The organism is Helicobacter brantae, assembly GCF_003364205.1.
Taxonomy (GTDB): Bacteria; Campylobacterota; Campylobacteria; order Campylobacterales; family Helicobacteraceae; genus Helicobacter_G; species Helicobacter_G brantae.
This window is the reverse complement of sequence record NZ_NXLV01000004.1, coordinates 57,672-115,342: the sequence shown is the minus strand read 5'-3', so window position 1 is coordinate 115,342 and position 57,671 is coordinate 57,672. Positions and strand designations below refer to the sequence as shown.

63 protein-coding genes and 1 tRNA gene (2 of these 64 cut by a window edge) are annotated in these 57,671 nt (G+C 37.5%); 15 read left to right on the top strand and 49 right to left on the bottom strand.

Going from position 1 to position 57,671, the window contains the following annotated elements:
• A protein-coding gene (gene ruvA, locus CQA58_RS03530; protein ID WP_115569342.1) for a Holliday junction branch migration protein RuvA crosses the window boundary here: on the bottom strand, window positions 1-52 show its 5' end (the start). Its footprint begins 512 nt before the window's first position; only the first 52 of its 564 coding nucleotides appear in the window; its start codon is at window positions 50-52; its stop codon lies off the left edge, out of view.
• Complete coding sequence (locus tag CQA58_RS03525; RefSeq protein ID WP_115569341.1) at window positions 53-1,864, bottom strand: FapA family protein; 1,812 nt, start codon at window positions 1,862-1,864, stop codon at window positions 53-55.
• Window positions 1,865-1,947: 83 nt separating this feature from the next.
• On the opposite strand from CQA58_RS03525, the gene murJ reads away from it, so the two are divergent.
• The 3 genes from murJ (at window position 1,948) to CQA58_RS03510 (ending at window position 6,661) form a co-directional block, all read left to right on the top strand.
• Window positions 1,948-3,384 (top strand): murein biosynthesis integral membrane protein MurJ, encoded by a 1,437-nt coding sequence (gene murJ, locus CQA58_RS03520; RefSeq protein WP_115569340.1) that lies wholly within the window; start codon window positions 1,948-1,950, stop codon window positions 3,382-3,384.
• Window positions 3,381-4,793 carry a cysteine--tRNA ligase gene (gene cysS, locus CQA58_RS03515; protein ID WP_115569339.1) on the top strand — a complete coding sequence of 471 codons (1,413 nt, stop codon included), beginning with the start codon at window positions 3,381-3,383 and terminating at the stop codon, window positions 4,791-4,793. The genes murJ and cysS overlap by 4 nt, the downstream gene beginning before the upstream one ends.
• 263 nt (window positions 4,794-5,056) lie before the next feature.
• Window positions 5,057-6,661 (top strand): phytoene desaturase family protein, encoded by a 1,605-nt coding sequence (locus tag CQA58_RS03510; RefSeq protein WP_115569338.1) that lies wholly within the window; start codon window positions 5,057-5,059, stop codon window positions 6,659-6,661.
• On the opposite strand, the gene bioD is transcribed toward CQA58_RS03510, so the two are convergent.
• The 11 genes from bioD to CQA58_RS03455 all read right to left on the bottom strand — a co-directional run bounded on the left by bioD (window position 6,633) and on the right by CQA58_RS03455 (window position 16,371).
• On the bottom strand, window positions 6,633-7,280 hold the full coding sequence (gene bioD / locus CQA58_RS03505; protein ID WP_115569337.1) for a dethiobiotin synthase: 648 nt from the start codon (window positions 7,278-7,280) through the stop codon (window positions 6,633-6,635). The two genes, CQA58_RS03510 and bioD, sit on opposite strands and share 29 nt — an antisense overlap.
• Window positions 7,281-7,505, bottom strand: coding sequence for a hypothetical protein (locus CQA58_RS03500; RefSeq protein ID WP_115569336.1), 225 nt, complete (start codon window positions 7,503-7,505; stop codon window positions 7,281-7,283).
• Window positions 7,489-7,869, bottom strand: a complete 381-nt coding sequence (gene fliS / locus CQA58_RS03495) for a flagellar export chaperone FliS (RefSeq protein ID WP_115569335.1) — start codon at window positions 7,867-7,869, stop codon at window positions 7,489-7,491. Before fliS ends, CQA58_RS03500 begins: the two co-directional genes overlap by 17 nt.
• A 13-nt stretch (window positions 7,870-7,882) precedes the next feature.
• A complete protein-coding gene (gene fliD, locus CQA58_RS03490) occupies window positions 7,883-9,919 on the bottom strand; it encodes a flagellar filament capping protein FliD (protein ID WP_115569334.1) in 2,037 nt (678 codons plus the stop codon).
• A gap of 25 nt (window positions 9,920-9,944) precedes the next feature.
• Entirely contained in the window at window positions 9,945-10,280 is a 336-nt protein-coding gene (locus CQA58_RS03485; RefSeq protein WP_170126733.1) for a FlaG family protein, read from the bottom strand.
• Window positions 10,281-10,369: 89 nt separating this feature from the next.
• Window positions 10,370-11,593, bottom strand: a complete 1,224-nt coding sequence (locus CQA58_RS03480) for a murein hydrolase activator EnvC family protein (RefSeq protein ID WP_115569332.1) — start codon at window positions 11,591-11,593, stop codon at window positions 10,370-10,372.
• Window position 11,594: 1 nt separating this feature from the next.
• Entirely contained in the window at window positions 11,595-12,404 is an 810-nt protein-coding gene (locus CQA58_RS03475; RefSeq protein WP_115569331.1) for an FtsX-like permease family protein, read from the bottom strand.
• Entirely contained in the window at window positions 12,391-13,062 is a 672-nt protein-coding gene (locus CQA58_RS03470; protein ID WP_115569330.1) for a cell division ATP-binding protein FtsE, read from the bottom strand. The genes CQA58_RS03475 and CQA58_RS03470 overlap by 14 nt, the downstream gene beginning before the upstream one ends.
• A 9-nt stretch (window positions 13,063-13,071) precedes the next feature.
• Window positions 13,072-14,235: a tRNA (guanosine(46)-N7)-methyltransferase TrmB gene (trmB, locus tag CQA58_RS03465; protein WP_115569329.1), complete on the bottom strand. Its 1,164-nt coding sequence runs from the start codon at window positions 14,233-14,235 to the stop codon at window positions 13,072-13,074.
• Window positions 14,236-14,237: 2 nt separating this feature from the next.
• Window positions 14,238-15,455 (bottom strand): fibronectin type III domain-containing protein, encoded by a 1,218-nt coding sequence (locus CQA58_RS03460; protein WP_115569328.1) that lies wholly within the window; start codon window positions 15,453-15,455, stop codon window positions 14,238-14,240.
• A complete protein-coding gene (locus tag CQA58_RS03455; RefSeq protein ID WP_115569327.1) occupies window positions 15,403-16,371 on the bottom strand; it encodes an RluA family pseudouridine synthase in 969 nt (322 codons plus the stop codon). The genes CQA58_RS03460 and CQA58_RS03455 overlap by 53 nt, the downstream gene beginning before the upstream one ends.
• Before the next feature lie 27 nt (window positions 16,372-16,398).
• Here CQA58_RS03455 and CQA58_RS03450 point away from each other — a divergent pair, with 27 nt between their 5' ends.
• The 3 genes from CQA58_RS03450 (at window position 16,399) to CQA58_RS03440 (ending at window position 18,301) form a co-directional block, all read left to right on the top strand.
• Entirely contained in the window at window positions 16,399-17,541 is a 1,143-nt protein-coding gene (locus tag CQA58_RS03450; protein ID WP_211305706.1) for an FtsW/RodA/SpoVE family cell cycle protein, read from the top strand.
• A tRNA-Ile gene (locus tag CQA58_RS03445) sits at window positions 17,503-17,579 on the top strand. Before CQA58_RS03450 ends, CQA58_RS03445 begins: the two co-directional genes overlap by 39 nt.
• 245 nt (window positions 17,580-17,824) lie before the next feature.
• A complete protein-coding gene (locus tag CQA58_RS03440; RefSeq protein ID WP_115569326.1) occupies window positions 17,825-18,301 on the top strand; it encodes a hypothetical protein in 477 nt (158 codons plus the stop codon).
• 25 nt (window positions 18,302-18,326) lie between these two features.
• Here the strand turns inward: CQA58_RS03440 and CQA58_RS03435 are convergent, their stop codons facing one another.
• From CQA58_RS03435 to rplU, 23 genes are all read right to left on the bottom strand, one after another.
• On the bottom strand, window positions 18,327-18,884 hold the full coding sequence (locus CQA58_RS03435; protein ID WP_115569325.1) for an FKBP-type peptidyl-prolyl cis-trans isomerase: 558 nt from the start codon (window positions 18,882-18,884) through the stop codon (window positions 18,327-18,329).
• Window positions 18,871-19,857, bottom strand: a complete 987-nt coding sequence (locus tag CQA58_RS03430) for a tetratricopeptide repeat protein (protein WP_115569324.1) — start codon at window positions 19,855-19,857, stop codon at window positions 18,871-18,873. The genes CQA58_RS03435 and CQA58_RS03430 overlap by 14 nt, the downstream gene beginning before the upstream one ends.
• Window positions 19,838-20,368, bottom strand: a complete 531-nt coding sequence (locus CQA58_RS03425; protein ID WP_115569323.1) for an OmpA family protein — start codon at window positions 20,366-20,368, stop codon at window positions 19,838-19,840. Before CQA58_RS03425 ends, CQA58_RS03430 begins: the two co-directional genes overlap by 20 nt.
• Before the next feature lie 9 nt (window positions 20,369-20,377).
• Entirely contained in the window at window positions 20,378-21,607 is a 1,230-nt protein-coding gene (gene tolB, locus CQA58_RS03420) for a Tol-Pal system protein TolB (RefSeq protein WP_115569322.1), read from the bottom strand.
• Window positions 21,600-22,514, bottom strand: a complete 915-nt coding sequence (locus tag CQA58_RS03415) for a TonB C-terminal domain-containing protein (RefSeq protein WP_115569321.1) — start codon at window positions 22,512-22,514, stop codon at window positions 21,600-21,602. Before CQA58_RS03415 ends, tolB begins: the two co-directional genes overlap by 8 nt.
• Window positions 22,515-22,517: 3 nt before the next feature.
• Window positions 22,518-22,907, bottom strand: a complete 390-nt coding sequence (locus CQA58_RS03410) for a biopolymer transporter ExbD (RefSeq protein WP_115569320.1) — start codon at window positions 22,905-22,907, stop codon at window positions 22,518-22,520.
• Between the two features lie 2 nt (window positions 22,908-22,909).
• A complete protein-coding gene (locus tag CQA58_RS03405) occupies window positions 22,910-23,494 on the bottom strand; it encodes a MotA/TolQ/ExbB proton channel family protein (protein WP_115569319.1) in 585 nt (194 codons plus the stop codon).
• A gap of 3 nt (window positions 23,495-23,497) precedes the next feature.
• On the bottom strand, window positions 23,498-23,875 hold the full coding sequence (gene atpC, locus CQA58_RS03400) for an ATP synthase F1 subunit epsilon (protein WP_115569318.1): 378 nt from the start codon (window positions 23,873-23,875) through the stop codon (window positions 23,498-23,500).
• 9 nt (window positions 23,876-23,884) lie between these two features.
• On the bottom strand, window positions 23,885-25,291 hold the full coding sequence (gene atpD, locus CQA58_RS03395; RefSeq protein WP_281270001.1) for a F0F1 ATP synthase subunit beta: 1,407 nt from the start codon (window positions 25,289-25,291) through the stop codon (window positions 23,885-23,887).
• A gap of 14 nt (window positions 25,292-25,305) precedes the next feature.
• Window positions 25,306-26,202 carry an ATP synthase F1 subunit gamma gene (atpG, locus tag CQA58_RS03390; RefSeq protein ID WP_115569317.1) on the bottom strand — a complete coding sequence of 299 codons (897 nt, stop codon included), beginning with the start codon at window positions 26,200-26,202 and terminating at the stop codon, window positions 25,306-25,308.
• Window positions 26,203-26,214: 12 nt separating this feature from the next.
• Window positions 26,215-27,723 carry a F0F1 ATP synthase subunit alpha gene (gene atpA / locus CQA58_RS03385; protein WP_115569316.1) on the bottom strand — a complete coding sequence of 503 codons (1,509 nt, stop codon included), beginning with the start codon at window positions 27,721-27,723 and terminating at the stop codon, window positions 26,215-26,217.
• A gap of 1 nt (window position 27,724) precedes the next feature.
• A complete protein-coding gene (locus tag CQA58_RS03380; protein WP_115569315.1) occupies window positions 27,725-28,267 on the bottom strand; it encodes a F0F1 ATP synthase subunit delta in 543 nt (180 codons plus the stop codon).
• A complete protein-coding gene (locus CQA58_RS03375) occupies window positions 28,267-28,779 on the bottom strand; it encodes a F0F1 ATP synthase subunit B family protein (protein ID WP_115569314.1) in 513 nt (170 codons plus the stop codon). The genes CQA58_RS03380 and CQA58_RS03375 overlap by 1 nt, the downstream gene beginning before the upstream one ends.
• On the bottom strand, window positions 28,779-29,216 hold the full coding sequence (locus CQA58_RS03370) for a F0F1 ATP synthase subunit B family protein (protein ID WP_115569313.1): 438 nt from the start codon (window positions 29,214-29,216) through the stop codon (window positions 28,779-28,781). Before CQA58_RS03370 ends, CQA58_RS03375 begins: the two co-directional genes overlap by 1 nt.
• A gap of 67 nt (window positions 29,217-29,283) precedes the next feature.
• Entirely contained in the window at window positions 29,284-30,141 is an 858-nt protein-coding gene (locus CQA58_RS03365) for a ParB/RepB/Spo0J family partition protein (protein ID WP_115569312.1), read from the bottom strand.
• A complete protein-coding gene (locus tag CQA58_RS03360) occupies window positions 30,128-30,931 on the bottom strand; it encodes a ParA family protein (protein ID WP_115569311.1) in 804 nt (267 codons plus the stop codon). The genes CQA58_RS03365 and CQA58_RS03360 overlap by 14 nt, the downstream gene beginning before the upstream one ends.
• Window positions 30,932-30,944: 13 nt before the next feature.
• Window positions 30,945-31,589 carry a biotin--[acetyl-CoA-carboxylase] ligase gene (locus CQA58_RS03355; RefSeq protein WP_115569310.1) on the bottom strand — a complete coding sequence of 215 codons (645 nt, stop codon included), beginning with the start codon at window positions 31,587-31,589 and terminating at the stop codon, window positions 30,945-30,947.
• The gene (gene fmt / locus CQA58_RS03350) at window positions 31,583-32,482 is read right to left on the bottom strand and encodes a methionyl-tRNA formyltransferase (RefSeq protein ID WP_170126730.1); all 900 of its coding nucleotides are present in this window, start codon (window positions 32,480-32,482) and stop codon (window positions 31,583-31,585) included. The genes CQA58_RS03355 and fmt overlap by 7 nt, the downstream gene beginning before the upstream one ends.
• On the bottom strand, window positions 32,479-33,243 hold the full coding sequence (gene proB, locus CQA58_RS03345; RefSeq protein ID WP_115569308.1) for a glutamate 5-kinase: 765 nt from the start codon (window positions 33,241-33,243) through the stop codon (window positions 32,479-32,481). Before proB ends, fmt begins: the two co-directional genes overlap by 4 nt.
• Window positions 33,240-34,310, bottom strand: coding sequence for a GTPase ObgE (obgE, locus tag CQA58_RS03340; protein WP_115569307.1), 1,071 nt, complete (start codon window positions 34,308-34,310; stop codon window positions 33,240-33,242). The genes proB and obgE overlap by 4 nt, the downstream gene beginning before the upstream one ends.
• On the bottom strand, window positions 34,301-35,215 hold the full coding sequence (locus tag CQA58_RS03335; RefSeq protein WP_115569306.1) for a DUF535 family protein: 915 nt from the start codon (window positions 35,213-35,215) through the stop codon (window positions 34,301-34,303). Before CQA58_RS03335 ends, obgE begins: the two co-directional genes overlap by 10 nt.
• 21 nt (window positions 35,216-35,236) lie before the next feature.
• A complete protein-coding gene (gene rpmA / locus CQA58_RS03330) occupies window positions 35,237-35,491 on the bottom strand; it encodes a 50S ribosomal protein L27 (RefSeq protein WP_115569305.1) in 255 nt (84 codons plus the stop codon).
• Window positions 35,492-35,502: 11 nt separating this feature from the next.
• Window positions 35,503-35,814 carry a 50S ribosomal protein L21 gene (gene rplU, locus CQA58_RS03325; protein ID WP_115569304.1) on the bottom strand — a complete coding sequence of 104 codons (312 nt, stop codon included), beginning with the start codon at window positions 35,812-35,814 and terminating at the stop codon, window positions 35,503-35,505.
• A gap of 258 nt (window positions 35,815-36,072) precedes the next feature.
• Between rplU and flgL the strand changes: the two genes are divergently transcribed.
• The gene (gene flgL, locus CQA58_RS03320) at window positions 36,073-38,589 is read left to right on the top strand and encodes a flagellar hook-associated protein FlgL (protein ID WP_115569303.1); all 2,517 of its coding nucleotides are present in this window, start codon (window positions 36,073-36,075) and stop codon (window positions 38,587-38,589) included.
• Window positions 38,590-38,662: 73 nt separating this feature from the next.
• The gene (gene hsrA, locus CQA58_RS03315; protein WP_115569302.1) at window positions 38,663-39,337 is read left to right on the top strand and encodes a homeostatic response regulator transcription factor HsrA; all 675 of its coding nucleotides are present in this window, start codon (window positions 38,663-38,665) and stop codon (window positions 39,335-39,337) included.
• Window positions 39,338-39,370: 33 nt separating this feature from the next.
• On the opposite strand, the gene CQA58_RS03310 is transcribed toward hsrA, so the two are convergent.
• Entirely contained in the window at window positions 39,371-40,675 is a 1,305-nt protein-coding gene (locus CQA58_RS03310; RefSeq protein WP_245942756.1) for a M99 family carboxypeptidase catalytic domain-containing protein, read from the bottom strand.
• Between the two features lie 118 nt (window positions 40,676-40,793).
• Here CQA58_RS03310 and CQA58_RS03305 point away from each other — a divergent pair, with 118 nt between their 5' ends.
• From CQA58_RS03305 to CQA58_RS03280, 6 genes are all read left to right on the top strand, one after another.
• Window positions 40,794-41,243 (top strand): hypothetical protein, encoded by a 450-nt coding sequence (locus CQA58_RS03305; protein ID WP_115569300.1) that lies wholly within the window; start codon window positions 40,794-40,796, stop codon window positions 41,241-41,243.
• Between the two features lie 68 nt (window positions 41,244-41,311).
• Window positions 41,312-42,937, top strand: a complete 1,626-nt coding sequence (locus CQA58_RS03300) for a lytic transglycosylase domain-containing protein (protein ID WP_115569299.1) — start codon at window positions 41,312-41,314, stop codon at window positions 42,935-42,937.
• A gap of 10 nt (window positions 42,938-42,947) precedes the next feature.
• Window positions 42,948-43,766 (top strand): UTP--glucose-1-phosphate uridylyltransferase GalU, encoded by an 819-nt coding sequence (gene galU, locus CQA58_RS03295; RefSeq protein ID WP_115569298.1) that lies wholly within the window; start codon window positions 42,948-42,950, stop codon window positions 43,764-43,766.
• A complete protein-coding gene (locus CQA58_RS03290) occupies window positions 43,766-44,149 on the top strand; it encodes a hypothetical protein (RefSeq protein WP_115569297.1) in 384 nt (127 codons plus the stop codon). The genes galU and CQA58_RS03290 overlap by 1 nt, the downstream gene beginning before the upstream one ends.
• Window positions 44,146-46,338: a heavy metal translocating P-type ATPase gene (locus CQA58_RS03285; RefSeq protein ID WP_115569296.1), complete on the top strand. Its 2,193-nt coding sequence runs from the start codon at window positions 44,146-44,148 to the stop codon at window positions 46,336-46,338. The genes CQA58_RS03290 and CQA58_RS03285 overlap by 4 nt, the downstream gene beginning before the upstream one ends.
• A gap of 3 nt (window positions 46,339-46,341) precedes the next feature.
• Entirely contained in the window at window positions 46,342-46,545 is a 204-nt protein-coding gene (locus tag CQA58_RS03280) for a heavy-metal-associated domain-containing protein (RefSeq protein ID WP_115569295.1), read from the top strand.
• Here CQA58_RS03280 and CQA58_RS03275 read toward each other — a convergent pair.
• The 11 genes from CQA58_RS03275 to CQA58_RS08155 all read right to left on the bottom strand — a co-directional run bounded on the left by CQA58_RS03275 (window position 46,505) and on the right by CQA58_RS08155 (window position 56,976).
• Window positions 46,505-47,584: a glycosyltransferase family 4 protein gene (locus CQA58_RS03275; protein WP_115569294.1), complete on the bottom strand. Its 1,080-nt coding sequence runs from the start codon at window positions 47,582-47,584 to the stop codon at window positions 46,505-46,507. The two genes, CQA58_RS03280 and CQA58_RS03275, sit on opposite strands and share 41 nt — an antisense overlap.
• Window positions 47,581-48,330, bottom strand: coding sequence for a glycosyltransferase family 2 protein (locus CQA58_RS03270; RefSeq protein WP_115569293.1), 750 nt, complete (start codon window positions 48,328-48,330; stop codon window positions 47,581-47,583). Before CQA58_RS03270 ends, CQA58_RS03275 begins: the two co-directional genes overlap by 4 nt.
• Complete coding sequence (locus CQA58_RS03265) at window positions 48,296-49,264, bottom strand: O-antigen ligase family protein (RefSeq protein WP_170126729.1); 969 nt, start codon at window positions 49,262-49,264, stop codon at window positions 48,296-48,298. Before CQA58_RS03265 ends, CQA58_RS03270 begins: the two co-directional genes overlap by 35 nt.
• A 422-nt stretch (window positions 49,265-49,686) precedes the next feature.
• On the bottom strand, window positions 49,687-50,733 hold the full coding sequence (locus CQA58_RS03260) for a glycosyltransferase family 9 protein (protein WP_115569291.1): 1,047 nt from the start codon (window positions 50,731-50,733) through the stop codon (window positions 49,687-49,689).
• Complete coding sequence (locus CQA58_RS03255; protein ID WP_115569290.1) at window positions 50,723-51,037, bottom strand: hypothetical protein; 315 nt, start codon at window positions 51,035-51,037, stop codon at window positions 50,723-50,725. Before CQA58_RS03255 ends, CQA58_RS03260 begins: the two co-directional genes overlap by 11 nt.
• A complete protein-coding gene (locus CQA58_RS03250; RefSeq protein WP_115569289.1) occupies window positions 51,037-51,792 on the bottom strand; it encodes a glycosyltransferase family 25 protein in 756 nt (251 codons plus the stop codon). The genes CQA58_RS03255 and CQA58_RS03250 overlap by 1 nt, the downstream gene beginning before the upstream one ends.
• Window positions 51,770-53,413, bottom strand: coding sequence for an ABC transporter ATP-binding protein (locus tag CQA58_RS03245; RefSeq protein ID WP_115569288.1), 1,644 nt, complete (start codon window positions 53,411-53,413; stop codon window positions 51,770-51,772). The genes CQA58_RS03250 and CQA58_RS03245 overlap by 23 nt, the downstream gene beginning before the upstream one ends.
• The gene (gene argS, locus CQA58_RS03240; protein ID WP_115569287.1) at window positions 53,414-55,000 is read right to left on the bottom strand and encodes an arginine--tRNA ligase; all 1,587 of its coding nucleotides are present in this window, start codon (window positions 54,998-55,000) and stop codon (window positions 53,414-53,416) included.
• Entirely contained in the window at window positions 55,000-55,221 is a 222-nt protein-coding gene (locus tag CQA58_RS03235; RefSeq protein WP_115569286.1) for a twin-arginine translocase TatA/TatE family subunit, read from the bottom strand. Before CQA58_RS03235 ends, argS begins: the two co-directional genes overlap by 1 nt.
• 37 nt (window positions 55,222-55,258) lie before the next feature.
• Window positions 55,259-55,864 carry a guanylate kinase gene (gmk, locus tag CQA58_RS03230; RefSeq protein WP_115569285.1) on the bottom strand — a complete coding sequence of 202 codons (606 nt, stop codon included), beginning with the start codon at window positions 55,862-55,864 and terminating at the stop codon, window positions 55,259-55,261.
• Complete coding sequence (locus tag CQA58_RS08155; RefSeq protein ID WP_147288598.1) at window positions 55,861-56,976, bottom strand: hypothetical protein; 1,116 nt, start codon at window positions 56,974-56,976, stop codon at window positions 55,861-55,863. The genes gmk and CQA58_RS08155 overlap by 4 nt, the downstream gene beginning before the upstream one ends.
• 77 nt (window positions 56,977-57,053) lie before the next feature.
• Between CQA58_RS08155 and CQA58_RS03210 the strand changes: the two genes are divergently transcribed.
• Window positions 57,054-57,578 carry a phospholipase D-like domain-containing protein gene (locus CQA58_RS03210; protein ID WP_425454671.1) on the top strand — a complete coding sequence of 175 codons (525 nt, stop codon included), beginning with the start codon at window positions 57,054-57,056 and terminating at the stop codon, window positions 57,576-57,578.
• Here CQA58_RS03210 and fliR read toward each other — a convergent pair.
• Window positions 57,575-57,671: the final stretch of a flagellar biosynthetic protein FliR gene (gene fliR, locus CQA58_RS03205; RefSeq protein ID WP_115569281.1), read on the bottom strand. 677 nt of this gene lie beyond the right edge of the window; only the last 97 of its 774 coding nucleotides appear in the window; its start codon lies off the right edge, out of view; the stop codon is at window positions 57,575-57,577. The two genes, CQA58_RS03210 and fliR, sit on opposite strands and share 4 nt — an antisense overlap.

Sequence of the window (57,671 nt, the reverse complement as noted above, 5' to 3'; positions counted from 1 at the left end):
AAACTTTGCCTATCCCAATCTCTTCTACAATCCCTCTAATCCCTGCAATCATTTACTTCAGATTCCTCTCTTTAACAAGCCTCATAGAGTTTGGATCGATTTTAATATTGACTTTTTCTCCATCTTCGATGATTAACCTCTCTTTGCCAATGTTTAAAATATTGATAAACTCCACTTGATTTTGTTGCACCCAAGCAGAATTACAATTGATTCTGCCCCCTAGACTGATTTTTGCAATTGGCTCAATCTCTTTAAGCACTTCTTTGGCATCTCTATCATAGTTTTCTATCTTTGATTTAAGAGCCTTAAGACGATTGCATAAAGTCATATACTCTCCAATAGTGCTAAGAAGATAGGGCTGAGGTTGGATACCTTGCTGTTGTTGTTGAGCAAGAAGAAGGCGGAATTTATCTACTGCGGGTTTCATTTTTTTGGCTTGAGCAAAATCTTGGCGATAAGCACGATTGAGCTTATCAATCGCTTCTAAATACTTGCCGTGTCTTTTTTGAATCTTCTTAATCTCTTCTCGATATTCTGAAAATGCTGAGCTATCAATACATAGACTATTTGCCCCTCCACTCATCTCTGCAATATCTAGGCTTGTTGAGATTGATACTTTATTATTCCCCCTCATCACCTTCACGCTAATCTCTTTGCCATAAACCTCTGCTCCTGTAAGCTCTTCAAACTCTCCCAATCCACAATCCACCATACCCCCCTCACAGAGCTTAATCTTGGCTTGCTCACAATGAAGTTTTCCTTTGTGAAGCCCTATTTCTGCCTCTTTTGCAAAAATCTCAGCCCCTTGATGCACAGAGCCTGAAATCGAGCAAAACTCACTTCTAATCACTGCTCCTTGATCGACACTTCCTATGATTTTTACCCTTTGTGCTTCAATGATGATTCCTGTCCCTACTGCATCTTTTTCAGGCACACTTGCTTTGACATTGATTTCCATTCCACACTCCAGCCCCCCCAAAAGATTGCCAATATTTCTTTGAGTAATTTCTTCAAAATTCATCTCTTTTACCAAAATCAATCCACTGCTATTCTGTCCTACAAACCCCTCACGCTTCCCTTTATAAAGTGTGTATTCTTCCTCTTCTATTAGCTCAAAATCATCTCCTAAGACACTAAACTCACTCTCAATCGGCTCTCTTTTTTCGTTTTTGATAAACTCTCCTTTGAGATTTCTGCCATCACTTCCTGCATTTGCTTTATAAAACCTCCCCACTTCCATTCCCTCTTTGACAGCAAATGAAGAATTCTCATGGCACACCTTTCTGATTGCTTCCCAATCTTCTTTGAGTGTGAAATAAAAATATGAATCGCTCAATGGAGAAAAATATTGACTTTTTTCCAAAAGCACTTTTCTTGTATGCCCTATCCCTCTTTGAGCCAAAGATAGCTTATTTCTCAACTCTTCTGTGCTAAAACTGATTGAAAAGCTATGAAAAATCACACCCAAAAGTGCTTTTTGTGCGTTAATTCCTCTCTGCACCTCCCCCAAATTCCCCAAAAGCCATTCATAGTTTTCTTCCAAACACACCAAATAAAGCTCACTTTCTGATCTTTCAAGTTTTAAAGAAAATTTATCTTCACTCTTCTTTTCTTTTTTCTTAATAATCAAATCATAAGCTTGAGTTACAAAATATCGATTATCCTCATACTCTCCAGAAGAGAAAAATTCCTTAGCACGACTTTCGCTTAGCTCAGTCTTTATCCCATCTTCTTCAGTGCTTAAAAAAGTATAAACCTCTACGACATTAAAAGTTAGATTTTTAATATTTGTTTTAAAAATGATTGACGCTTTTTGTAATTCGTGTGCTATATCAAAGCAACGACTAACTTTTAACTCTTCCATTGATTTTTGTTCCTAAAATATAAAATGACTAGGTAAAATTAAACTAAATTTTAGCTCATAAATTGCTTACAAAGGAAGTAAAATTGTTAAAAAAGGCATTTTTCACCAATAGTGGGGGGATTTTATGCTCTAGGATTCTTGGATTTGCTCGTGATGTGTGTATGGCTTCTACACTTGGAGCAGGAATATATAGCGATATATTTTTCATCGCTTTCAAACTTCCTAATCTCTTTAGACGCATTTTTGGAGAAGGAGCTTTCACTCAAAGTTTCCTGCCCTCTTTTATCCACTCTAGGCACAAAGGTGCATTTGCCCTCACTCTCTTTCTCATCTTCTCTTCAATCCTTTTAACCCTTAGCATATTTGTAAGCTTTTTTTCTCCTACTATGACAAAGCTTTTGGCTTTTGGATTCTCTCAAGAGAGCCTTACTCTAGCCTCCCCTATTGTGGCGATAAATTTTTGGTATCTTTGGCTTGTGTTTTGTGTAACCTTCTTTGGCTCACTTTTGCAATACAAACACATCTTTTGGGTTAGTGCTTATAATACTGCTCTGCTTAATCTCTGTATGATTGCCTCACTTTTATATGCCAAAGATATGGAGAAAATGCAAATCGTGTATTTTCTCAGCTATGGGGTTTTAGCAGGAGGAATCGCTCAAATCCTCATACACTTCTACCCCCTCTACTCTCTAGGGTTTTTCAGACTTTTTTATCTCTCTAGCAAACATATTCAAGTCTTTTGGAGAAGCAAAGGAGAGAAAGCCAAGCAATTTCACAAAGAGCTTAAAGCCTTTTTCTCTCAATTCTTCCCTGCCCTCCTTGGTGGCTCTACAGCCCAACTCCTAGCATTTATTGAGACATTTATCGCTTCATTTTTGAGTGCAGGAAGTATCTCTTATCTCTACTATGCCAATCGAATCTTTCAGCTCCCCCTAGCTCTCTTTGCTATCGCAATCTCCACAGCCCTCTTCCCACTTGTAGCAAAAGCTATCAAACACAAAGAGCATACCAAAGCCCTAGAAGCGATGAAAAAATCTTTTTGGTTTCTCACTCTTGCTCTATGTGTTTGCACTCTTGGAGGGATTATGCTTAGAGAGGAGATTATTACTTTGCTTTATACAAGAGGTTCATTCTCCACTCAAGACACTCTCATCACAGCCAATGTCTTTGCCCTCTATCTAGTCGGTTTGCTTCCCTTTGGGCTAAGCAAGATTCTCTCACTTTGGCTCTACTCTCACGCTCAACAAGGAAAAGCTGCAAAATTTTCTATCATCTCACTCTCTTGTGGCACAATTCTCTCTTTGCTTCTTATCTCTCCTTTTGGAGTGCTAGGGATTGCATTTTCTAGCTCAATTTCAGGTTTTATCCTCCTAGCACTCAATATCAAGGCAGTGGGGAGGGAGAACTTTTTGAGTATAATAAATGCCAAAAAATGGGGTATTGCTCTTATAGTGATTCTCATCATTGAAGGGGCTTTGCTCTATGGAATCAAAACTTTAATCCAAGGATATATTTTATGAAAACTTTATCTATCTTTGATAGTGTTGCCAAAGAGAAGCTTCCTTTCTCTCCTATCTCTTCTAATCGTGTCAAAATGTATGTGTGTGGCCCTACGGTGTATGATGATTCTCATCTAGGACACGCTAGGAGTGCGATTGCTTTTGATTTGCTTAGACGCACACTCATTGCCCTTGGCTATGAGGTAGAATTTGCTAAAAATTTCACAGATATTGATGACAAAATCATCAAAAAATGCAAAGAAAGTGGCAAGAGTTTAGAGGAGATTACCTCTCATTATATAAGGGCATACCTAGATGATATGAAAGCCCTCAATGTTCTCTCCCCTACCCTAGAGCCAAAGGCTACTGACAATCTAGGAGCAATGGAAGAGATGATTTCAACCCTTTTGCAAAAAGGTTTTGCCTATCAAACCCCAAATGGCGATGTCTATTTAGATACAAGCAAAGATAGCTCTTATGGGAGTTTGAGCCATAGAGGAGAGGAGCTAGAAAACCTCTCAAGACTTCAAGAGAGCGATCAAAAACGCTCAGAGAGGGATTTTGTGCTATGGAAAGCTTACAAAGGAGAAGAGGATATTGGCTACCCCTCAAATCTAGGCAAAGGACGCCCTGGGTGGCATATCGAATGCTCAGCAATGATAGAAAAACACCTTGCTTATCCTCAAGGAGAGTATGCCATAGATATTCATGGAGGGGGAGCAGATTTGCTATTCCCTCATCACGAAAACGAAGCCTCTCAAACTCGCTGTGCCACTCAAAGAGAACTATCTAAATATTGGGTGCATAATGGGTTTGTTACAATCAATGGAGAGAAGATGAGCAAAAGTCTAGGCAATAGCTTTTTTCTCAAAGATGTTTTAGCTCACTATCACGGAGAAATCGTGAGAAACTATCTTCTAGGCTCTCATTATAGAGCAAACTTTGATTTCAATGAGATAGATTTGCTCTCAAGCAAAAAACGACTTGACAAAATCTATCGCCTCTACAAACGCCTAAGCCCCAAAGCCACCCCCTCTGCTCCTAGCAAAGAGTTTGAAAGTGGTTTGCTAGAGGCATTGTGTGATGATCTCAATATCTCTTTAGCTCTAAGTTTTATTGAGGGCTTTATCAAAGAGAGCAATGATTTACTAGATAAATCTCCCAAAGATTTAGCTCTTCACTCTTTAATCCTCTCAAACCTCCTCTATATCCAAGAGGTGCTAGGGATTGGCACACTCAATGCCACAGAGTATTTCCAACTAGGAGTAAGCAAGGAGCAAAGAGATCAAATCCTCTCACAAATTGCCAAACGCCAAGAAGCCAAAGCCAACAAAGACTATGCACTTGCTGATAAAATCCGAGAAGAGCTAAAGAGTCAAGGAATTGCCTTGCTTGATAGTAGTGAGGGAACGATTTGGGAAAAAATCTAACCCCTTGCTTTCTAGCAAGTCCTCTTTTAAGACACTCTTGTATCCTCAAAGTCAAATCCTCTCTCTTCTAGAAAAAAATTTGTTTTACCCTTTTTCAAGTTTTGCTCCAACCTCTCAATCTTTAAAATAAATTAACAAGAAGTATCTTTCAAAAAATCTCCTATATTTTGGTAGAAATTTAAAAAAATTGCTATAATTTTTGTTTTTTCCAAACAATGACTATTTCAAATAGTCCAATAAACTTGACTTAATAAGGATTTAATATGGCTCATTATGATGCGATAGTGATCGGTTCAGGGCTTGGAGGGCTTACTTGTGGGGCTACTCTTGCTAGAAATGGAAAAAAGGTTTTGGTGCTAGAGCAACACAACCTTATCGGAGGATGCTCGACTTGTTTTCCTAGAAAAGGAATGCTTGTAGATGCAGGATTGCACGAGCTAGACTTTGGAGATCCAAGAGTGGATCAAAAGCATAGAATCTTTGACTATATTGGACTATGGGAGAAGGTAAAGTTTGTCAAACTCCCTACTGCTTGGACTATCAAAGAGGGGGATAAAGACTATGTGATCCCTCATGGCAATACCATTGAAGCACTCAAAGAGATGTTTCCACACGAGAGTGAGGGGATTGATAAATATTTCAAAAAAATCAGACTTCAAGCAAGAAAAGCTTATAAATTCCCTTTTGATATGGGATTTTTTGAATTTTTCCTTGCACCTTTTACGACGATTCCTTTCCTTGCTTATAACTATTTTGTCAATAGAACCACAGGGCAAGTGCTTGATGAGTGTATCAAAGACTCCAAACTCAAAAGAATCTTAGATATCAATATCGTGTATTATCATCACGATCCCTATAAATTCATTTGGAGCTATCACGCTATCCCACAAAACAACTACTATATCCAAGGAATGTATGTCAATGGAGGTTCTCAAGCTCTAGCTGATGGAATTGCTTCAGTTATCACTGATAATGGTGGAGAGGTTAAGGCAAGAGCTGATGTTACAGATATTTTGCTTGAGGGCAATAAAGCCATAGGTGTGAGATATTTTGATAAAAAAAGCAAAGAAGAAGTAGAAGTCTATGCTGATAAAATCATCGCAAACTGCGATCCTGCTACGGTTTATCACAAACTCTTACCACAAGATAGGGATTATAGTAAAGATCTTAATCTCACCAAAGATTTAGAAATCACCACTTCTCTTATCTCTATTTATATGGTATTTGACAAAAAGCCTAATGACTTGTATCCTGATATGGATTACAGCACATTTATTGTCAGCCCTGAGAATTTCAATCGTGATTTTAAAGACTCAGATTGCTTCAATACAAGCTATGAGGATATTGACTTTGTATTTGTGAATTACTCAAGAGTGGATAGTGGGCTAAGTGATAGAGAAGATAGACACTTAGGGGTTATCACAACTTTTGGAAAGTATGAGGATTGGGAAAATCTTGACAAAGAAGAGTATAAAGCCAAAAAAGAGCAAGTACAAAAAATCCTAGAAGATAGGCTAGAGAAGGCTTTCCCAGGGATTATGGAGCATTGTATCCACTCTGAACTTGCTACACCTAAGACTATCGAGCGATATATTCGCACAAGGAAAGGGACTCCTTATGGATATGATCAAAATAAAGAATCTTTCTTTGGGCGTGAGCGATGGATGAGCCATAGTGTGAAAAACCTTTATTTTGCTTCAGCATTCTGTGCCCCCGGTGGTGGATTTACAGGAGCGATTATGTCAGGGTATCGCACAGGTAGAAAGATACTTGATCCTTATGCACTGCCTAGAAAATTTGCCCTCTCTATTCTCTTTGGCACAGGAGTTAGTCTAGGGATTATGGCACTTTGTGGAATGTTCTCATAATCTCTTGAGCTAATTGCTCTAGATTGCTTTCAAAGGGGGTGGAGCTTGAGAGCAAAAAAGGGAGGCTAGTTCTCTCAAACTCTTCTCTCTCTCTAAGATTGATAAAATAGTGAGATTTCAACCCCTTACTTTCCAAAATAAATTTCCCACTCAAAAGGCGATTGAGCATTCCTAGCCTATCATCACAGACAAAAATCACTTCACTCTCAAATCTCTCTTGAAGCTCTAGGGCAAAAGAGAGCATAAAATAATCTCTCTTTATCGGCACAAAAAGCCCTCCTGCTCCCTCTATAAGCAAGATTTCTACCTCATCACTCAAAGCTGTGATATGAGAGAAAATCTTTTGGATATCAATCTCTCCCAAACTATCAGCGACAAATGGAGAGGCAGGAAGTGGGAGAGAGTAGAGATTGATATCTTGGAGAGTGAAGTGAGGGAAGAGGTTTTGAGCGTCTTTGAGATGAAGCAAACAATCTTGGGGGAGAGTTTGCACCCCTGTTTCAATCGGCTTGATTGCCAAGGCTTTTTTGCCTTGTGCTTGGAGAAGTCGGACAAGATTTAAGGTTGTATGGGTTTTGCCTACATTTGTATCGCTTCCACTGACAAAAAAAACCCTCATTTAGTTTTGCAAAAATTTTTGAGCTGTGCGAATTTGTTGCATTGCGATTCGCACTTTTTCTTTTTCTTTGATTAAAAGCTCTTTTGTTTGAGCGATAAGCTCTCTGGCTTGAAGCATTTCATCAAGTGAGGCAAAGCCCTCTTGTGGGAGATTGGAGCAGAGAGTAAAAGCTTTTTGAGAATCCTCTTGCAAAAGAGCAATTTTGAGATTATCTAGCCAATTCATTGCTGTTTATCTCCCTCCACGCATCAAGCAATCCTTTGGCTACGCGAATCACTGTGTCAATCTTCTCTCCATCATTTCTGATATTGGCTTGAGCTAGAAGCTTGATTTGATGAGTGTAAAGTCCTGAGAGATAGTGTGCGACTTCTCCTCCCCTCTCATAATCAAGTGTATTAAGCAATTCACTGAAAATATCAGTGGTTCTATTGATATAGTAGATTTTTTTCTCAATATCATCAGCTTCAATATAACGCTTAGCTTGTGAAGCAAAACGCAAAATCCCCTCATAAAGCATTTCTACAAGCTTTACAGGTGATTCAATAGTAACTGAATTTTGTTGATAGAGATTATAGGCATTCCCTCTCATAACTTATCCTTTATTATTTTCCTTTGGTTGCCTGATTGATCATCATCTGAACGCTATTGAAAGAGTTGTTTGTCTGTGCGATTTGAGCATCATAAGCAGCAAAACGCTCTGCCATACTTTCATATCTAGCATTTAAGCGTTCCATTGTTCTCTTACGATCCTCTCTTAGTCGCTTATCATCACGCGTTAGGGATTGCTCATAGAGTTTCAAAGTAGAATTAGATCCCTTCACTAAAGAATCCAAATCTTCATTTAAAACCCTAAACACACCTCCCACACGCGTATCTTTTCCTAGGATTGTTTTATCAATCCCTATGAAAAAGTCTCTTACAGCATCAGCATCTGAGTTTAAGGCGTTACGAAGTTTTGACTCATCAAAACTCATTTTATTATTATCGTCAAGACTCAAACCATATTTAATCAAACTTTGTATTTCTAGCCCACTTCCTGAGCTCATTGAAAAAATTTTGTTGATAGAGGAGCGAATCATACGAATAAAACTTACACCATTGAAAATCCCTGCTGTTTGAGTATCAGGGTCATAGCGTGTAACTTCTGCAAGTTTTGGCATTAGCTCATTGTATTTTTCTACAAAGCCTTTGATGTCTTCAATGATATTTTCATTATCTGCTGTGATACTCACGGTGGCAGGATTCCCTTCAGGAGTTGTGCTAACTAGCTCTAAACTCACTCCTCCTACAATATCATTGATTGTATTTTTGCCCCTTGTGATTGTGACTCCATTATAGGTAATCTCAGCATCTTGTCCGCTTTGAATGTTTTTGAGTCTAAGGGTTTGCTCTTGGGTTTTGCTATATCCTGCAAATGTCCCCTCTTGTAATCCTAGTTTTTTAAGTGCTTCTCTTCCTGCCTCATCTTGGGCGTTGATTCTCACCTCGCCATCATCAGAGTTGATCACTATTTTTCCATCTTTGCTGACATAAGCGTGAAGATCAGAGACATTATCCAATCCTTGAGCGATTGCTTGAGCGTTTTGCTCTGCACTATTGCCTCGCTCTGTGATTTCAGAGAGATCAAGTGGCACACCATTGATAGTAATATTTCCACTCATTCTCCCTGTGGTGGTTACTTTGGAGCTTGTTACTAGGTTTTCTTCTGGGGTTTCTGTCTGCTTGAAGCCGATAGTTTTTGCTTTGCTACCATAGACTTGGACTTGATACCCTCTTCTATCATTGATAACTAGTGTATTTCCCCCTACACCAATACCAATATTGATATCGCTTCCTAGCAAATCTGCAAGATCAGGATTTTCTCCGATTGCTTCTTTGATAGCTTTTTTGAGGGCTTGGGCATTATCACTTGATTTGCTATTTGCCTCTGTGGGAGGAAGAATGATATTGACAGATTGATCCAATCCTTTGGCATCTTTTAATACAAGCTCCAAATCCCCTTCAGTCAATTCAAGTGAGCCTGAAGCGATAGTATCAGATTGCAAGGTAGAGCCAAAATAAATCTTGTTTTCCTCTCCTGTTTCTTTGGAGTTGATCATAAGTTGATAAGGATTTGCTCCACCAGTTTTCATCACCACACCAATAGCAGTGCCTCCGGATTTATCAGTGATGAGTTGAGCGACTTCGCCAAGAGTTGTCCCTGCTTTGATCTCAATCTTGTATCTCTGCCCTCGCACATAAAAAGACAGATTGGTATCTTGCTCACAAAACACACTACTGCGATCTTCAAATCTAGTGCCTACTTCATTGATATCGTTTTTGGCAATTTGCTTGATGTCAATGCTAATATCTTGGATAGGAACCCCTGGGTTTGCAGTCGCTCTAAGTGCATCTCCAAGCACATTGACTTTTCGTCCAATATAAGTGGAATAATCAGAGAGCGTTTGAGCACTTCCTCGCATACCATTAAGCATACCGATGATTCCACTTAGCTCGGCTTGTTTTTCTATATTGTCTTTCATTTTTTTATCAATAGGCTCAATCATTGCTTTCTCATCAGCCTTTTTGAGCTTCTCAATAACATCGTAATTTAAAACATTGCTCCCTACACCAAGGGAGCTAAGTTTCCCCATTGCCATACTACAAACCTACCTTAACCCTCTTTTATCCCTTTTTGTCAAAGATGATTCCTACCAAATCTTGCATCTTCTTCATCAGCTCAATTGCTTCTTTGGAGGGGATTTCTCTAATGACTTTATCTCCTCCTGCTTCTTTGACTGTAACTAGCAATCCCTCAATAGTTTCATTGTAGTTGAAACTCACATCAGTATTTAGCCCTTTCATCTCAGCATTGAGTTTTTTAGTCAGCTCCATTAGCTCTTCTTTGAGCTTTTTTTTCTCACTCTCATCTAGTTGAGATTGGACTTCTTTATTTTTGGTGATCGATGAAGCCTCTTTGCCATATTGTTTGGTTAAATCAATAATCTTATCCTGCACCATAGCAGGGTTTTGCTTCAGCTCAATCATTTGCTCCTCCTTGAACTCTTGAGTTTATCAATCCATAATCGGCAGAAAAAAAATTTTTTAAATCATCTTTTGATCAATTCTAATGGATTGATATGTCTATCTTTGAGTGTTACCTCAAAATTGAGTTTATCATCAACCTTGCCAATCACATAGCCCTTTGGCACTCTAAGCCCTGGTCTAACCGTGGGGGCAATCTTATCAAGATGTGCATAAATGGTATGCATTGAATTGGCGTGTTCTATGATAACCACTTTTTTGAGCATTGGTGTATTTTTGGCAAATACCACCTTGCCATCTAATACATTTTTGACATTGGCATTGGGAGTTTGAGGAGATAAGACTAGGGATTCATTGAAAACTTTGAGTTTATACACAGGATCAAAATACTCTCCAAAGCGTTGTTCTATACGATAATTATCAAGGGGAGCGATGGTTTTTTTCCCTTTGTAGGCTATGGTTGAAACCTTACGATAAGAGCTTCCAAGCTGTTTGACTTCTAGGGGAGCATTGAGCTTTTGAGTGGATTTTTTGCTCTCTTGTTTGGCTAGGGCTTGTTTTTTGGCTTTTTCTTCCATATCAAACTTTTTAATATTGAGTTTTTGCAAGATTTCATCAAGATTTTCTCTCTCTCGTGCAATTTGAGTAAGTTTTTGATTGTAAGTTTCCATATCTTTTTGGAATTTAGCAATCATTGTGTTGCGTTTTTTTATCCCCAAAGAATATTGTTCTCTTTTGGTGGTTTGCTCTTTTAACAAACTTTGAAGCTCTAAAATCTCGCTTGAGATTTTGATAATCTCCTCTCCAATCACTCTCTTCTCTTGAGTGAGGGAAGTGATTTGGTTTTGGACGTTTTTGCTTAGAGTGTGAAATAAATCTTCCAAAATCAAATCTTCAGGATTATTGAGCTGTTTTCTATTGGCAATCACACGAAAGGCAAGTTCTTGAGTGATGATGGTTGTGATTTGTTTTTGGATTTGAATATCTCTGTCTTGAAGGATTTTGGATTGTTCTTGCATTTTTTTTAGCTGAGTTTGTTGCTCTGAAAATCTTGCTTGATTGTCTTCTATCTCTTTTTCAAGGACTTGGATTTTGCCCACTAAGACATTGATTTGGTTGTTTTGCTCTGCGATGTCTTCTCCAAGCTTTTGGATTTTGGCATTGATACGATTTTGCTCTTTGATTGTTTTTTGGATTTTGGCTTGATTTTTTTGTATATCTTTATCAATTGAATTCAAGCCAAAAGCACAAACCAAACAGCAAGAAAAATAAACAAACCTCTTTAGCAAATCAATAATCCTTTTGGCGAATGATGACAATGAGGGCAGAGAGTGTTGAGATTACAACTGACATCACAAGAAGTACCATAAAATCTTGCAATGGAGTGAAAATCGCTTTTGTAATCTCAAGAGAGTTGAATAGCACCGAAAACTCTTCGCTCTCCAAAATATAATAAATCCCAAAAATCACAAGCAAAGAAGAGATAAAAGAATCAATAAAAGCAAGTTTGAATAAAATCTTGTTTTTCATCCAAGAAGGAGCTCCAAGATAGCTCATAATCTCCATACGCTTAGAGTGTTGCAAATGCCAAATCTCCACTTGCTTCACCATCAATATCACACTCAAAATCCCCAAAAGTGAGCCAAAAAACATAATGCTTTTTTTCAAAAGCAATAAAAGGCGATAGACTTTGGAGTGAGTTTTGGCAAAAACTTCAGCCTTTTGCACTCCCTCCACTGAAAGAAGGGATTGGTTGATTCTTTTTAGTTCTCCTTGATTGGGAAAAATGCTTAGAGTGAGAGAGTAGAATGTAGGAAGCTGACTTTTGAGAAATTGTAAATTTTGGGGGGAAAGTGTATGCTCTAAATCTCTCAAAACCACTTGAGGATCAATCTCTCTCATATCTTTTAGCTCTACCACTTTGCTTTTGAGTGTAGAAAAACTCATCGCTCCTTTGGTAGCGATGATGATAGAGTAATCTGCTGAAAGCTTTTTCTCGTGCTCTAGCACTGCTCTTTTGACAAGGATTGCACTCTCATAGCTAAAAAGAAGCATAAGAAGGGGGAAGATGAGTGAGAGGTGCTGTTTAATGAATTTCATAAACTTCTCCTCCCTCGATGCAAAGTTTTTTGCTCAAAATATCAAGAGTGTGAGGGATTTGATGAGTTACTACCACAATGGTAATCCCCAATCTCTCATTAGCCCCCTTGAGGAGATTCCAAATCAAAGAGCTTGAATGCTCATCAAGATTTCCTGTAGGCTCATCTGCTAAGATTAAAAATGGATTATGCACCAATGCCCTAGCCATCGCTACTCTTTGTTGCTCTCCACCACTCAGTTCAAGGGGATATTTGGAGGCTTTATGTGCCATTTTAGTATGAGCTAGGAGTTTCTCTGTCCTCTTAGAGCAAAGCTCTTTGGCATAACCATTGATTTGCATAGGAAGTTTGACATTATCTTCTACATTGCACTCTTCAATGAGTTTGTAGTCTTGGAAGACTATTCCTATGCTTTTTCTAAGCCTTGCAATATCGCTTTTGCTTGGAGTTTTCATATTGATTCCTCCCACTTCTAGCTCCCCTCCTTTGATTTGCAATGCACCATAAAGGGATTTTAGCAAAGTGCTTTTGCCACTTCCACTCTCCCCTACAACAAAGACAAAATCCCTTTTTTGGATAGCAAAATTTGCTTTTTTGATTACAGGCTCACTTTTTTTGTAATACAACTCTAGTTGTTTGGCTTTGATGATGATACTCAAAAATGCTCCTTATCCCAAAAGTTTGACTAATTCTTGATGAGCCTTGAATGACGCTTGAGTTGGAAGTGGATTGCCTCCAATGTAGTGCATTTCATCTTTGCTAATCAAAAGAAATTTACTCTGTGGTTGATTAAAATCCCCAAAACTCAACATAACAACGCATTGAGATTGATGAGTATAAAAACTATCAATATGCAAGAAAAAATCTTGCCCTATGATTTTTTTGCTAATTGTATCAAAACTTCCCCAAATATCCTCTCTAGGTTTGGGAAAATCAAAGGTGGGGTATTGAGGTTTAGGGGGGCTGTCTTGAAGCGAGGTTAAAAACAAATCATAAATGTTTTTTTCTTGTTTTCTCCACCTCTCCTCATATTTGCTTACTACCTCTCCACAGAGGTTTTTTCCCACTTGCATTTGCAGAGTTTTTTCTTGAAGTGCCACCTCTAGTGCATAAGAGAAATAGTCTTCATCATCACTTCTTAGCTCTAGCCTACTTCCACAAGATAACACCCTCATACTCTCTTTCACAAATCTCTCGCTCCACACTCTTCGATGAGGCTTTTTCCCCCAAGGAACGGGGAAGTGGAGATAGATTGCCCTAGCAAGATTAGAGGGAATAAGCTCTAAGAAAATTCTTGCATCAAAATTGACAATCCACAAATTTTGCAATCCCAAAAGCTCAATCTGTCTTAATACTTGCTCAATTGATGGGGTATGCAACTCAATTCCCACAAATAGCATATTGGGATTTTTCTGTGCTTTTTGCAAGATATGGCGTCCTGAACCAAAGCCGATTTCTAGCTCAAAAGGAGTGCAAAAATCCAAAAAATCAGAAATCTTTTTGAGATAGGGAGATTGAAGAGTTTGTCGCAAAGAATCATTATTGAGATTGTGAGTGATAAGATAGGGACTATTAAATTGAGCCAAAATCCTAATCGCTCCCTTGATAATCCCTGTGGGAAGTGAGCTAGAAATCTTCTCACACTTGAGGATATAATCCCCCTTTCTCTCTCTAAAGCGTTTTCTTAGAAAAAACTCATAGTCTTTGAAACGCACAAAAATAAGGCTTTCTTTGGGGTTTGAAGTTTTTTGGACTTCAAAGAGAAAATGATAATCCTCACAGACATAAGGCAAGGGTGGGAGGGAGAATTGATGAGTGAGACAATGGGGCATCTTTACTCCTTATCACTCAAAGTAAATTCTTGGCTTCTCTCACTTGCGATTTGATTGACATCGACAAACTCCACCCAATAAGTATATTTCACACCTTTTTGCATCTCTTTATCCACAAATTGAGTAGATTTGCCATTCAATCTAAATCTCAAAGGATTCCCAAAAGTCCCCTCTTTTCGGAAAACAAGCACCTCACTTACTCTCTGACTTGGCATCTCCCACCCAATCACTGCCTTGCCATCTACCACTTCTGCCCCCTTAATCTTAGGACGCTCAGGTGGGGTAAGAGAGCTTCCCATCACAGGAACTTGAGGCAAAACCCCCTCAATACCACTCTTATCCACAGCCACGACTTTGAAAAACCACTTCTCTCCATTCTCTTCAGTCCTTAGCTCAAAATAAGCATTTTTGCTCTCCCCTATTTTCTTATATCCTCCCTTCTCACTTCTTGAAGCATAGATGATATAGCCTTTGATATCAGGATTGCTAAGGGGATTCCATTTCAAAATGATTAACTTTGGCACATCAAGTGAAGCATTCACTCCACTTAGAGGATCAGGGGGGAATTTTGTCGTGGCACTCACTACTTGAGAGTAGCGACTTTTATCTCCTTGGAAACTCACTCCAGCTACGCGATACTCATAAGTTACCCCATCACTAAGGTTTGTGTCAAAAAACTCAATTCCTAAGCGATGATCCACCTCTCCAATCTCTTCCCATTTGTTGTTGATAAGTTTTTCAATAATGTATTTTTTGATACTGGGATTGGGGTGGGGATTCCAAATGAGTTTGATTAAGCGTGGTTCATCACTTGTAGCATAAATAAACTCAATAGGATCAATATATGAAGTTTTAATCGCAATCGCTTTAGAGCGTGCAGAAATCGTGTCATCTTCGCCCAAAGTGGCAAACTGATATTGATAAACGCTCTCACTCTTTAGCCCACTATCATAAAAATGCGTTATGCGTGGATTTCTAATAATCGCAATTCTCTCAAACTCACTCTCATTGCTATCTTTACGATAGATGACATATCCTTTGACTTTGTCATTTTCCACTCTATTCCACTCAAATGCCACAGAGCTTACATCAGGCAGGGCTTTGATGTTTTGAAGTGGGGGAAGTGAGAGATTGAGTGTGGGAGAGAAGAATAAATCAGCACATCCACTAAAAATAATCCCCAAAACACTCAAGTATATGCTCTTGAGAGATAACTTCATCTATATCCTCCAAAGAAAAATTTTGCTTCAAGAATCCTAGCATATCTTCAAAAAGTGGTGCTTGAATTAGAATCTTTTTTTGAGAAATTGGGTGAATAAAATACATTAAATACGCATGAAGCATCAAACGCAAAGAGCTATTGTCTTTTTTTCCATACATTTTATCGCCTAAGATATGGCGTGAAAGGGTTTCTAAATGCACTCGGATTTGATGAGTTCGCCCTGTATCAAGCTTGGCTACCACCAAAGAGGGAGAAGTGCCAAGCAATGGGATAAAAGTGGTTTTTGAGTATCGCCCATAAGGGAGCTTTGCCATTTTTAGTCGGTTATTGGGATTGCGTCCCATTAGGCATTCTACTTCTACTCTATCTTTGAGGGGTAAGTCAATGAGGGCTAGATAATATCTTCCCATAGTTTTTTCTTTGAGCTCTTTGCACAGGGCGATGTGAGCCTGATTGCTTTTGGCTATGGCTATGGCTCCACTTGTATCTTTGTCAAGGCGATGAACGATCCCAAATCGCTCTTCTCCACTAAGATTTGAGAGCTGATAGCCTTTGGCTTTGAGATAATCCACCAAGGTCGCCTCTTTCACGCTTGGGGCTGAATGCACGACTAGATGAGGGGGTTTGTTTAGCACTAGCACCTCTTCATCTTCATAAAGCACTTCTATTTCATAATCAAACTCACAAAGGCATTCACTCTTTGGCTTTTGCAAAGGAGTGAAACTCACTTTATCTCCGACTTTGAGTAATTCTCCATTTTTTTTGCATACTTTAGAATTGATTTGCACTAGCCCATTTTTGATCGCTTGATTGACTTGATTTTTGCTTTGAGCAAGTGCATTGCAAAGGAAATGATCGACTCTGAGCTTGGCAGAGTGGCTAAGATCTTGGCAAGTTATGGTAAAATTTTTCATTCTAAGACTTATTTTAGGGATTTGATTTTGATTTTTGATCGTCGGATTTTAGCACATTTTGATTTTTTGATTCCCCTACTTATCACTCCAATTATATTGCTCTCATTATTTTTGATTTATGAGCTAGGAAGTGCTTTGATCTATAAACAACTCATCTATATAGGGGCTTCTTTTGGTGTGGCTTATGTCGTGTTTTTTATCCCCTTTCGCAAACTCTCCAAAGGGATTTATCTGTTTTATTGGCTTTGTATTGTCTTGCTTGTCTTGGTGGAGTTTTTGGGGACAAAAAAGCTAGGAGCTCAAAGATGGATTGAAATCCCCTTCACTCCATTCTCTATCCAGCCAAGCGAGATTCTCAAAATCGCTTTGATGCTAATGCTTGCTCTTGTTATCCGACAAAATCCTCCCCCAAGAGATGGCTATGATTGGCAAGAGTTTGGCAGAATCAGTTTGCTTATCCTTTTGCCTTTTTTTATCATCTTAAGACAGCCCGATCTTGGCACAGCTCTTACAGTGCTGTTTATGGGGTTTGGTATGCTTTTTCTCATCGGAGTAAATAAAAAGATTTGGATTACTCTTACTCTAGTCTTTGCTATCGCCTCGCCTCTTATCTATCAATATGGGATTAGAGACTATCAAAAGAAGCGAATCCACGACTTTCTTTCAGAAAAACCAAGCCATCAAGTCAATCAATCTATCATCGCCATAGGTGCAGGAGGACTAAGAGGCAAACAAAAAGATGAAGCCACACAATCCCAACTCAAATTTCTCCCCATCGCTACAAGTGATTTCATCTTTGCTTATTATATGGAGAGGTTTGGATTTATTGGTGGGGTTGCTCTTATTGGGATTTATATGTTTTTGATTTTTCATATCCTCTCTTACTGCCTACTTAATGCCAAAGATTATTTTCTCAAGGTTGTTTCTAGCTGTATTGCTATATTGCTCTTTGTATATATGAGTGTCAATATTGCTATGACGATAGGCTTTGCTCCTGTGGTGGGGTTGCCCTTGCCACTCTTTAGCTATGGAGGGACGAGCTTTATGACTTTTATACTTATGCTTGCAATCTTAGAAAATCTACTTGCATTTAGGTTTGATCTTAAGTATAATACGCCCTCTAGAAAAAATGGACTTTTAGCTCAGCTGGTCAGAGCACTCGGCTCATAACCGATTGGTCGCAGGTTCGAATCCTGCAAGGTCCACCAAGTTAGCCTTCTTCTTTTTATCTCTTTTGAAAATACAATATTATTTTAAGAGCAAAAGCATTCTTTAGACTCTGATAAAAAGATAAAAATATACCTTCAAAAATCTATCATAACCAAAAAAATTAGCTAAAAATTTATTTTTCCCACTTCAAAGCCAAATCCCACCTCAAAATAGGTATTCATATTTAAGAAAAGTTTTTATAATAGAATAATGTATAAGCTTCATTATTACAAAAGGAATAAAGATGAAAAAGATTATTCATATTCAAACAATTCATAATTCTGAATATGGACTTTTAACTTGCTATGGTCATATCTGCAAGGAAACAAGACACTATATTAGCACGATGAAAAAGGTTTCTGATTTTAAACATAATCATTCTGATTTGATTTTTCTCTCAAGTTTTTTTGGAACATATCCACAAAGTGAGTTTGCTCCTGAGATTAGGGATTGGAAATATTTTCTATGTATCAAACACTCAACACTTCAAATGCTTTTGGATAGCTACAATAGAGGAGATTTTAAAAGTATTGCTTCTTTTCCAATGCAACATAGAGAACTAGCTTTTGCACTTCCAGTAATTCTCAAAGCTTATGAACTCACTCGCTCAGGGAAGAAAAACATTTTCTGTATTGATTTTAATAAATTGCCTCAAAAGAATTATTATTTTGAGATTGAGAGAGAGGTTTTCAATATCCTCTCAGAAGAGTTTAGAAACTAAAGAGGGATTACCCCTCTTTGAGAGATTAGTGTCCGCAACCACAGCCTCCACCACCTCCCCCACAACATCCACCTTCTCCGTGATGATGACCTTCGCCATGATGTCCTCCACAGCAACCTCCACCATTTGCAACCATAAAGTCTTCTTCAGTTGCATCTCTGACATCTAGGACTTTAACATCAAAGATTAGGGTTTGCCCAGCAAGAGGATGATTGTAATCAATCATTACGCTCTCATCATTGAAGCTTTTGACTATAACTTGCACACTTCTTCCATCTTCTCCGTGTCCAAAAAGTGTCATTCCCTCTTTGAGTTCGATTCCCTCAAACTGCTCTCTTGGCACTTCTTGAAGATAATCTACTCGATACTCTCCATAAGCCTCTTCTGGAGCCACAACTACCTCTTTGCTCTCACCCACGCTCATTCCCTCTAATGCCTTCTCAAGTCCTACAATGATTTGAGAATTACCTGCCAAAAACTCTAGTGGCTCTCCATCAAGATTTTGATCGATTACCTCTTGAGTGTCTTTGTTTTTGACACTGTATTGGATTGACACCATTTTGCCATTTTCAATTTTTTGCATTTTTTACTCCTTTGATTTTGGATTGGATTGTTTTTGCTTCTTTAGCCTCTTTAGAGTTTGGATAAAGTGCTAAAAGAGATTCGATAAATTTCATTGCACTCTCCTCATCTTTTAAAGCTTGGAAGGATTTTATCGTATGTAACATCAATGTTGGCATATAGCTTGCCTTATCATTTGCCACAGCACTCTCTTTGTAGTAATAAATTGCTTCTTGGTATTGCTTTTGATTAAAGGCAATTTGTCCTAGAAAATAATTTACTTCAGCTTTTTTATATCCTTGCTCTAGCAACCAAACAAAACGCACTCTAGAGTCTTCAAATTGTTTATCTGCATACATTTTTTTTGCTTCTTTTAAAACTTCTGCTTTTTTGTTGGGATCCTTGAAGGCATTGCGTTCTTGAATCTTTTTTCTATCCTCATAGAGTTTTTCAATCTCAAGGCTAAGTTTTTGGATATTTTCTTGATCTTTAAGAATTACTTCTGCTTGTTTTTGAAGCTCTGCCCTCACACTTGCAAACTCTTTGAGAATCAAATCATTGAGATTACTACTCACTCCAGAGAGCTCCTTGATTTTCTCCCCCAACCCATCAAGGATTTTGACAAAGCCTTGTAGATTTTCTCCATAGCGTTTTTGTGTACTTTTCATTTGCTCTACTTGCTCACTCAACACTTCAAGCCTAGAGCGTGTTTCTTGTGCGAAAAGATTTTGAGATTCTAAATCACTGAGGAATTTTTGCATTTTTTGATTTTGTGCATCATAGAGACTTTGAAGTCCATACTGAACTTGCTCTAGGGATTCTAATCTTGATTGCACATCTAAAAGAAGTGAGGAGAGATTAAGACTTGTGTCTTTGAGATTTTTTATATCTTTTTTTGTCGCTCCACTTTGAGTCTCAAATGCTGAGGGCTCTGCATAGAGCAAAGAGGTGAGCAATAAAAGGGGGAAAAGAAAATTATTTATTTTCAATGACAAAATCCACCCTTCTATTTCTCTGTCTGCATTCTGCATCTAAGCTTGTACAGACAGGATTTGTCTCTCCAAAACTAATCGTGCTGATTAAATCTTTGTGAATCCCACGCACAATCAAAGCATCTTTGACTGCTAATGCTCTTTTTGTGCCAAGAGCAAAGTTGTATTCATCACTTCCATAAGCATCGGTATTCCCCTGCAAGACAATTTTGCTGTTGGGATATTCTTTGAGAACTTCAGCATTTTTATCAACAACTTCAAACATTCTTTTAGACAAAACAAAAGAATCAAAAGCAAAATAGATTGGAGCAAGGAGCTCTTGCGTCAAAGTGGGTTTTTGTGGCACATATTCCTCAATCACTTTGACTTCCTCTTGAGGGAGTTGGGTTTGTTGAGGAGTTTGTTGCTCTTCTTTGGGGATAGATTGTGAAGAACTACCCTCTGACATTTCAACTTTTTTCCCACCACAAGCTACAAATAACAAGCCTATCAATAGCATAACTAATACTCTCATTATCCTCTCCTACCAATCAAAAGATTGAATCTTCATTTTTGTAATTGGGAATAAATAGCTCTTATTATACCTTAACCTCACAATTCCTAACGCACTCTCATATTGAGTATTTTTCAAAAACATAATATTCTCCCCATCTTTTGAAAATCTTGGCATCTGATTTGCCCCATTGATCGTCAATCTGCGTATCTCTGTCGTGCCTAGAGCAATAAGATAGAGATTGAAAACACTTGTGCCAAATTCATTTTTTTCTTCACGACTAGAATAGACGACATATTCTCCATTTGAGCTTGCTGAGCTATTATTTCTTCCGTGAAACACTGCTTGCTCTACTCCACTTCCATCTTCATTCATCAAAAATACATTGGGATAGCCTAAACGATCAGAGATAAAAATGATTTTGTTTTTATCCTCAATAAAATTAGCTCCTACATCAATGCCTTGATAAGTAGTCAATCTTTTTGTATTTTTGGCTTCCAAGTCATACAGATAGACATCAGCTTGGGCTATTGGGGACATACTCACCAAAATTTTCTTAAAATCATTGCTCACATCTGAGACAATCGCCACACCTTGAGAGCTTAAAATCCTTTCAAATTTTTTGCTTCTTAAGTCGTATTTGAGAATCGTTGGGCGATCAAGATATTTGGTAAAAAAGATACTGCTCTGCTCTGCATTTGCCCATTTTGGAAAGATATTTAATCCATCATTGATAATGCTTTTTTGATAAGTGAGCGTATAATCTGCGATTACAATCTCACTTTTGGAAGGAGCAATAAGTTTAGAAAACACCACTTTGCGATTCATCCAAGCGATACTTGGGGCTTTGAGGTATTGGTTGATTGCATTGGCAATTCTGTGAGAGACAAAGGGATATTGGGCATTATCTTCAAGCAAAAAGATTTTTTCTAGCACTTTTTCTTTGGAGTTGATATCAAAAAGCTTGAGAGTGTATTGCTGATTTTTTGCATTGATTTGCACTAGAAGATCGACTTTTTGACTTTGATAAAACACAAAACTAGGATCATCATCACTTTTGTTTTGGCTTAAAACCTTGAAATTCCCACTCACTTCCAAATCTTTGGCTGTAAGAGAGGCGATTTTTTGATTGAGATTATTTCCTGAAATATTGACCATAATTGTGGGCATTTGCTGTTTGGATTTGATAATCTCTAGTTTGGCATCAGTGGCAAAAATCAAGCCAAAAGAGAATAAAAAAACGAAACATACTCTAAACATTCCCTTGCTCCTTTGTCTTAAATGTAACTTCTATACTTTTTTGATCCCCTTTGGGATAAGGGGGGAAACTCTCTTGACGCAAAGTTTCCAAAAGATTTTGCATATAGGTATTATAAGAAGAATTTTTTGATTTTTTAATAATACGATAAGAAAATTTGCCTTGATTTGTGATTGTTATATAGACAACAATTGAAACGGATTCATAAAAATGATTATCCCACTTAGCATATAAGATATTTTTGACTTTGGCAAACCACTCATCATATTTGCCATCAGAGAGATCTTGAGGGGGAGAGCTTTTGATTTCAAGCTCTTTTTCCCAAATCTGCTCTAAGGTGTTTTTGAGTTTTGAAGTTTCTTTGGCAAGCTCTTGGGAGTTGCTTTGAGAGTAAGCATAATTCTTGCTTTGAATACTATTGGCTGAAAATAGAGGGCGATCATCATAGACTTCATCTTCTTCTTTGATAGGAGGATTAGAGCTATCCACTTTTTCAAACAAACTCTTCACTCCACTTCCTGCAACAGGAGAGGAAAAAATCTCTTTGATTTGAGGAGTTTTTGCTTTTTGCTCTTTTGGAGGGAGGGGTTTTATCTCTTCTTGCTTAGGTGTTTTTACAACCTCTTGGATTTTGACTTCAGGTTTTTTGACTTCTTTTTGAGCCTCTTTGATTTGTGGCTCTTCTTTTGGTTTGTTTATAGGTTTCTCTATGGGTTTTTGTATGGATTTTTCTTTTTGCTTTGGGACTTCAGAGAGGATTTGATCAATTTGGATAAATTCTAATTGGGTTTTATCTTTGGCAGTATAAAGCTCTTTGGGTTTGGGAAGCAGTGCAAAAAACAGCCCTACAAACAACAGGGCTTCCAAGCAAAAAGCAACAATTCCACTCCAAAGAAAACGAGCATTCATCGACTATCCACTTGTTACAAGAGAGGCACGAGAGAAGCCGGATTCTTTGACAACTTTGAGGATATAAATCACATCATCATAAATCAAACGCTTATCTGCTGTGATATATACAGGTGTGTTTTTTTGTATGTTTTGTGTCAGCAAAGCAAATCCATCAGGAAAAGTGCTGAAAGTATATTCATTGCCTCTTACAACAATTTTTTTGGCTTGTGTAACTTGGATTTCAAGGACAGATTCTTCTTGAGCTTGAACCTTTTTAGAACCTTGAGGCAGGGCAATATCCTCACGATAAGAAACCGCAGGGATTGTTACCATCAAGATTGCCAAAAGCACAAGCATAATATCCACCAAAGGTGTGATATTTAGCTCAGGAGTTTCATCAAAATCGTGCATTACTAAAACCTAAGCTGATGAGATTGTTTGGACATCAAATAATCAATCTGCATTTGTAAAACCAAAGAAAGCTCATAGCACTTTCGTTTGAGGATTAGATGAAAGCTATATGCAGGAATTGCAGTCAAAATCCCTGCTGCAGTAGCAATAAGGGCTTTGGAAATCACAGGAGCAACTGTATCAAATGCTACCTTACCCTCTCCTCCACCAAGATATGAAAAAGCCTCCAAAATCTCAACCACCGTTCCAAACAACCCCACAAAAGGAGCAGTAGAAGCTACAATCCCTAGAAGTGTCAAGCCCTTTGAAGCATTTTGCAAAATCTTTTGTTTCCAAATATGCAAAACCTCTTTTCCTACACTCTCTCCTACAATCCCTTGAATGATTGTGATTGAAGAAGGAAGATTGCTCTCATCAGCTACAAGAGTTTGCAAAGATTTATTTTCTTTTTTTATCGCTGAAGCGATTGCAAAAAAACGATACAAAAAAGCCCAAAAAGTCAAAAATAGATAAAATGCCAACCAGCACAAAACAATGATACTGATTTTTGAGCTTGTATGGGCATATTGCACAAGAAATTCAAACATTACTTATCTCCGTGCAATATTATCAATCTTATACAACGCACTTGAAAGCATTGCCTCATCAGATGAAGCACTTTTGAGAAGTTTCTTGGCTCGCTCTAAGCTCTCAGAAATACTTCCCTTACCGATTGCAACAGCACCATTGGCCAAGATATCTACACTTTTGCCATCTACTTTTGCATATCCCCAATCAATCGCTACATACTCCTTGCTCTCATCGCTTCTGACAATCTCAATCACGCCACTTTTTAGCAAAGAAATCAAATCGCTATGAGCATATTGCACACCAAATTCACCTGCTTCGCCAGGAAGAGTGGCACTTTTGACTTCATCATCAAAAATCAACCCCTCAGGAGTCACGATACTCACTCTAATCTCTTCCATAATCTAATCCTAAGAATTCATTTTTTGGGCTTTTTCTAGCACCTCATTGATATTCCCAACCATATAGAATGCATTTTCAGGAATATCATCATACTTCCCTTCCAAGATTCCTTTAAATCCTTCAAGAGTTTCCTCAAGTGGGACATATTTTCCAGGACTTCCTGTAAAGACTTCAGCGACAAAGAAAGGTTGTGAGAGGAATTTTTCAATCTTTCTTGCTCTCTCAACAATTCTTTTATCCTCTTCACTCAATTCATCCATGCCTAGCAATGCGATAATATCTTGCAAATCTTTGTATTTTTGAAGCACTTGCTGAACGCCTGTGGCAATCGCATAATGCTCTTCTCCTACAATTTGAGGATCTAGCACTCTTGAAGTAGAATCAAGTGGATCTACGGCAGGATAGATTCCTTTCTCAGCAATCTTTCTGTTGAGAACCGTTTTGGCATCAAGATGAGAGAATACTGAAGCAGGAGCTGGGTCAGTAAGGTCATCAGCAGGAACATAAACAGCTTGAACTGAAGTGATAGAACCTTTCTTGGTAGAAGTGATTCGCTCTTGGAGTTTTCCCATCTCGCTTGCTAGTGTTGGCTGATATCCTACTGCTGAGGGGATTCTTCCAAGAAGTGCTGACATTTCTGCACCGGATTGAGCGTATCTGAAGATATTGTCAATAAACATCAATACATCAAGCCCTTTTTCATCTCTGAAATACTCTGCCATTGTAAGCCCTGTGAAAGCGATTCTGTTTCTTGCACCTGGTGGCTCATTCATCTGTCCATAGCATAGGGCAACTTTATCCAAAACGCCCCCTTCTTTCATCTCGTGATAGAGGTCATTCCCCTCTCTTGTTCGCTCTCCAACACCTGCAAAGACTGAATATCCACTATGCTTATAAGCCACATTGTGGATAAGCTCCATAATAACAACGGTTTTTCCAACTCCTGCACCACCAAAGAGTCCAACCTTTCCACCTTTGAGATATGGGGCAAGCAAATCTACAACCTTAATCCCTGTCTCAAACATTTCAGTTTTTGTGCTTTGCTCCTCAAAGCTAGGTGCTTCTCTGTGGATTGGCCATTTTTTTACATTATTGAGTTGCTCTCCACCATCAACGGCTTCACCCACAACATTGAAAATCCTTCCAAGCACTTCATCACCCACAGGCACTTCAATCATTGCTCCTCTTGCTACAACCTCTTGTCCCCTGACAAGCCCCTCTGTCATATCCATAGCAATCGTTCTAACGATATGATCTCCTAGCTCTGCTGCCACTTCTAGCACAAGAGATTTTTTCACTCCTTCTACTTCATAGCTGACATCAAGAGCTTCATTGATGAGAGGTAGATACTCATCAAACTTGACATCAACAACAGGTCCCATAACCTGAACAATTTTTCCGATTTTATTACTCACTTTTTCCTCCTTATTTACTTCATTGCTTCAACACCGGCATTGATTTCAACTAGCTCTGTTGTAATCGCCTCTTGTCTTGCTTTGTTGTATGAGATTGTCAAACTTTTTACCAAGTTTCCTGCATTGCTTGTCGCTGCTTCCATTGCTTGAACCCTTGCACTATGCTCTGCAACTAGAGAATCTAGCAAGGCATAGAAAAGGTTGTATTCTAAATATTTGGCTGAAAGCTCTTCTAGGATTTGCTCCTCGCTTCCCTCTGGATCTGCACTGATTGGAGAAAATTCTTTTTTCTCTATTTCGTGATGAAATCCAAAAGGCAAAATCTGCTTGATTTTGACTTCTTGAGAAATCATCGTCTTAAATCCATTATGCACAATCAAAACCTTATCAGTCTTTTCTTCAAGGAAGTCTTGCAAAGATCTTTGCAAAAACTCTGAAGATTTTTTGTAATCAGGAGTTGAGGAAAGCTCTAGAGCTTGATCTAGCACTTCAATTCCATTGAATTGAAAAAAGCTCACGCCCTTTTTCCCAATCCCTCTTAATCTGACTTTGATTCCCTTGCTTTGATATTCTTTTAGCAAAGCTGAAACTTCTTTGATCGTGGCTTGATTGAAAGCCCCACAAAGTCCTTTTTCTGCTGTGATAAAAATAATATCCACTACCTTAATCTCTCTCTCCCTAGATGCCTGAAAGATAGGGGTGTTTAGGTTTTCAAAACCAACATTTTCAACTTTTTGAACAATTTCTTCAAAAACCTGTGTTAGCTTTGAGGCAAAGACTCTAGCATCTCTTGCAACCTCCTCAGCTCTTTTGAGTTTTGAGGCAGACACAAGCTTCATCGCTTTTGTTGTCTTTTGCGTATTCTGAACACTCGCAATCTTTCTGCGAATCTCCTTTAGATTGCCTCCCATTTTCGCTCACCTTTAATTAGAAAAAGTCATTTTAAAATCTTCTAAAGCTTTCTTAAGCTCACTCTCAATGCTCTCATCAAGTGCTTTTTTCTCAGCAATTGATTTGAAAATATTGGGATACTTATCTTCAATAAATGGATACAAATCTGCTTCAAATTTTGTAATTTTTGAAACTGCAATATCATCTAAATATCCCTTAGCACCTGCATAAATGATCACAATCTGCTTCTCGATAGGAAGTGGTGAATATGGAGGTTGTTTAAGCACCTCAACCATTCTTTGCCCTCTCTCAAGTTGCTTTTTGCTTGTCTCATCAAGGTTTGAAGCAAACTGAGCAAAAGCTTGAAGCTCACGATATTGAGCCAAATCAAGTCGCAATGTTCCTGAAACCTGCTTTGTAGCTTTAATCTGTGCTGCTCCACCAACCCTTGAAACCGAAAGTCCCACATTGATTGCAGGGCGAATACCTGAATAAAACAAATCTGTTTCTAGGAAAATTTGTCCATCAGTAATTGAAATTACATTGGTAGGAATGTAGGCTGAAACATCTCCTGCTTGAGTTTCAATGATAGGCAATGCTGTCAAAGAACCTGCTCCTAGCTCATCACTCACTTTTGCTGCACGCTCTAGAAGTCTTGAGTGTAGATAGAATACATCTCCAGGGAATGCCTCTCTTCCTGGTGGGCGTCTAAGGATAAGCGACATCTCACGATAAGCCACAGCGTGCTTACTCAAATCATCATAAACGATAAGTGCGTGTTTGCCATTATCTCTAAAATACTCTCCCATTGTTACACCTGCATAAGGGGCAAGGAATTGCATTGCAGCAGAATCAGAAGCAGGGGCATTGACAACGATAGTGTATTCCATCGCTCCATGCTCTTCTAGTCTTCTTACTACTTGAGCAACTGTTGATTCTTTTTGTCCGATTGCAACATAGATACAGATAACATCTTGTCCTTTTTGATTGATAATCGCATCTACTGCAACGGTTGTTTTACCTGTTTGTCTATCTCCGATAATAAGCTCTCTTTGTCCTCTACCGATAGGCACAAGTGCATCGATTGCTTTAAGTCCTGTTTGCATTGGCTCATGAACGGATTTTCTATCCATAATCCCTGGTGCTTTCTCTTCAACAAATCGATATTCTTTTGCCTCAATTGCACCCTTTCCATCGATTGGCTCACCCAAAGGATTGAGGATACGCCCAATAATGCTCTCACCCACAGGAACTTTCATCAATTTATGCAATCTTTTGACACTCATTCCCTCTTGAATGTTTTTGCCACTTCCTAGGATTACAACACCTACAAAGTCCTCTTCCAAGCTTGAAGCCAAACCAATATCGCCACTCTCAAACTCAACCATTTCATAATACATTACATTTTTGAGTCCATAAACTTTGGCAACACCATCAGCGTAAGTGAGAACCTTACCTACTTCATCAACCTTAAGCTCAACATCAAATTGAGCGATTTTTTCCTTAATAATGGAACTAATTTCCTCAGCTTTAATTTTCAACTTATACTCCTTTCCTAAATGAATCTAAGATATAGTTTTGCAAATTAGAAACAAACATTTCTTTTGAAAAAGAAACCTCCAAATCCAATTCATCAATCACACATTTAATCCCATCTCTCTCCCACAGTCGCTCTTCAACACTAACTGCAAGATCGAGCTTTTGACAAAGAATTTTTGAAATCTTCTCTATCATCTCTGCACTCAATTTGCTATTGCAATACACAATCGCCTTATAGGTTTTGCTCTCTAAAGATTTGAAAGAAAGAACATCGCTTAAAATCTCAGGCAAAAGAGACAATCTCCCTGATTTTGCCAAAAGCAAGAGAGCTTTTTGAATCTTCTCATCTTTGAAAGCCAAAATTCCATTGAGAACTTCATATTTCTTGGAATAATCCACAAAAGGATTACAAACTAAATCCAAAAAATCCTTATTTGCAAACAAAACATCTATCATCTCAGCTTTTGCTACAAACTCTTGAGCTCCTTGAGCATCAAATGCTTGAATAAACGCTTGAGAATATCTTTGAGCTAAAGAACTTTTCATCACTTCAATCCTTTACACAAAACTTCGCCATAGTAGTCTTTGCAAGTCTTGGTATCAAGATGATTTTGAAACCCTTGCAAAACTGCATACACTTCTTCCTCAACTATCATTTTCTCCTCTTGAGCAATCTTTTGTTCATAAGAAAGATTGAGAGATTTGACTTCACGATCAAGTCGATCTTCAAACTTTTGTGCGATCATATAAGACTCTCTTTTGGCTAGTGCAATAATTTCTGAAGCTTTCTGCTTGGCTTCTTCAAGCTCAAACTTGGCTTTTTCTTTTTCTCTTTTGATTTTTTGTGCTTCCTCTTGTGCTCTCTCAAAAGCTTCAGAGATAGACTTAGTGCGTCCTGTAAAAATCTCTTTGATTTTTCCTGCACCAAAATACCAAAAAATCAATACAAAGATTAGAAAATTGATCAAACGCTCAATAAAGTCGCTTTGAGATAAAGTAACCTCAGAGCAAAATCCTACTGCAAGTGTTACCAAAATTCCACAAACAATCTTTTTCATCACTCACAACCTCCCAAAGCAAGAAATTTCTTTCTTACCTCTGCCTCAAATACCCCAGCATTTTTGCTAAGCTCTTCTTTGATTTGCTCCCTTCTTTGAGTGAGCTCTCTTTGAGCATTCATAAAGCGATTGCCAATCTCTGCTTTTGAGCGATTTAGCTTCTCTTCATAAACCCCTTGAGCCTCAAGTGTTGCTAGATCTTTAATCCTTTTGGCTTGATCTCTTGCCTCTCCTAGCACTTTTTCTGCTTCAAGTCTGAGCTGAGCGATCTCATCTCTTTGCTCTTGAATATCTTTGGCATCTTCTCCAAGCAAAGATTCTCTTCTATGAAGTAGTTCTAAAATAGGGCGATAAAGGCAAGTGTTAAGAATCAAAATAAGCAACATAAAGGTAACAAAAACCAATAACATCAAATGCAAATTCAATTCTAAACTCAATTTCTACTCCTATTCCTTTGAAATATAGATCTTACAATCATACCCCAAAAAGACTCTAAAAATATGCTTATTTGAAAAAATCTAAAACTTTTTTGATATCGCTCTCATTTCTAAAATGAATTGTTAATTTTGTTTTATTCAAAGCAAAAGAGAAATCAAGTTTTGCCAATTTTCCTCTTAGGTCTTCAATCTCCCTGCCCTCAAAGGTTTCTTTGGTTTTTTCTTTTGGAGTTTGAGGGGATTTGAGTTTTTTTACCATTAACTCTGTATCTCTTACAGAAAGCTTTTGTCCCACAATGGATTTGGCAATCTTTCTTTGATTTTCATCATCTAATCCGATAAGAATCTTGGCGTGTCCTTGTGTAAGCTTCTCTTGGATTAACATCTCTTGAATTTCAGAGTTTAGCTGAAGCAATCTGAGTGTATTTGTGATTTGCGATCGCGATTTTTGCACCTTTTGAGCCAATTCATCGTGTGTAAGATGATGAATTTGAATGAGTTCATTATAAGCATTTGCTAAATCAATTGGATTAAGATCTTCTCTTTGAATATTTTCGATCAATGCTACTTCTCGTAACTGATTGAGATCTATATCTGCAATAATTGCCTTAATTTTCTCACTCTCTAAAATTTTTGAAGCCTTAAGTCTTCTCTCCCCTGCAATCAAGACATAATGTTTATCTTCTCTATACACCAAAATAGGCTGAAGCAGTCCGTATTCTTTGATTGATTGTGCAAGTTCATTTAGACTTTCTTCTCTAAAATGCTTTCTTGGCTGATAGGGATTGGGGATAATCTCAGAGATTGCAATCTCTACTACGCTCTGATTTTCAGAATCATACATATTGTTTTCATACGCTTCTTTGACTTCCCCCAAAATCTCTCCTAGCCCTCTTCCTAATGCCATTTTTTTATGCTTTGCCACTAGCTTCTCCTTTTAGAATTGCTTTTGCCAAATCTTGATAAGCCATACTTCCATTTGAGCGTTGATCATAGAGCAAAATTGGCTTTCCAAAGCTTGGAGATTCAGCAAGTTTGATACTGCGTGGAACCATTACACAATCTTTGGCTCTCCCTTTTTTGAAAAGTGAGCTTTCAAAATGTTGGATTAAATCTGCCAAAACCTGCTTTGAGAGATTGTTTTGTGAGGAATACATTGTGGGTAAAAATCCTCTGATGACTAGGTTTGGATTGCTAGAATCGCGTAAAACCTTAATAGTGCTAAGCAATTGTGCCAATCCCTCTAGAGCAAAAAATTCACACTGAATTGGGATAATGACTGAATTTGCTGCACTTAGGGCATTGATTGTTAAAGGTCCAAGAGCAGGAGGAGAATCAATGATGATAAAATCATATTGAGTCCTAATCTCTTCAATTTTGTTTTTGAGCAAAAGATCTCTTCGTGTATTTTTTTTGTTGTAAAACTCTTTTTCTATCCCTACAAGTCCGATATTTGAGGGAGCGATAAAAAGATTTTTCATATCGGTTTTGTGAATAATCTCTGAGAGTTTTTTGCTCCCCATTAAAACATGATAAATATCAAATTCAATCTCATTGCGACGCAATCCAAGACTTGTAGTCGCATTGGCTTGTGGATCAAAGTCAATCAATAAAACTTTTTTCTTAGCATATGCCAAAGAAGCCGAAAGATTGACAGCTGTTGTCGTCTTCCCAACTCCTCCTTTTTGATTGGCAATAGCAATAATTTCACACATCTCACTCTCCATATTATCTCAAGCTATATATTTTTTGATTTTCAATCATAATTGCACCATCCTCACACAAAAGCGCATCTTCAAACGACAAAGTCTTATCACCATAGTGAAAAGAAAATGGATAGTTTTTATAAAATTTTAGCTTGTAATTGCTCAAAATTACACTCCAAGTTGGATAAGTGCAAAAAAATTGCAAAAATTCTCTGATAAATTGCTCTTTTTGAGCTTTATCCATTTGGGTTTGAAGTGAGGCAAAGTGAGAGGAGAGCAAATTGATTCCAATCCCACACACGCAAAACTCTCTCACACTTTGAGTAATCACCCCTCCGATTTTGTTCTCATTGATATACAAATCATTGGGCCATTTAACCCACACTTCAAAGCCTCTTTTCTCTAAAAACTCACTCATAAGATTGCTAATATAAATGGATAGGGATTGCAAAGGCAAGTCTTTGGGCAAATCACTTTGGCTAAAAGCAAAAGAAAATAAAATCGCACTCTCCACACTCTCCCACTCATTCCCCCTGCTCCCCACTCCACTGCTCTGCTTATCACTCATCACACAAAAAGGCACAAGAGGGGTTTGCTCTCTTTTGAGATACTCAACTAGCCACTTTTGAGTAGAATCAATCTCTTCAAAAAACAAAAAATTTAGCAAAAAATCTCCCCCTTCTTTGCTCTTTTTCCTCTTATATAATCACTTGCTTTCATTTTTTGCTTACTTGGGGGTTGCACTTCATAGACTTTAAGCACCCCATCTAAACACGCCACCTCTACTCCACTCTCATCTATCTCTACAATCTCCCCTACTCTCTCACTTCTTTTGCTAGGGATAAATTCAGCTTGAGTAATCTTTAGTCCATTTTCCAAAAACACACTTGGCCAAGAGCTAAAGGCTAAGAGCTTATTGATAATTACTTTGCCACTAGAGAAATCTACACACCCTTCTTCTTTTTTGATTTTTTTGCAATATGTGGCATCGCAATGAATTTGCTTCATTCCCTTAATGCTAGGGAGTAAGGAGAGGGTTTTGAGCAAAACTTTTCCTCCTAGATGTGCCAAAGAATGAGATAAAACCTCCAAAGAGAGATTGTGAGGAGATTGCAAATAGCTCAATGCCATAATCTCTCCACTATCCATTCCCTCATCCATTTTCATCACACTCACCCCAAACTTCCTCTCATCTTGCAAAATCATCTCTTGCAAAGGAGAAGCCCCACGCATTGAGGGAAGAAGAGAGGCGTGGATATTAAGACACAGCCTTGCTTGAAGATAGCTTGAGGGGAAGAATTGCCCAAAAGCCACCACCACAAACACTTCTGCCCCTAGTGTGCAAAGCTCATTTAAGAGCGTATCATCTAGGCTTTGGGGTTGATAGATAGGATAGTTTTGAGTTAGGGCATATTCTTTCACTTCTGAAGCCTTAAGCTCTTGTTTGCGTCCAAAAGGGCGATCAGGCTGAGTAATCACTGCGACAATTTGATGAGAAGAAGAGAGTAATTCTAGGATTTCTCTAGCAAAAAGAGGAGTTCCAAAAAAAGCAATCTTCACTTTGATTCTCCAAAAATTGTCCCACTTCTTTGAATCCCCTCCAAAAGAAAGGCTTCCAAATCCTCTAGCTTTGCTCCATTACACAAAAACATTTTCTTCCCCCTCTTCATCAAAAAATCAGCAGCAATGAGTTTGGTTACAATCCCCCCTGTGGCGAAATGCCCGTGGGGATCGTAAGTGGTTTTAAGATTTTGCTCAGGGATTGAGGTGATATGTTTAATGAGCTTGGCTTCAGGAAACTCGTGAGGATTTTTATCAAAATAACCATCAATATCACTCAAAATCACCAATAAATCTGCATCAAAATAATATGCAATATGAGCACTCAATCGATCATTATCCCCAAACTTTAGCTCTGCTGTGGCAAGTGCGTCATTTTCATTGATGATAGGCAAAACCTTGTTTGAGAGCAAGACTTCAATAGTATCTTTGGCATTTTGGGTGCAAGAGCAAGAATCAAAGTCGTGTCCGCATAGTAAGATTTGAGCATTGAGGATTTTATAGCTCTCAAAAATTTTGCGATAGGTTTCAAGAAGCAAGGGCTGTCCAATACTTGCTAGAGCCTGTTTGTGAGAGATTAGGCTTTTATCAAGTCTAAGCTTAGTATATCCACTTGCTACTGCACCTGAGGTAACCAAAATAATCTCAAATTTCTCTCTAAGCCTAGCAATACTTCGAGCAATCCTCTCAATCGCCTCACTTAAAATTGTCTCTCCATCACTAAGATTAGAAGTCCCTACTTTGATAACAATTCTTTTCATTTCTGACTTTCTTTGAGGGCTTTTGAGAGAAAGAGTTTGAGAGTGGAGAGGTTTGTGCCAAGTGCTGAGGAGAGTGGAAGCACAAAGAGGGCTTGATGAGTTTTCTCTAGCTCCAATTCTCCTCTTATCCCCTCACTTGCATATACACTTCCCTCATATTCAATTTTAGGTAATCCTAGATTTTGCAAAAACTCATCAATGCTTTGGGGTAAATCTTGAGCGATATCAATCTTGCTTAGAGCGATTCCAAAAGGGCGAGTGCTAAGCTCTGCACTAAATCTCTCTAGCTCTACTCTTAGGTTTTGATATTGCTCTGTGAGGGTTCGATAATTTGCACAATCTAGCACAAACAAAAGCACTTTAGTTCGCTCAATATGTCTTAAAAAGCCAATCCCAAGCCCTCTTCCCTCACTTGCTCCATCAATAATCCCTGGAATATCTGCCATCACAAAACTATCAAAATCTCCTACATCAACTACCCCTAGATTTGGCACTAAGGTAGTAAATTCATAGTTTGCAATCTCAGGTTTTGCATTGGAGAGAGTGGAGATAAGGGTGGATTTCCCCACATTTGGGAATCCTACCAAGCCCACATCGGCAATGAGTTTAAGCTCTAGGCGTAAATGAGCTTTTTGTCCTGCGATTCCTTGCTGAGCGTAAGTGGGGCGTTGATTGACTGAGTTTTTAAATCTTGCATTGCCCAATCCCCCTTTGCCCCCTTCAAACAAAAGGTGTTTGCCCTCTTTCAAATCTAGCAAAAGCTCCCCGCTCTCCTCATCAAAGACTTGAGTCCCTGCAGGGACTTTGATGACCAAATCCTCTCCACTTCTTCCTGTTTTGTTTTTGCCCTCCCCTGGGCGTCCATTTTCAGCCTTATAATGCTTTGCTCCACGAAACTTTGAGAGTGTATCACTATTGTTATCCACCTCAAAAAACACACTCCCCCCTCTTCCTCCATCTCCCCCATCAGGCCCACCTTGGATTACAAACTTCTCTCTTCTAAAACTAACTGCTCCTGCTCCACCTTTTCCTGAAGATACAAAAATATCAACGCAATCTACAAACATTCTCTTAGCCCCATTTCTCTAAAATTTTGCTCCATTTGAGCTTTGAGTTCATCTAGGAGTGCAAAACGCTTTTTATACATTGAGCGTTTTTGACTTGGAATCTCACTCAAATCTTTTTGTTTACTCTCTGTCAGATCAAAGTATTCACCTTCTCTCTTTCCCCCACATTCTTCCCACATCAAGTCATAATCCATAGAATACTTTCTCTTCCCAAAACTTAAATGTCTTACTTGCCTATCTTGTTGCACACCCAAAAGAGCATTGGATTTGATAAAACTTGAAAAAAATCTTGCAATTTCAATCAAAAAAATTTGAGGACGCAAACCAAAAAGCTTTTTTGTAACTTCTTTAATTTGATTTCTTACTTCATCTCCATTTCCACCTCCTTGAACACACGCTATGAGAAGGCTAGGAGCTTCTCTCCCTCTAATAAAACCAAAAGAAAGATGATAAATTGTCTGATTTTCATAAAGTAAGCGAATTGCCAAAAACCCCTCTTCAAATGCTCCATTAAGAGTTAAAATGCACTTCAATCCCCATTCAAGTTCTAATATCTCTATCTCTTCCCCTTGCAATAAACGATAAAAAAGACTATCACTCAAAATTTGCTCTAATACTTCAAGATTGTATTCAATACATAATCGGCGTTGCTCCTGAGAAAATTTTTTATTCAAAAAATCCTTGCACACTACCCAATGAGCTTGTCCTAAGTGCTTAGAAAACAAATCAATTCTTCTAGGATGTGCATTGACAAACTCTACAAAAGGACTGATTTGTTTTCTAGCGATGAAATTGCGAAGAAAGAAACGAATGTATTGTCTGAAGAAATAAGATTTACTATCAAATCCTACTCGATCGCTGAGTTTTCCAAAAAGTGTAGAAAACTCAGGCCATCGATAAAGCATTTGCCAACCTATAAAAGTGGGTTAAGCAGGATAAACAGAAACTTTTTTTCTGTCTTTGCTTTTTTGCTCAAATTTTACAATGCCATCAATCAATGCATAAATTGTATGATCTTTTCCCATACCTACATTGTTTCCAGCATGCACCTTTGTTCCTCTTTGTCGAACAATGATATTTCCTGCTCTAACAAACTGAGAACCAAATTTTTTGACACCTAAACGGCGTCCCGCTGAATCGCGGTTATTCTGCGTACTTCCCTGACCTTTCTTGTGAGCCATATCTTACTCCTTTATCCTACAATTTTTACAATTCTAACGCGAGTGAAATCTCTTCTAAAGCCTCTTTTGACTTTGCTATCTTTTCTTCTGCGTTTTTTAAAGGTAATAACTTTCTTTGCTCTACCCTCATTGATGACTTCTGCCTCAATAAGAGCACCAGAGATAAAAGGTGTTCCCAACTTACTTTTTTCACCATCAACAATTGCCAAAACTTCTTGCAATTGGATTTTTGACTTTGGCTCAAGGCTCATTTTATCAAGAAGAACGATATCTCCCTCTTGCACCTTGTATTGCTTGCCTCCATTCTTAAACACTGCATACATCGTGGTTCCTTAGTTTTGATATTGACACTTTGAGTGTCGTTTTTTGCTTATGACTAACACTTTGGTTAGAAAACAAAGCTTGAATTATACATACTTTTTTGCATTTTTTCTCTTGCATTTTTGTATGATTAAAAAAATTAAAGGAATCGTTTTTGCTGTCGATTTTGAAGTTTTAGATTCTAGATTGCTAAAATGTTTGAGTAAAATTCAAACAATAAATATAGACAGGATGTCGGCAAACTTTTAAGGTAAGGGATTATGAGAGTAACTTTTGGTACAAAATACAATCAAATTAGAAATTCTCAAGACTCATTGCAGTCAAAGCTGAATGATTTAAATGCCAAAATCGCATCAGGCAAGAAGATTCAATACAGCTATCAAGATAGCAGGGTGTATAACAAAGACTTGCAACTTGGCTATCAAGAAACTACACTTTCTCAAGGGATTGATGTCGCACGCAATGCCTACAACAACACAATCAACACCGACAAAGCTCTCCAAGAACTCTCAAAAACTATCCTGACATTCAACACCAAGCTTCTTCAAGTCGCAAATCAACCCCAATCCCCCACCTCAAGAGTAGCAATCGCTAATGAATTGGCAGTTTTAAAAGAGCATATGATTAATGTTGCCAACACCTCTATTGGAGGAGAATACCTCTTTGGTGGCACAAAGGTCAAAAACCCACCCATTGCTCAAGATGGACGCTATATGGGAAATGATCAAAAACTTGAAGCCCTTATTGGATCTAATGTCAAAGTCCCCTACAATATCCCTGGTACTCAGCTATTTTTTGGCAATGATGCAGACTATTCAGCTTCAGTTACAAGCAATATCAAAAAATACAATCTAAGCAAACTCTATCCAAGCGTTATGGATAAAATCAATCGTGATGAGCCACCTCAAGAAGTTTTCATCAAACCCACAGATACTTTGCGTGATTTGATTGGTGATAATGACAATCAAACAGATAATGATAAAAAAATGTATTTTTATCTTAGAGGTGTAAGACCTGATGGAAGCCGATTCAAAAGCAAATTTGAGCTTGATCCCTCCTATATCACCCCTGATAATGCTGTGAAAGTGAGTGATTTGCTAGAGAGAATTGGGCGAGAATATGGGAATAATCAAATTACAAAAACCGTAGATGTAAGCCTTAATCCTTGGGGAGAGATTGAGATCAAATCTTTGGTTGATGGAAGCTCAAATCTTGATTTCAATCTTATTGCAAGTGATAAAGATGTTGATGATATCAATACGCTTCCCACACTTGGGGCAAAAGTTGTGAGCTTTCAGAAAAGCCCATTTATGAGCAATCAAAAAGTATCTTCTATCAAATCCACTATCAATGATTACAAAAGCTATCAAGTCGAACTTCCCACCTCTTTTATCTCCCAAAAAACAAGAAACCCTGCAAATAGCAACACTCAACTCAGTGAGATTTTTGACTCTGATGTGATGACAATCTTTCTTGATGGAAATTTCAAAGATCAAGACAAGCAACCTCAAGTCTTAACATTTTCAACAAAAGACACCAAAGTGATGGATGTCATCAAAGACTTGAAAACTTTTTATAAAAACTATGGACAAAATATTGATGTAGAGATTGCCAATGGAAAATTTATCATCACAGATCTTGATGCTAAAAAAACTCAAAGTAAATCTAGTATTGATCTAACCTTCTCAACAGCAGACAAAGAAAGTCATCTCACCGATGGGATAAGGATTGATTATCAAAGCACTTATGATGATGTTTTGTTTGAAAAACAAGGCTCAAAACTTGCCTCCAATGTCTCTCAAGTGCTATTAAGCAAAGATGGCTATGCCACAGATCAAACAAGGCTAGAAGAAGTTGCAGGAAGTTTGGAGGGCAAAACCTATCAAATGTCACTCAAAGATCATAATGGCACAAGCGTTGAGGCAAAGATTATGTTTGAAAAAAATGGTTGCTATTTACTTCTCCCCTCTAAGCAATCAACACAAGAAAACCCCAAAGAATACAAACTTCCCATTGTCAATCTCAATGAAAAGGGTAAATCAAGCATTGCAATGCCAAACAATATCACCTATCGTCAGCTTATGGATACTTTCGCTCTAGCACTCAATTATTCCAATCAAGATGAAAATATTTATCAAGAATTGCTTGGAAACCCTGAAACTTATAGTGTCAAACAAAAAGAGCTTTATGAAAATATAAGCACTCAAGCAAGCAAAAGGATTGAAATCAATCTCAACCAAAACGGACAAGTTACAATCTCTGATAGGACAAGAGCTTCAAGTTTGATGGATTTTTCTTTTACAGATAGCTCAAGCACTGATTTTTCTGAACAATGCATTCGCAATACAGAGAGTGGATTGTTTTTGCACGCCAACAATGCTCTTACAATCGATAGACCTCAAATCAATTTCTTTGATGCACTAGATACTGCAATTTCTGCTGTGCGAGATGGAATCTATCGCCCTGATGAATATCCTAACTCATACAATAAAAATATGAGAAATATAGGGATACAAAATAGCCTAGAGACTATCAAACACATTGGCGATCACTTAGAGAAAATCATTGCTCTCAATGGTTCTTATGGAAATAGTTTTGAAAATTCCATTCAAAAAAATGAAATGCTTAAGGTTCAAGTGCAAACCTTAAGGGGAGAGAATATGGGAGAGGATATTGCAGAGGCTTATAATAAGTTTTCAGATCTTAGCACCAATTACAATGCTGTGCTTAACTCCTCAAGCAAAATCAACAAAATGTCAATTCTTGATTATGTTTAAAAAAGAAAGATAAAAAATAAAAATAGCTATGTTATAATCGCTTAAATCTATCTTAAAATCAAAAGGACTAATGATGAGAATCTTAATCATTGAAGATGAGCCAACCCTCCATAAGACGCTAAGTGAAATCCTTGATGAGTTTGGTTATCAAACTGATGTTGCAGAAAGCATTAAAGATGGAGAATATTTTTCAGGAATTAGAAATTATGATCTTGTGATTACAAACTACATTCTCCCTGATGGTTTGGCAACTGAAGTTATCCCTTCAATCAAAGCAACCACTCCTAGAACTCCTATCATCGTTCTCTCAGCAAAACACAACAAAGAGTTTGAAATCGCAGCACTCAAAGGTGGAGCTGATGACTTTATTGTCAAACCCATTGACTTTGATATTCTTCTAGCAAGAATTGAGGCGCATTTAAGATTTTGGGGAAGCAATGCCATTGAGTTTGGCGATCTCTCAATCAATCCAACAGAAGAGCGTGTAATCTACAAAAATAGAGAAGTAGAAGTCAAAGGCAAACCTTTTGAAGTCCTTACCCATCTTGCACGACATAGAGATCAAATCGTTTCAAAAGAACAACTCCTAGATGCGATTTGGGAAGAGCCAGAGCTTGTGACTCCAAATGTCATTGAAGTAGCAATCAATCAAATTCGACAAAGACTAGATAAGCCTCTAGGAATCACTACAATTGAAACAGTGAGAAGAAGAGGTTATCGCTTCTGCTATCCCAAAAAGAAAAAATAATCCCCCTCTCTCCCTTCTAGTTAGGGGAGAGAATTATTTTTCAAACTCCACGATTATCATTCCTGCAAATTTCCTACCATTATAAAACTCGATTCGGTATTGTCGCTCTTTTGTATCAATGGAGTATTTTTTGATCAAATTTGCCAAAGAGATTTCATAATTTGCCTCACTCACCCCTGCTCTACCCTTTGGCGTGAATCCAATGACATTGACTCTAAGATTGGAGGGAAGCACTTTGAAGCTTTTTTTGACTTTAATGATACTCCCCAGCCTCACTTCCTCAACCCTATGATCTACTTGGATTTGAACCTTTTGAGCAGATTTTTCAAACTCGATGACAAAAGGAGAGAGCTGAGTTACAATCTTATTGCCATACTTTAAAACAATATCTTGATTTTTTGGCAATAATCCCATAATGTAATGAGTGGAGCTTAGTGGGATTTGTGCAATCTCTTTGCTAGGTAGAGGAAAAAAGGCAATACTCTTTTTTAATCCCATTACAGGCAAGGTGATTAGGGGGGTGATTTGCACCACAGCCTCGCTATCATTGATAAATTCCAAAATCTTTCTAGGAGTAAGTTTAAAATCTCTTTTAAACTCCACGCCCAAAGTTTTCAAAATCCCCTCCACTGCCAATAAGTGATAATACACTCTTTCATTTAGAGGTAAATTCTTACTTGCCTCATTTGCCAAGGCCCCCTTTTGATTACGCACTGCAAAAAAAGTAAGACTTTTTTCCATTTCTTTATCTTCTTTGGCAGTATGTGTATTTCTAATATGATAGAGGTGCAAATCTTTGAGAGCAGAGGCATTGACATATTTAACAATGCTTTGGGAATACTCCAAAAGATTGCCATATTTTGCTCCCTTTAATTTCTCTTGATCAATAATTGAGCAATTCCCCCAGCGTGAGGGGTTTAGCTCTTTGCTAATATAAGTTTCACGATAAAACCCACTTCCATCATGCAAATGAAAAATAAAATCAATCTTATCGTGTAAAACAATGCTTTTCAACCGCTCAATGATAGAGTATTCAGGATCATTTTTTGAGAGAGTTTTAAACTTACGATTCATATCCCCATAAATCCCACGATGATTTCTTAGAATGCTATGGCGATTGAGATTGGGAATAACCCACACCTCACCTTTGAGGATCTTATAGTGTTGCAAAAAGAGATTAAGTGCATTAAATCCCCCCGGTTCATCTCCTTGAATCCCACCAATGAGCAAAACTCTAGGTGAGTCTTCTTTTTGGCTTGGCATTTTGACTAAATCAAAATCCAAAATATTTGCACTCAGCAATAAACACATACCTATATATAAAAGTATCTTTTTCAAAAAAATCCCTAGCTCTAATATTTTTTCAAAATATTATCTTGAAAATTTAGAGAAAATCAAACAAATAAGGGAATGAAAAATGCTTTTAACTCAAAAAATCCAAAAATAAAGGATATCAATGAATGCTTTATCTATCTTTGAAAAACATCTTGGCAATGCTTTAGGAGCAGGGGAGCAAAAAAATCTTGCTAAAAACATAAAAGACATCAATCAAGCCATTGGGAGTTTGCAAACTATTGATAGCACACTCAAAAAAGCTTTGCAAAACTTGCAAGATTTTCAAAGCTTTTGCCAAAGTTGTGAGTGCAGTTTTATGGGAGAAAACCTCATCAATAAAGAAATCACACTTTTGCTCTTTGGACAAACTCAAAGCTTTTTTATCCAAGATTTCACCACTCTTGCACTAGAGAAATCTCAAGAAGAGCTAGAAAGCTACTTCACCCAAAAAAGAGAAGAAATCTCTTCAATCCTTGATTGGGTAATGGAAGAAATGGAGCAAACTCCAGCTCAAAGCACTTTTTCTCCCTCAATGGGATATTCTCTTCAGCAAGGAATCTACAAAATCTAATCCCTCCTTGCTTAGGGCAATCAAACTTTGATAAAATTATATTTTATATGAATTTTTAAGGTTAGACATTGAGATTTTTTACTCTGATTTTTGTATGTGTTTTTGTATCGGCAAGTCAAATCACTCTTGATTTTCTCCAAAACAAACCCAAAGGGATTGCAAGAGATTTTTATATTTGGAGATATTTGCAAGATCCCAAAACTTCGCTTGAAGATGCAATCAAAGCCTATGATTTGGTATATAAAAAGACTCCAAAGCTAGAAGATTTACTTGCAAAAAAGGGCTATACACACGAGCTTCCAAAAGAGGTGGCTTGTAAAAAACTCTCCTTTGAAAAACTCAAGCAAGAAGATGGGGAGTGTATCGCCTTTGGGCTAAAGCTTTCTATTATCCCCTCAATCTCTCCCACAGATGCTGAAGTGCTTGTCAAAAAACTTGCCCCCATCAAGCCCATTTTGGCTCAAGAGGTGCAAATCTTAGAATCCAAAAACCCTCTTTCTGAAATGATAAAATCCAAAAATGCTCAAATCTTTAGTGAGATTTTTTATGGGTTGAATTTAGAGCAAAGACTTGATATTTTTAACCGCAAAATCCCCCCAAAAGATTTTGCACTTCTAGCCAATCAAAATGACGCAAACTTCAATAAAATGATGCAATATGTTTTGCTCTCAGAACATTTTGAAGTTTTCAAAAAAACCATTCTCAATGCCCCAATCATCAATGTTGATGACAAAATGTTGCTTTTGCTTGGAATAATGCATGCCAAATACGATCAAATCACACAAGCCCAAAATTATTTCTCACTGATTTTACAAAATCCCAAAGACCCTCTTATCAAAGACAAAGCCCTCTTTTGGCAATACCTCATTAGCAAAGATGAAAAATATCTTCAAACCCTCTCTCAAAGCCAAAATCTCAATCTCTACTCTATCTTTGCCAACCAAAAACTCAAAACCACACCCCAATACACAATCACCTCAAAACTTGAGAATATCAAAGATGAGAGAGCAAACTTTGATATCACCGATCCATTTGAGTGGCAAATCTTACGCAACAAACTCACTCAAATCCCCACAGGAGATGAACTTAAGCCTATTTTGGATCAAAAACTCACCTTCAGCAATACTCAGCCCCATCTTGCTTTTATGCTTAATCGAATCAAAAAATACAAAAGCAATTATTTTTTGATGCCCTACTCTGAAAATCTAACTTGGAAAAATCAACACCAAAAAGCCTTCACCTATGCGATTGCCAAACAAGAGAGCAATCTTCTCCCTGCTCTTGTTTCAAGCTCTTATGCTCTAGGAATGATGCAGATTATGCCCTTCAATCTCAAGCCCTTTGCCAAAGCATTGGGTAAAGAGAATGCAACATTAGATGATTTGTTTAATCCTAGCACAGCCCTAGAGTTTGGGCGATTTTATCTAGCTGAGCTTGAAAGGGAGTTTAATCATCCTCTTTTTGTGGCTTATGCTTATAATGGAGGGCCAGGTTTTTGGAGAAGAACCTTAAAGAGAAAAACACTTTTTATCAAAGATAGAGAATATGATCCTTGGCTAAGCTTGGAGCTTATCCCTTATGAGGAGAGCAAAAATTATGGACAAATTGTTCTAGCAAACTATATAATTTATCAGCAAATTCTAGGACAAGAAATCAATGTAGAGGATTTTCTCTCAAAAACATTAGTAAATTAAGGAGTAAAAAATGATAAAAAAATGCCTTTTTCCCGCAGCAGGTTATGGGACAAGATTTTTACCTGCCACAAAAGCAATGCCCAAAGAAATGCTTCCAATCGTAGATAAGCCACTCATTCAATATGGAGTAGAAGAAGCCAAAGAAGCAGGGTGTAACACCATTGCTATCGTTACAGGACGCAATAAGCGAAGTATTGAAGATCATTTTGATATTAGCTATGAGCTAGAGCAAGAGATTAGGGGGACGGATAAAGAAAGCTATCTAGCAAGTATTAGAGAAATTATGCAGGCTTGCACATTCTCTTATACTCGCCAAAATGAGATGAAAGGCTTAGGTCATGCAATCCTCACAGGAGAAACACTCATTGGCAAAGAGCCTTTTGGCGTGATTTTGGCTGATGATTTGTGTGATAATGAGGGCAAGGGGGTAATGCAACAAATGGTAGAGCTTTATGAGAAATATCGTTGTGCGATTGTGGCGATTGAAGAAGTTGAGATCAAGCAAGTGGATAAATATGGGGTGATTGATGGAGAAGAGATTGAGAGCGGGATTTATAGAGTGCATTCAATGGTAGAAAAACCCTCTCCAAGTGAAGCCCCTAGCAATCTAGCAATCATTGGACGCTATATTCTTATCCCTGAAATTTTTGAGATTCTCAAAGTTACACCTCCAGGAAAAAAGGGGGAGATTCAAATCACTGATGCACTCCAAACCCTAGCCAAAGAGGGCAAAGTCATTGCTTATAAATTTCAAGGCAAAAGATATGATTGTGGAAGTGTGGAGGGATTTGTAGAGGCTACAAATGTATTTTTCAAAAAGAAAATCTAATGCAAAGTAGTTTTATCATCTTTTTTTATATTCTCTCTTTTGTTTTGCTTATCCCCATTGTTCTTTTGGGGATTTTAATCACTCCAGAGAAACCTAGCAAACCCTCAGCTCCCAAAAAACCCACCCCTCAAGATCTGCTAAAACAAATCAAAAAAAATAAAGATTCTGCTCATCAAGCTCTAAAAAATTTTGAAGAGCTTTTTATCGATGCACAAAGCTGTGATAGGCAGGTTTGGATGAACTTACTAGATCAATTTGCCCTTTGCAAATGGCTAGAAACCACAGAGGTTGTAGAATTGCAACAAAGAGTGATTGAGGCAAACCCTCAGCTCAAAAAAGAAATCGAAAACCATATTAGCAACTCCTTAAAGAACAGAAAATGAGAGAGATAATTTATATTGATGGAATGACTTGCACAGCGTGTTCAGGTGGGATTGAGAGAGCATTGAAAAAAAAGAGCTATATTAGAGAAATCCAAGTGGATTTGCTCAACAAAATGGCAATCATTGACTTTGATGAGAAAGAGAGCAATCTAGCTGAAATCTTTGCCCTTATCAAAAAACTAGGATATAAGCCAAGAAAGCAAGGAGTGATAGAAAAGCTTGATCACAGCTTCCTCACTCCCAAAAAACGCATTGTTTTAGCTCTATTTTTCACTCTTCTCACTCTCTATCTCTCAATGCTTCCTATGCTCTCTCTTAGCCTTTATGAAAAGCTCACACCTATTGCACCTTTTTATAATGCTCTTTTGCAAATGGCTTTTACACTAGTTGTAATGCATATGGGGAGAAACTTCTATCTCAAAGGCCTCTCTTCCCTCCTCTCTCTCCACCCTACAATGGATACACTTGTAATGCTAGGCAGTGGGAGTGCTTTTATCTTCTCTCTTTTTCAAATCCCCTCCTTACCCCAAAGTCTTGAAGATAGCAAAAATGCCTTGCTTTTGTGCCACTCAAGTGAGGGGGTGTATTTTGAGAGTGTGTGTGTAATTTTGCTCTTTATCTTGATAGGCAAAAGCATTGAGGAGAGAGCCAAAAACAACACACAAAACTCACTTCAAACCCTCGCCTCTCTCAAAGAAGCCTCTGTGATAAAAATCATTGATGGGGAAGAGGAAAGAGTGAATATCAATGAAGTCAAAGGTGGGGATATCCTCAAAATCACACCTCAAGAGAGCATTTTGGTTGATGGAGTGATTTTGCAAGGCTATGCAAATATTGATTGCTCAAGTTTAAATGGAGAGAGTTTGCCTATCAGTAAAAAAGAAGGAGATACTCTCTACTCAGGCTCACTCAATCTCAATACGACTTTTTTAATGCAAGCAAGCAAAAGTGCAGAAAACTCCACTTATCAGCAGATTTTAAATCTTGTACAAAACGCTCTTATTTCCAAAGCACCCATCGCTAGAGTCGCCGATAAAATCTCAGCCTTTTTTGTCCCCTCAGTGATTATCTTGGCTTTGTATTCTGCAATCACTTGGTATTTTCTTCATAAAGATTTTCAACTCTCTCTTCAAACCTTTTGCAATGTGCTTTTGATCTCTTGTCCGTGTGCTTTGGGACTTGCCACGCCTTTGGCTCTCAATATTGCCACCAAACTTGCTAGTAGTAGAGGAATTTTCTTCAAAGATGCTCAGATTTTAGAACTCATTGGCAAAACCTCTATGATTTTCTTTGATAAAACAGGCACACTCACTCAAAAACAGCTTCATATCAAAGAGATTCACTCCTCTAGCTCACTCTCTCAAACTCAACTTTTGCAGATTTGCTCCTCTCTTGAGTGTCAATCTCATCACATCATTGCCCAAAGTATCCTTGAAGCCTCAAAAAGCCTCTCTATCCCCAAAGCTCAAAATATCTCTATCCAAGAAGGATTGGGGATTAGTGGAGAGATTGAGGGGGTGAGATATAAAATCGGAAGTGCCAAAAACTTCTCCCCCTCCCCTACTCACTCCAAAGAGGGGATTGAGATTTTTATAGGTGAGAGCAATGAGGGGGGAGATAAGATTTTGGGATATATTTTGCTAGAAGAGAAGATAAAAACAGAAGCCAAAAGCACACTTGAAGAGCTAAAGAATATGGGGGTTACTTCAGAGATTTTGAGTGGAGATAGGAAAGGAAATGTAGAGAAAATCGCAAAAGAGCTTCATATCTCTTTTACCTCTGATGCACTCCCCCAAGACAAACTAGAGGTATTAAAACACCACAAAGACAAAATCACAATGATGGTAGGAGATGGGATTAATGATATGTTAGCTTTAAGCAATGCAAGTATTAGTGTGAGTATGGGAGAAGGCTCTAAGGGGGCGATGGCAAGCTCAAATCTCATCATCTTCAACAACAATTTAGAAAATATCCCCTATGCCATCAAGCTCTCTAATGCCACACTTAAAAATATCAAGCAAAATCTTTTTTGGGCTTTTGGATATAATGCGTGTATGATTCCTATTGCGTGTGGATTGCTAAGTGGATTTGGAATCACCCTTACTCCAATCCTTGCCTCTATTGCAATGACGCTTAGCAGTCTAAGTGTGGTGTTTAACGCCCAAAGATTAAAAACTTTTAAAGGATAGTTTATGAATACAATCACCCTCAAAGTCCCTCAAATGAATTGCTCTCATTGTGTGAGTAAAATCACAAATTTTCTTCAAGAAGTTGAAGGGGTGCAAGAGATTGAATGCCTTTTGCCTAGCAAAGAGGTAAAGGTGGCTTTCTCCCTCCCAGCAAGTATTGAGCAAATCAAAGAGGCGATTGAAGATTGCGGATTTGAAGTTGAGTAAAAAGCTTATTCCATTCTTCTAAGATTTTTTCTTGAGAGAATTGGGCTTGTATCCTTTCTTTTGCTCTTTGTCCCATATCTCTTCTTAACTCTTGGTTTTGCATCAAAATCTCCATTTTTGAAGCAAAACCCTCTAAATCTCCATCTTCAATCAAAAAACCAGTTTTTTCATCCTCAATAATATCACTTGGTCCAGCACAGATATCAAAAGCAACACTAGGCAAACCATAACTTCCACTCTCAAGCAAAACCAATGGCAATCCTTCAAAATGACTACTCATCACATAAAGTGAGGCTTGTAAATACTCTTTTTGTATCTCTGGAGTAAAGGGTTTTAAGAAAATACAATCTTGCAAACCATAAGTATCAATCTTATTTTTTATTTCTTCTTTTAAAGTTCCTTCACCCACAATATAAAGCTTCCAATCTTTAATTTTTGGTTGAATCTTTGCAAAAATATCCACCAAACGCAAAAAACCTTTTTGATCCCCCCTATCCATTCTTCCGACACTTAGACAAATTTTTGAAGAAGAATCGGCTTGTTTTGTGGGAAATGTGGGTAAGAAATTGGGAATAACACTAATGTGGGGATGACATTGTTTCCACTTTTTTTCTTCTTTATGAGAAAGGATAACTACTTCATCAAAGAAATCTAAATTTCGCTTCCTTTTTGGGAAATTTAAATGCCAAATACGAATATATTTCTTATCCTTAAGTTTGAATATTTGAGCCAATGCACGATCATTTGCGATAATAATGTCATCTTGCTTAAAGCTTTTTCTTGCCTTCAATGTGAGAATATAGCGATAAAAAATCTTCTTAAATAAATATCCTATTTTACCTCCGCTTCTTTCTCCACATCTCTCCAAATATTCGACCTGAACTTGGGGATTGAGTGCATAAATAGGGGAGTTTTGAGACTTATAGTAACTAATGATTCTAACCCTATGCTCTAAAGAAAGTGCATTGGCCAAATTGACACATACTCTCTCTCCTCCTCCTTTTTCTGTAATATCTCTTAATACAATACAAATATTCATTTTTGTTCCATTTCATAAAGTTTGAGATATTTAAACATTGCTCCACTTGCATTACACCACGCAATGACAAACCCCCTATAACCATATCTCCACCCCATTCTAAAGAAATAATCTTTGACAAAAACAAAAACAAATCTCCCAATCCCACCAATAGCACTCCCCCTCTTTCCTCTTTCTTTCATTTCTTTTGCACTCAATGAGGTGTAACGATTCATTTTTGAGAGAATATTATCAATGTTCTCCATCGTATAATGCTTCACAGACCCCTTAAGTTTTATCTCTTTTGCTTTCCCTGTTTGAAGCCCTTCATGAACTAATTTTTCTCGATAACCAATTTCTGTTTTGTTAAAAATCCTCTTTACCCGATCTGGATACCAACCACAACACTTTACCCATTTTCCATGAAAATAATTCTTGCGTGAAAAAGAATAATATTTCCCCAATTCAAAATTTAGATTTTCAATTTCATTAAGCAAATCTTCTTCAACAACCTCATCACTATCAAGAGAGAGTATCCAATCATTCTTGGCATAAGAAATTGCTAGATTTTTGAGTGCTCCAAAGCCGATAAACTCACTTTGATAGACTTTGACATTGCTAAACTCTCTAGCGATTTTTAGCGTATCATCACTGCTTTGGTTATCTAGCAAAATCACTTCATCAAATCTCTCTACGCTCTTTAGGCATTCAAAAAGGGTTTTTTGGGCGTTTTTAGCAATGATAGTGACTGAAATTTTCTTTTTCATTTGTTTCCTGATTGATAAATTTTAAAAAAAGTGAGCACAAAAGGATAATCATCGGAGTATCAACCATAGAATCCCAAGGCTCTCCAGTGAAAGAGTTGATAAAAATAAAATACAGAATTGTCAAAAAACCACAAATTCTATATTTTAACTCCTCACCTTGACATTGAGATAAGTTATAACCAAACATTCGAAGTGATGTCCACCAAAACAACAATAAAGCTAATAAACCAACAATCCCTCTCTTTGCCAATGCCTCCATAATTTGACTATGCTTAGTCCCTCTTACCCCCAAATCATTCTCAGATCTAATTCTGCTTCCACTTTTTTGGATAATTTCATTTGTTCGCTTTGCAATCATTGCTGTGCTCATTCCATAAACTGGAGATATTTTTAGCATCGTCCATGCCTCTTTCCACATCTCAAATCTCATCCCAATGCTTGTCTGAGGATTATCTTTGGCATACTGATCAATATCAACTTGAATTTGTTGCAATCTGAAAGTATCTTTCCCCACAGGAAAGGCCCAAAGCAAAGAAAAAACAATCAGCATTCCCCCTATTGCTACAAAAGTTTTTTTAAACATTCTTTTATTCTTAAACAAAAAAACAATCTGCAAAATACAAAAGGCTATAAGTAGACTAATCATTGCCGATCTTGCTGCCGTAGAAAAAGAGGCACTAAAAGCAAAAAGAGAGGCGATAGCAAAAAAAATCTGTTCTTTTTTTGATGTGGAAAAAGCATAGAAAATTACACTAAACAAACACAATAGTGATGAAGCGGTTGCCATTTCTGCAATACCCACAAAAGCATCAACTCTTTGCATTCCCAAAATGTATCGCTCATACAAAGCAAAACATCCATTTATAATTGCACCTATACCGACACAATACGCAATAATTCTCTTGTTGAGATTGAATTTCAACTTTAAAAACAATAAAACAATAAAAATGCCCAAAAAATATCGCGTAGGAATATCTAAATCTGTCAATGAGGGATAACCTGGTCTTTTTATACTCTCTAATTCCCACCCCTTCCCTAACACAAAAGTCAAGAGATAGCTAAACAAAACAAAAATTAATGCATATAAAAAAATTTGTTGCTCTCTTGGAATTTTTAAGACAAATACTTCTTTTTTTTTCTTAAAAAAATAAAGACTCACCATAAAAATAAAAACCAAAATCTCTATGCTTGTGGTAGTCCATCTAATGGTGGTTCCAAGAAACAAAAAACAAAAGAGCAATGAAAGAGAAGTATTGAATCCAAAATATTTTTTTACCATTTTTTAAGCCTATAAAATACAAAGATAAAGATCTATTATATCCTAAAGCCTATGTCCTTGTAGATAAAGTTGAGATTTTATATTTTTACATAATGAGGAAAATCCTCTTTGATTTGATCTAAAACCTGAAGATGTTCAATTTGATTAATCTCCAATCCACCACCAGAATGTGTAATGTGCTCAGCAATCCAACAAAATCTTTCAAAGTTTTTACAAATAAAAGGGTGAAAGATAGCCCTATAAAATGAAGAATATTTCTGTGGATACGGAGCAAATCTCACAATCGTATTCCCAGCACTTAGGACATAAATCTTTTTCTTATCCTTTAACCCCATATAAAGATGAACACAAGATGTTTCATTGCTCACAACAAATTCACTTTTTTGTAAAATCAGACCAAGTTCAACCAAAGATGTCTTTCCACATAAATTTTTTATATTTCGCCCATTTAATTGCCCTTTGATTCTCTCCCCTCTTTCCCACTCTTCAAATCCACCACATATTACGATTTCCAAATCATTTCTCAAAACCTCTGCCAAATCGCACAATCTTTCAACACTCCATTTTCTACATGAAGTAGAAGCTCCGATAAAAAACACAACATATTGAGAAGACAGCCCAAAACAAGAAATGTCCCATTCTGGAAAATCAATTGACAGCTCAATGTCTTTTATTTCGCAGATTTGTGAAATAAATTCAGCATTTCTATCAAATTCAAACATCAATCCATCAGCATTGGATAACAAGTCTGTATAATTTCTCTCAAATCTTTTTTTATGAAAATCAATCACATTAGAGCAATCTCCTTTTGGAGCGATTTTTTTCAATGCAATAATGTTTCGTGCAAGATCTTCTCCACAATAATCCCTGCCATATGTAGGATGAATCAATGCCTGAAAAGATTTTTGACGTAGTTTCCTTAATAACCCAATACGATACCAAAGGTTGTTTGTGAATTTTTTTCTCTCAAAATAGATTACTTCATCCACAAATTGCATATCACATTGCTCTACAATCTCCTGACATCCTTTATTGGCAACAAGTGTTATCTTTCCAAATTTCTCACTTAGGGGCTTAAGAAAATTTCTAAAAAGAATATAATCTCCAATCGCATCAACTTTCAATACTATTACTTTCTCTGTATGGGGGGGGGGGGATTATCCTAAAAAGCAATAGATTATCCAAGAATTCCCTCAAAATTTGTTTGAAAAAGAATCTCACTTTTTTGATTTTTGAATTTTTTGAAAAATAAAAAGGAATTCCAATTCTTTTAGCTTCCTGTATTTGATTTAATGATGGAAACAATACAAGATGAGCCTCTTTTATTTTTTCTTTATCTATAATCCACTCAATTTCTTGATTGTATTTTTTCTCTAACACTTCTTTATTTTTATTAGATATCAAGCTCCCACAAAAAATCTTTACCATCACTTTCCTTTTTGCAAAAAAATCAACATATAAAAATCATATAACTTCTTCCAGACAAACTCTAAACTTGCACTGATTTCTCTTGTAATGATAAAAAACAATGTAGGTTTGCAATCTCTTCCCCCCCCCCCTATACAAGAGCCCAAAGGCATCTCTTTAATTATCTCAGGATTTGAAATGAGATTGGGGAGAGTGTGAATATAGCTTTTATCTAGATAATTATCCACAGGGCAAAGCCAAAGATTGCTTTTGGCTAGAAGTTTTTTTGCTCCTTTGGGGGTGAGATAATAGCCTTGAGTGCCACAGATATTCTCTTTTGTAAGATTGAGAAAATCATTAAAAGGGGTGCTTTTTTTCTGAAAAAAACTCATCAATCGCACAAAATCCACACCTGCACTCTCAATCCTTTGAATCTGCTCTAAAAATCCATCTAAAAAAGTAATATCATCTTCTAAGACTAGCATTGCTCTATTTTCACTTACACACTTTTGCCAAAGAGAATAATGGGAAGCAAAACAAGCCTTTTCTCCATCACTTAGTCTTTTTCCTCGATAGAGTTGAGTGAGAAAATCTCTTTTATAATGAGCTTGATACTCCCTAAACTTCTCACTCCCCGCAGCAATCGCTTCATAGAAGCAAAACTCAATTATCTTTTGCTCCCCTACTCTTGCAATCTCCTCTTGCATTCTTTCTTTGCGTTCTTTTGCACTAGAGAGATTGATAATATAGGCTTTAAGCATTGGTAAGCTTTCCATTCTCAATTCTTAAAATCTGATCGGCTAGCTCAATAGTGCTAGGGCGATGAGCAATGAGAATGATGATTTTATCTTTGCGTATAAGATCGATTGTGTGCTTAATCGCCTCTTCTGTTTTCTCATCTAATGCACTTGTCGCCTCATCAAGGATAAGGATTTGGGAATCTTTATATAACGCCCTTGCAATAGCAATCCTTTGGCGTTGTCCTCCACTAAGATTGGTGCCAAATTCATCAAGCCTTGTCTCAATCCCCTCAGACAAACTCTCTACAAACTCCCACGCCATTGCTTGCTTGAGTGCCCACTCAACCCTTTTGCTATCCACCTCACTTCCATAAGCCACATTTTTGGCAATGCTATCATTGAGGATAAAAATCCTTTGATTCACCACTGAAATCCTAGATCTTAAACTTTTGATTTTATAGTCTTTGAGTGGGGTAGAGTTGATTGAGATTTCTCCATTATTGACATCATAAAGCCTAAGCAAGAGGGCAATCAAAGTGCTTTTTCCACTCCCACTTTTTCCCACAAGTGCAGTGATTGAATCTTTTTTGAACTCACAAGAGATATGAGATAGCACCTCTTCCTCATCGTATTTAAAACTCACATTACTAAAGGCAATTTCTTTTATCTCCTCACTTAATTCTCTTTCTCCATCAGTGATTTGAGAGTGTTGAGAGAAAATCTCTAAAATCCTTTTGTTTGCCACGATTGCACTCTGCATTCTCACCACACAATTGAGCAATCGCTTAATAGGAGTGTAAGCCATAAAAAGAGCAGTATTAAATGAAAAAAACTCACCCACCGTGAGTGTACCATCAATCACGCTTTTTCCTCCTATATACAGCACAGCTCCGATTGCTAAAGCTCCCAAGATTTCCATCACCGGAGTATCCATAGTCCCAACCAATGTGTTTTTCATATTGATTTTAAAAAACTCTTGGTTTTCATTTTTGAATTTTTGAGACTCTAGCTCTTCTGCACTATTGACTTTAATCATCTCAACATTATTAAATATTTCATTGAGATTAGAAGTGATATCCGCATTTTTTTCTTGAGCTTTTTTGGAAACCTTTTTTAATCGGCGAATGATGAGTGAGATGGGCAAGATGGACAAAGGCAAGATTACTAGTCCAATTAAAGCTAATTTTGGGCTTTGATAAATCACTACACCAATAAGTGCAATAGCTGTAATCCCCTCTCTTACAAACTCAGTAAAAGTAGAAGAAACTGCTGAACGAATAAGACCGATATCATTGGTAATCCTAGCGATTAGCTCTCCATTGCGATTTTTATTGAAAAAAGACAAATCCAAAAAAAGCATATGAGAGAGCATTTTGTCTCGAATCTGTCTGACAATATCCTCCCCAACATAACTCATAATATAGCTTTGAGCATAAGAGCCAATGGCTTTGCCAATGTAGGCTAACATTAGCAAAAAGGGGATTAAGGCAAGTTTGCTAACATCTTTATCTACAAAAACCTCATCAAGCATCGGTTTGACTAGATAAGTTACCCCTGCTGTGCAAAGTGCTGCAAAGATGCCTGAGAGGACTGCAAGGATAAACAAAGGATAATGCCCTCTAATGTAGGGCATAAAATTTTTGAAAAACTCTTTCATTTACATTTTTTTCTTGGCTTGGATTCCTAGAAGCCTAAGTGCACTCTCCAAAGCCACAGAAACACCTAGCAAGACCTTGAGCTTCTGCTCTTCTCTCTCTTCTCCTAAAATCTTTTGGGCATTATAAAATGCGTGTAATTCACTTGCAAGATTTTTGAGATAATCACAGACTTTGAGTGGAGAGCGTTCAAAAAATGCACTGCTTAAGACTTGAGGGAGTTGAGTGGAGAGAAACACCAAATACTCTTCTTGTGGGCTGAGGGCATTGAGAGGAGCATTTTTAATCTCTTCAAGGCTTTTTGAACTCTTCTCAATCAAAGTGCAAATCCTTGCATTGGCATAATTGATATAAAAAATCGGATTTGAGCTATCTTCTTTGCTCAAATCATTGACATCAAACTCTAAGCTTGTATCAGCTTTTTTGGAGAGGAAAACAAATCTCAATGCATCAGCTCCAATATCCTCCACCACATCTTGCATCAAGATAAAATTCCCTGCTCTTTTGCTCATTTTATAAGGTGAGCCATTTTTGAGAAGCTTGACCATTTGAGAGAGCAAAACTTCTAATTTAGAGCTATCAAAGCCCAAAAACTCGATAGAAGCCTTCACTCTTGCGATATAACCGTGATGATCTGCTCCCCAAATATTGATATAGTGATCATAATCTCTTTGGAATTTATCTTGATGATAGATGATATCCCCTGCTAGGTAAGTTGGCTCTCCACTCTCTCGCACCACCACTCTATCTTTCTCATCTCCATACTCGCTTGACTTTAGCCACAATTTCCCCTCACTCTCATAAATCCCCCCATTGCTTTGAAGTTTGGCTAAAACCTCACTCCACCTTGAATACAAAGATTTTTCACTCACAAAAGAATCAAAAGTAATCCCCACACTTGCAAGATTGTTTTTGATCTCTTCTAGCATCAAATCTTTGCCAAACTCCGAAAGTGTAGCAATACTCTCCTCACTCTCAAAAATCTCTTTGCCAAACTTCTTGCTTGCCTCTTTTGCAAGCTCAATGATATAATCTCCTCGATAATACTCTTCAGGATAGATTACCTCAACTCCCAAAACATTCTCTCTTCCTGCTAGAAAGATAGAAAGTCCTAGCATTGAGATTTGAGCCCCTGCGTCATTGATATAATACTCACTGACTATCTCATAGCCCAAAAAATTTCCGATTTTATAGAGTGCATCGCCAAAAACTGCTCCTCTAGCGTGTCCGATATGCAAAGGTCCTGTAGGATTAGCACTGACATACTCTAGCAAAATCTTCTCACCATTTTTTTTGCAAGGTTTAAATCCACTAGAGATAATCTCCTCTAAGGCTTGGATAAAGATTTCTTCTTTGAGTGTGAGATTGATATAGCCATTGAGAGTATCCACTTGTTTAAAAAGCTCAATGCCTCTAAGCTTTTGGGCGATTTGCTCACTCAACTCTTTTGGATTCTTTCTCTCAACTTTTGCCAAAACAAAAGCCACAGGTGTGGCAAAGTGTCCAAAATCTTTGTTTTTTGGACGCTCTAGCACAACATCACAGCCCAAAACCTCATCAAGTCTAGCTTTGACTTTGGAGTAAAGCATTAGGCTTGTTTTTCCTCTTCTTTTGCTTGAGCTGTTTTCACACTCTCACTTGTTTTGTCCTCGACATTTTTTGCCACTTCTTCTTCATCTTCTTTCATTGCTTTTTTGAAGTTCTTAATCCCACTTCCCATTCCTTTGGCAAGCTCTGGAATCTTCTTCGCTCCAAAAAGCAAAATCACGATAAGTAATACAATCAAAATTTGTGTTGCACTTGGTGCCATTTTAATCTCCTTGACTTAGATTTTGTTTATTATACCCTTACTCAATCCACTCTTTGAGTATTTTTTTTGTTTGATGAGGAGTTTGTTTGCATCTTAGGCTTTGAGTGATTGCAATTATGGAGCTTTTAGCCTCCTCAATATCGTCATTGACAATCAAATAATCAAACTCATCAATATGTTGCATTTCATTATATGCGTGCATCAAACGCAACTCGATAATGTCCTGCTCATCGGTTTTGCGATTTTTGAGCCTCTGTGATAAAACTTTTTTTGTAGGAGTGGTGATAAATACTGAAGTGGCAAGTTTGCCATAGTGCTTTTTGATACTATGGTGTCCTTGCACATCCACATCAAAGACAACGATTTTGCCCTCACTCAATGCTTTTTCCACAGGACGCAAAGAAGTGCCATAGTAATTGGTATGCACTTGAGCCCATTCCAAAAACTTATTCTCCTCTACATCTCTCAAAAATTCCTCTTGACTTAAAAAGTGGTATTCTCTCCCTTCCATCTCCCCCTCTCTTGGCTTCCTTGTGGTAGAGGAGATTGAGAAATATACATTTTCTATATGCTGAGAGATTGCCGAACACAAAGTGCTTTTGCCACTTCCACTAGGACCTGAGAGAATGAGAATAGCACTCATTTATCCTCCTTTTTTGAAAATGAAATATGAATGGTTACATCCATTCCATCTAAAACCTCTCTAATCTCTTTGGGAGTTTTGGAGCTAAAGATTGCTTGAAGCAAAGAGAGATTTGTAGGGAGTTCTTCTTTGTGATCTTGCACTTGGGAGAGAAGCTCTTGAACCTCTTGAATGTCGCTAGGATTGAGAATGCTTCCTTGATTTTTGGCAAGAAGTTTCTCCCACTCATCACTCTCATCACTCTCATCACTCTCATCACTCTCATCACTCTCATCACTCTCATCACTCTCATCACTCTCAATATTCTCAATATTCTCAATATTCTCAATATTCTCAATATTCTCAATATTCTCAATCTCTTCTAGGTGTTTGAGGTTTTGGAGATTCTCTAATTCTAGTTGATCAAGAAGTTCTTCTTCTTTTGTAATTGCTTGTTGCTGAGTGTCTAGCTCTTGTGCTAAATCCTCCAAAGCCTCCTGCTCCATTGCCTCTGGTTCAGGTTCAGGTTCAGGTTCAGGTTCAGGTTCAGGTTCAGGTTCAGGTTCAGGTTCAGGTTCAGGTTCAGGTAAAGTATGCTCATCTTTTTGTAAATCTTCTTGCAAATCTTCATCTAAAAGATTAGAAAGTAACTCATCTTCATCATTTTTTTCTTCTTGTTTTTCCTCTCCTATGTGTCCGATTTTCAAATCCCTCAATAATTGATCAAAATCCTCTTCATCATCTTCATCAATATGAGCAAGCATTTCTTTTTCATCAAGAAATTGAGCTTCTTGCTTTTCTCTTGCCTCATCTTCTTGCCTGATTCCCACAAGGATATTCAAAAATTCATTAGGCAAAAAAGGCTTTTTGATACTATAAGTGAAAGCGTCCAAAAGAAGGGGGTGTTGGTTGTTGAGAGAGTAGAGCAAGAGAGATTTGCTCTCAAATGATAGTCCTCCTCCTTGATAGCCATTGAGCATTTCATCATCGATGACGACCAAATCACACCCCACACAATGGCTCTCAACATCTTTGAGTGTATCGCGTGTGATAAGTTCGCATTCGATTTTTTTTGTCGTAACTTCTATGAGTTTTTGCACGACTTGGTTTGTATTGATTAGTAAGATTTTCACCCAAAACTCCAATTTTATTTTTTTCTTTAAGATTATAACTGCTAATATTTGAAGTTTATTTCAGAGAGGAGAAAAATTTGAAATTTTTTCGCATTTTTTGTCTATATTTTGCATTTTTTAGTCTGTGTTTTGCCAATGAGATTGTTTATTTTATGCCCTATGAGCAAAAAACTGCCCTCACTCATCTCATCTCTTTGATTAAAGGTGCAAAGGAAAATATCAATATCTCAATTTATAGCTTTACCAACAAAGAAATCGCCAAAGCACTTAGAGATACAGCAAGGCGTGGGGTGTCTATCAATATCATTTATGACCTAGAGAGCAATCAAAAAAATCCAAAATCCACTATTGGCTATCTCTCCAAATACAAAAATATCCAAACCTGCCTCCTCTCAGGAAAAGGCAATGGCAAATACAAAGGCTTAATGCATCAAAAAATGGCAATCATTGATAGAAGCGTGCTGATTTTAGGCTCAGCAAACTGGAGTAAAAATGCCTTTGAAAACAACTATGAAACACTAATGATGACTTCCAACCCCCAAAGCATAGAAAAAGCATTGCAAACCTATAAGCTAATGTTTTCTCAATGCACTCCTTACTAATGATTTAAAAACATCGCTTTCAAAAACTCCAAAGCTTGAACCAAATCACTTTGGAAGTGGTAGATGATTGAGGGCACAACAATAGTGATGACA

Coding starts and splice junctions, on each gene's coding strand:
- CQA58_RS03525 (WP_115569341.1), bottom strand. CDS start 1,864: ATGGAAGAGTTAAAAGTTAGTCGTTGCTTTGATATAGCACACGAATTA.
- cysS (WP_115569339.1), top strand. CDS start 3,381: ATGAAAACTTTATCTATCTTTGATAGTGTTGCCAAAGAGAAGCTTCCT.
- CQA58_RS03510 (WP_115569338.1), top strand. CDS start 5,057: ATGGCTCATTATGATGCGATAGTGATCGGTTCAGGGCTTGGAGGGCTT.
- bioD (WP_115569337.1), bottom strand. CDS start 7,280: ATGAGGGTTTTTTTTGTCAGTGGAAGCGATACAAATGTAGGCAAAACC.
- CQA58_RS03500 (WP_115569336.1), bottom strand. CDS start 7,505: ATGAATTGGCTAGATAATCTCAAAATTGCTCTTTTGCAAGAGGATTCT.
- fliS (WP_115569335.1), bottom strand. CDS start 7,869: ATGAGAGGGAATGCCTATAATCTCTATCAACAAAATTCAGTTACTATT.
- fliD (WP_115569334.1), bottom strand. CDS start 9,919: ATGGCAATGGGGAAACTTAGCTCCCTTGGTGTAGGGAGCAATGTTTTA.
- CQA58_RS03485 (WP_170126733.1), bottom strand. CDS start 10,280: ATGGTGCAGGATAAGATTATTGATTTAACCAAACAATATGGCAAAGAG.
- CQA58_RS03475 (WP_115569331.1), bottom strand. CDS start 12,404: ATGAAATTCATTAAACAGCACCTCTCACTCATCTTCCCCCTTCTTATG.
- trmB (WP_115569329.1), bottom strand. CDS start 14,235: ATGCCCCATTGTCTCACTCATCAATTCTCCCTCCCACCCTTGCCTTAT.
- CQA58_RS03460 (WP_115569328.1), bottom strand. CDS start 15,455: ATGAAGTTATCTCTCAAGAGCATATACTTGAGTGTTTTGGGGATTATT.
- CQA58_RS03455 (WP_115569327.1), bottom strand. CDS start 16,371: ATGAAAAATTTTACCATAACTTGCCAAGATCTTAGCCACTCTGCCAAG.
- CQA58_RS03440 (WP_115569326.1), top strand. CDS start 17,825: ATGAAAAAGATTATTCATATTCAAACAATTCATAATTCTGAATATGGA.
- CQA58_RS03435 (WP_115569325.1), bottom strand. CDS start 18,884: ATGCAAAAAATTGAAAATGGCAAAATGGTGTCAATCCAATACAGTGTC.
- CQA58_RS03425 (WP_115569323.1), bottom strand. CDS start 20,368: ATGAGAGTATTAGTTATGCTATTGATAGGCTTGTTATTTGTAGCTTGT.
- tolB (WP_115569322.1), bottom strand. CDS start 21,607: ATGTTTAGAGTATGTTTCGTTTTTTTATTCTCTTTTGGCTTGATTTTT.
- CQA58_RS03415 (WP_115569321.1), bottom strand. CDS start 22,514: ATGAATGCTCGTTTTCTTTGGAGTGGAATTGTTGCTTTTTGCTTGGAA.
- CQA58_RS03410 (WP_115569320.1), bottom strand. CDS start 22,907: ATGCACGATTTTGATGAAACTCCTGAGCTAAATATCACACCTTTGGTG.
- CQA58_RS03405 (WP_115569319.1), bottom strand. CDS start 23,494: ATGTTTGAATTTCTTGTGCAATATGCCCATACAAGCTCAAAAATCAGT.
- atpC (WP_115569318.1), bottom strand. CDS start 23,875: ATGGAAGAGATTAGAGTGAGTATCGTGACTCCTGAGGGGTTGATTTTT.
- atpG (WP_115569317.1), bottom strand. CDS start 26,202: ATGGGAGGCAATCTAAAGGAGATTCGCAGAAAGATTGCGAGTGTTCAG.
- CQA58_RS03380 (WP_115569315.1), bottom strand. CDS start 28,267: ATGAAAAGTTCTTTAGCTCAAAGATATTCTCAAGCGTTTATTCAAGCA.
- CQA58_RS03375 (WP_115569314.1), bottom strand. CDS start 28,779: ATGAAAAAGATTGTTTGTGGAATTTTGGTAACACTTGCAGTAGGATTT.
- CQA58_RS03360 (WP_115569311.1), bottom strand. CDS start 30,931: ATGTGTGAAATTATTGCTATTGCCAATCAAAAAGGAGGAGTTGGGAAG.
- proB (WP_115569308.1), bottom strand. CDS start 33,243: ATGAAAAGAATTGTTATCAAAGTAGGGACTTCTAATCTTAGTGATGGA.
- obgE (WP_115569307.1), bottom strand. CDS start 34,310: ATGTTTGTAGATTGCGTTGATATTTTTGTATCTTCAGGAAAAGGTGGA.
- CQA58_RS03335 (WP_115569306.1), bottom strand. CDS start 35,215: ATGCTTTATCGATGGCCTGAGTTTTCTACACTTTTTGGAAAACTCAGC.
- rpmA (WP_115569305.1), bottom strand. CDS start 35,491: ATGGCTCACAAGAAAGGTCAGGGAAGTACGCAGAATAACCGCGATTCA.
- rplU (WP_115569304.1), bottom strand. CDS start 35,814: ATGTATGCAGTGTTTAAGAATGGAGGCAAGCAATACAAGGTGCAAGAG.
- flgL (WP_115569303.1), top strand. CDS start 36,073: ATGAGAGTAACTTTTGGTACAAAATACAATCAAATTAGAAATTCTCAA.
- hsrA (WP_115569302.1), top strand. CDS start 38,663: ATGAGAATCTTAATCATTGAAGATGAGCCAACCCTCCATAAGACGCTA.
- CQA58_RS03305 (WP_115569300.1), top strand. CDS start 40,794: ATGAATGCTTTATCTATCTTTGAAAAACATCTTGGCAATGCTTTAGGA.
- galU (WP_115569298.1), top strand. CDS start 42,948: ATGATAAAAAAATGCCTTTTTCCCGCAGCAGGTTATGGGACAAGATTT.
- CQA58_RS03290 (WP_115569297.1), top strand. CDS start 43,766: ATGCAAAGTAGTTTTATCATCTTTTTTTATATTCTCTCTTTTGTTTTG.
- CQA58_RS03285 (WP_115569296.1), top strand. CDS start 44,146: ATGAGAGAGATAATTTATATTGATGGAATGACTTGCACAGCGTGTTCA.
- CQA58_RS03280 (WP_115569295.1), top strand. CDS start 46,342: ATGAATACAATCACCCTCAAAGTCCCTCAAATGAATTGCTCTCATTGT.
- CQA58_RS03275 (WP_115569294.1), bottom strand. CDS start 47,584: ATGAATATTTGTATTGTATTAAGAGATATTACAGAAAAAGGAGGAGGA.
- CQA58_RS03270 (WP_115569293.1), bottom strand. CDS start 48,330: ATGAAAAAGAAAATTTCAGTCACTATCATTGCTAAAAACGCCCAAAAA.
- CQA58_RS03255 (WP_115569290.1), bottom strand. CDS start 51,037: ATGGTAAAGATTTTTTGTGGGAGCTTGATATCTAATAAAAATAAAGAA.
- CQA58_RS03250 (WP_115569289.1), bottom strand. CDS start 51,792: ATGGAAAGCTTACCAATGCTTAAAGCCTATATTATCAATCTCTCTAGT.
- CQA58_RS03245 (WP_115569288.1), bottom strand. CDS start 53,413: ATGAAAGAGTTTTTCAAAAATTTTATGCCCTACATTAGAGGGCATTAT.
- argS (WP_115569287.1), bottom strand. CDS start 55,000: ATGCTTTACTCCAAAGTCAAAGCTAGACTTGATGAGGTTTTGGGCTGT.
- CQA58_RS03235 (WP_115569286.1), bottom strand. CDS start 55,221: ATGGCACCAAGTGCAACACAAATTTTGATTGTATTACTTATCGTGATT.
- gmk (WP_115569285.1), bottom strand. CDS start 55,864: ATGAGTGCTATTCTCATTCTCTCAGGTCCTAGTGGAAGTGGCAAAAGC.